56 protein-coding genes and 2 pseudogenes (2 of these 58 only partly in view) are annotated in these 57,671 nt (G+C 26.1%); 27 read left to right on the top strand and 31 right to left on the bottom strand.

Going from position 1 to position 57,671, the window contains the following annotated elements; genetic code table 4:
- The 5 genes from EXC44_RS02390 to EXC44_RS02370 all read right to left on the bottom strand — a co-directional run.
- Positions 1-1,608: the beginning of an ABC transporter permease gene (locus EXC44_RS02390; protein WP_129621645.1), read on the bottom strand. Its footprint begins 6,357 nt before the window's first position; 1,608 of the gene's 7,965 nt are visible here — the first part of the coding sequence; it begins with the start codon at positions 1,606-1,608; its stop codon lies beyond the left edge, outside the window.
- A gap of 93 nt (positions 1,609-1,701) precedes the next feature.
- The gene (gene ftsH / locus EXC44_RS02385) at positions 1,702-3,804 is read right to left on the bottom strand and encodes an ATP-dependent zinc metalloprotease FtsH (protein ID WP_129621643.1); all 2,103 of its coding nucleotides are present in this window, start codon (positions 3,802-3,804) and stop codon (positions 1,702-1,704) included.
- A gap of 62 nt (positions 3,805-3,866) precedes the next feature.
- Entirely contained in the window at positions 3,867-4,757 is an 891-nt protein-coding gene (gene tilS, locus EXC44_RS02380; RefSeq protein ID WP_129621641.1) for a tRNA lysidine(34) synthetase TilS, read from the bottom strand.
- Positions 4,732-5,304 carry an aminoacyl-tRNA hydrolase gene (pth, locus tag EXC44_RS02375; protein WP_129621639.1) on the bottom strand — a complete coding sequence of 191 codons (573 nt, stop codon included), beginning with the start codon at positions 5,302-5,304 and terminating at the stop codon, positions 4,732-4,734. Before pth ends, tilS begins: the two co-directional genes overlap by 26 nt.
- A 1-nt stretch (position 5,305) precedes the next feature.
- The gene (locus EXC44_RS02370) at positions 5,306-7,627 is read right to left on the bottom strand and encodes an ATP-dependent DNA helicase (RefSeq protein WP_129621637.1); all 2,322 of its coding nucleotides are present in this window, start codon (positions 7,625-7,627) and stop codon (positions 5,306-5,308) included.
- Positions 7,628-7,810: 183 nt separating this feature from the next.
- Between EXC44_RS02370 and EXC44_RS02365 the strand changes: the two genes are divergently transcribed.
- The 7 genes from EXC44_RS02365 to rplS all read left to right on the top strand — a co-directional run bounded on the left by EXC44_RS02365 (position 7,811) and on the right by rplS (position 12,885).
- Positions 7,811-9,199, top strand: coding sequence for a DnaA ATPase domain-containing protein (locus tag EXC44_RS02365; protein WP_129621635.1), 1,389 nt, complete (start codon positions 7,811-7,813; stop codon positions 9,197-9,199).
- 134 nt (positions 9,200-9,333) lie between these two features.
- Positions 9,334-10,458 carry a DNA polymerase III subunit beta gene (locus EXC44_RS02360; RefSeq protein WP_129621633.1) on the top strand — a complete coding sequence of 375 codons (1,125 nt, stop codon included), beginning with the start codon at positions 9,334-9,336 and terminating at the stop codon, positions 10,456-10,458.
- Complete coding sequence (locus tag EXC44_RS02355; protein WP_129621631.1) at positions 10,458-10,664, top strand: RNA-binding S4 domain-containing protein; 207 nt, start codon at positions 10,458-10,460, stop codon at positions 10,662-10,664. Before EXC44_RS02360 ends, EXC44_RS02355 begins: the two co-directional genes overlap by 1 nt.
- Positions 10,665-10,840: 176 nt before the next feature.
- Positions 10,841-11,020: a hypothetical protein gene (locus tag EXC44_RS02350; RefSeq protein ID WP_129621621.1), complete on the top strand. Its 180-nt coding sequence runs from the start codon at positions 10,841-10,843 to the stop codon at positions 11,018-11,020.
- A gap of 600 nt (positions 11,021-11,620) precedes the next feature.
- Positions 11,621-11,848 (top strand): 30S ribosomal protein S16, encoded by a 228-nt coding sequence (rpsP, locus tag EXC44_RS02345; protein WP_099309060.1) that lies wholly within the window; start codon positions 11,621-11,623, stop codon positions 11,846-11,848.
- A 13-nt stretch (positions 11,849-11,861) separates the two neighbouring features.
- Complete coding sequence (trmD, locus tag EXC44_RS02340) at positions 11,862-12,545, top strand: tRNA (guanosine(37)-N1)-methyltransferase TrmD (protein ID WP_099309061.1); 684 nt, start codon at positions 11,862-11,864, stop codon at positions 12,543-12,545.
- Positions 12,535-12,885, top strand: a complete 351-nt coding sequence (rplS, locus tag EXC44_RS02335) for a 50S ribosomal protein L19 (protein WP_120160696.1) — start codon at positions 12,535-12,537, stop codon at positions 12,883-12,885. Before trmD ends, rplS begins: the two co-directional genes overlap by 11 nt.
- Positions 12,886-12,940: 55 nt before the next feature.
- On the opposite strand, the gene ligA is transcribed toward rplS, so the two are convergent.
- Positions 12,941-14,920, bottom strand: coding sequence for an NAD-dependent DNA ligase LigA (gene ligA, locus EXC44_RS02330; protein ID WP_129621619.1), 1,980 nt, complete (start codon positions 14,918-14,920; stop codon positions 12,941-12,943).
- A 187-nt stretch (positions 14,921-15,107) separates the two neighbouring features.
- On the opposite strand from ligA, the gene EXC44_RS03915 reads away from it, so the two are divergent.
- The 3 genes and pseudogenes from EXC44_RS03915 to EXC44_RS02320 form a co-directional block, all read left to right on the top strand.
- Positions 15,108-15,263: a hypothetical protein gene (locus EXC44_RS03915; RefSeq protein ID WP_165001844.1), complete on the top strand. Its 156-nt coding sequence runs from the start codon at positions 15,108-15,110 to the stop codon at positions 15,261-15,263.
- A gap of 109 nt (positions 15,264-15,372) precedes the next feature.
- Complete coding sequence (locus EXC44_RS02325; protein WP_129621617.1) at positions 15,373-15,705, top strand: IS3 family transposase; 333 nt, start codon at positions 15,373-15,375, stop codon at positions 15,703-15,705.
- A 54-nt stretch (positions 15,706-15,759) separates the two neighbouring features.
- Positions 15,760-16,218 (top strand): annotated as a pseudogene (locus tag EXC44_RS02320) (transposase); the annotation flags it as partial.
- Positions 16,219-16,284: 66 nt separating this feature from the next.
- Here EXC44_RS02320 and EXC44_RS02315 read toward each other — a convergent pair.
- The 3 genes from EXC44_RS02315 to EXC44_RS02305 all read right to left on the bottom strand — a co-directional run bounded on the left by EXC44_RS02315 (position 16,285) and on the right by EXC44_RS02305 (position 19,071).
- On the bottom strand, positions 16,285-16,659 hold the full coding sequence (locus tag EXC44_RS02315; RefSeq protein WP_129621613.1) for a hypothetical protein: 375 nt from the start codon (positions 16,657-16,659) through the stop codon (positions 16,285-16,287).
- A gap of 410 nt (positions 16,660-17,069) precedes the next feature.
- Positions 17,070-18,401 (bottom strand): hypothetical protein, encoded by a 1,332-nt coding sequence (locus EXC44_RS02310; RefSeq protein ID WP_129621611.1) that lies wholly within the window; start codon positions 18,399-18,401, stop codon positions 17,070-17,072.
- Positions 18,391-19,071 (bottom strand): hypothetical protein, encoded by a 681-nt coding sequence (locus tag EXC44_RS02305; RefSeq protein ID WP_129621609.1) that lies wholly within the window; start codon positions 19,069-19,071, stop codon positions 18,391-18,393. Before EXC44_RS02305 ends, EXC44_RS02310 begins: the two co-directional genes overlap by 11 nt.
- A gap of 465 nt (positions 19,072-19,536) precedes the next feature.
- On the opposite strand from EXC44_RS02305, the gene EXC44_RS02300 reads away from it, so the two are divergent.
- The 3 genes and pseudogenes from EXC44_RS02300 to EXC44_RS04100 all read left to right on the top strand — a co-directional run bounded on the left by EXC44_RS02300 (position 19,537) and on the right by EXC44_RS04100 (position 20,352).
- Positions 19,537-19,869 carry an IS3 family transposase gene (locus tag EXC44_RS02300; protein WP_129621607.1) on the top strand — a complete coding sequence of 111 codons (333 nt, stop codon included), beginning with the start codon at positions 19,537-19,539 and terminating at the stop codon, positions 19,867-19,869.
- A gap of 54 nt (positions 19,870-19,923) precedes the next feature.
- Positions 19,924-20,127: pseudogene (locus EXC44_RS04090) on the top strand (DDE-type integrase/transposase/recombinase); the annotation flags it as partial.
- 66 nt (positions 20,128-20,193) lie between these two features.
- Positions 20,194-20,352: an IS3 family transposase gene (locus EXC44_RS04100; RefSeq protein WP_129621602.1), complete on the top strand. Its 159-nt coding sequence runs from the start codon at positions 20,194-20,196 to the stop codon at positions 20,350-20,352.
- A 43-nt stretch (positions 20,353-20,395) separates the two neighbouring features.
- On the opposite strand, the gene tsaD is transcribed toward EXC44_RS04100, so the two are convergent.
- Genes tsaD through EXC44_RS02270 form a run of 4 tightly spaced genes read right to left on the bottom strand, consistent with a single transcriptional unit; the run spans position 20,396 to position 23,139 of the window.
- Positions 20,396-21,331 carry a tRNA (adenosine(37)-N6)-threonylcarbamoyltransferase complex transferase subunit TsaD gene (gene tsaD / locus EXC44_RS02285; RefSeq protein WP_129621600.1) on the bottom strand — a complete coding sequence of 312 codons (936 nt, stop codon included), beginning with the start codon at positions 21,329-21,331 and terminating at the stop codon, positions 20,396-20,398.
- Complete coding sequence (locus EXC44_RS02280) at positions 21,331-21,894, bottom strand: hypothetical protein (RefSeq protein WP_120160670.1); 564 nt, start codon at positions 21,892-21,894, stop codon at positions 21,331-21,333. Before EXC44_RS02280 ends, tsaD begins: the two co-directional genes overlap by 1 nt.
- Positions 21,894-22,283 carry a tRNA (adenosine(37)-N6)-threonylcarbamoyltransferase complex ATPase subunit type 1 TsaE gene (gene tsaE / locus EXC44_RS02275; RefSeq protein WP_129621598.1) on the bottom strand — a complete coding sequence of 130 codons (390 nt, stop codon included), beginning with the start codon at positions 22,281-22,283 and terminating at the stop codon, positions 21,894-21,896. Before tsaE ends, EXC44_RS02280 begins: the two co-directional genes overlap by 1 nt.
- A complete protein-coding gene (locus EXC44_RS02270) occupies positions 22,270-23,139 on the bottom strand; it encodes a DegV family protein (RefSeq protein ID WP_129621596.1) in 870 nt (289 codons plus the stop codon). The genes tsaE and EXC44_RS02270 overlap by 14 nt, the downstream gene beginning before the upstream one ends.
- Positions 23,140-23,176: 37 nt before the next feature.
- Between EXC44_RS02270 and tapR the strand changes: the two genes are divergently transcribed.
- Together tapR and tyrS are read left to right on the top strand one after the other, a co-directional pair.
- Positions 23,177-23,749, top strand: coding sequence for a TyrS-associated PheT N-terminal domain-related protein TapR (gene tapR / locus EXC44_RS02265; RefSeq protein ID WP_129621594.1), 573 nt, complete (start codon positions 23,177-23,179; stop codon positions 23,747-23,749).
- A gap of 2 nt (positions 23,750-23,751) precedes the next feature.
- Positions 23,752-24,984 (top strand): tyrosine--tRNA ligase, encoded by a 1,233-nt coding sequence (tyrS, locus tag EXC44_RS02260; RefSeq protein ID WP_318025095.1) that lies wholly within the window; start codon positions 23,752-23,754, stop codon positions 24,982-24,984.
- Positions 24,985-25,005: 21 nt separating this feature from the next.
- Here tyrS and EXC44_RS02255 read toward each other — a convergent pair whose 3' ends face one another.
- The 4 genes from EXC44_RS02255 to def are packed head-to-tail and all read right to left on the bottom strand — an operon-like array spanning position 25,006 to position 28,196.
- Positions 25,006-25,578 carry a DJ-1/PfpI family protein gene (locus EXC44_RS02255; protein WP_129621590.1) on the bottom strand — a complete coding sequence of 191 codons (573 nt, stop codon included), beginning with the start codon at positions 25,576-25,578 and terminating at the stop codon, positions 25,006-25,008.
- Complete coding sequence (locus tag EXC44_RS02250; RefSeq protein ID WP_129621588.1) at positions 25,578-26,459, bottom strand: MSC_0882 family membrane protein; 882 nt, start codon at positions 26,457-26,459, stop codon at positions 25,578-25,580. The genes EXC44_RS02255 and EXC44_RS02250 overlap by 1 nt, the downstream gene beginning before the upstream one ends.
- Positions 26,459-27,613, bottom strand: a complete 1,155-nt coding sequence (locus tag EXC44_RS02245) for a hypothetical protein (protein ID WP_129621586.1) — start codon at positions 27,611-27,613, stop codon at positions 26,459-26,461. The genes EXC44_RS02250 and EXC44_RS02245 overlap by 1 nt, the downstream gene beginning before the upstream one ends.
- A gap of 16 nt (positions 27,614-27,629) precedes the next feature.
- A complete protein-coding gene (gene def / locus EXC44_RS02240; RefSeq protein WP_129621584.1) occupies positions 27,630-28,196 on the bottom strand; it encodes a peptide deformylase in 567 nt (188 codons plus the stop codon).
- A gap of 52 nt (positions 28,197-28,248) precedes the next feature.
- Between def and plsY the strand changes: the two genes are divergently transcribed.
- The 3 genes from plsY to frr all read left to right on the top strand — a co-directional run bounded on the left by plsY (position 28,249) and on the right by frr (position 30,311).
- Positions 28,249-28,971 carry a glycerol-3-phosphate 1-O-acyltransferase PlsY gene (gene plsY / locus EXC44_RS02235; RefSeq protein WP_120160652.1) on the top strand — a complete coding sequence of 241 codons (723 nt, stop codon included), beginning with the start codon at positions 28,249-28,251 and terminating at the stop codon, positions 28,969-28,971.
- A 69-nt stretch (positions 28,972-29,040) separates the two neighbouring features.
- The gene (pyrH, locus tag EXC44_RS02230) at positions 29,041-29,760 is read left to right on the top strand and encodes a UMP kinase (RefSeq protein WP_120160650.1); all 720 of its coding nucleotides are present in this window, start codon (positions 29,041-29,043) and stop codon (positions 29,758-29,760) included.
- Positions 29,760-30,311 carry a ribosome recycling factor gene (gene frr, locus EXC44_RS02225; protein WP_129621582.1) on the top strand — a complete coding sequence of 184 codons (552 nt, stop codon included), beginning with the start codon at positions 29,760-29,762 and terminating at the stop codon, positions 30,309-30,311. The genes pyrH and frr overlap by 1 nt, the downstream gene beginning before the upstream one ends.
- Positions 30,312-31,509: 1,198 nt before the next feature.
- Here frr and EXC44_RS02220 read toward each other — a convergent pair.
- From EXC44_RS02220 to EXC44_RS02205, 5 genes are all read right to left on the bottom strand, one after another.
- Complete coding sequence (locus EXC44_RS02220) at positions 31,510-32,082, bottom strand: hypothetical protein (protein WP_129621580.1); 573 nt, start codon at positions 32,080-32,082, stop codon at positions 31,510-31,512.
- Positions 32,083-32,257: 175 nt separating this feature from the next.
- Entirely contained in the window at positions 32,258-32,692 is a 435-nt protein-coding gene (locus EXC44_RS02215) for a hypothetical protein (RefSeq protein WP_129621578.1), read from the bottom strand.
- An 858-nt stretch (positions 32,693-33,550) separates the two neighbouring features.
- Entirely contained in the window at positions 33,551-33,961 is a 411-nt protein-coding gene (locus tag EXC44_RS02210; protein WP_165001843.1) for a hypothetical protein, read from the bottom strand.
- A gap of 209 nt (positions 33,962-34,170) precedes the next feature.
- Positions 34,171-34,317 (bottom strand): hypothetical protein, encoded by a 147-nt coding sequence (locus EXC44_RS03910; RefSeq protein WP_165001842.1) that lies wholly within the window; start codon positions 34,315-34,317, stop codon positions 34,171-34,173.
- 295 nt (positions 34,318-34,612) lie between these two features.
- On the bottom strand, positions 34,613-34,858 hold the full coding sequence (locus EXC44_RS02205; RefSeq protein WP_129621574.1) for a hypothetical protein: 246 nt from the start codon (positions 34,856-34,858) through the stop codon (positions 34,613-34,615).
- Between the two features lie 277 nt (positions 34,859-35,135).
- Between EXC44_RS02205 and EXC44_RS02200 the strand changes: the two genes are divergently transcribed.
- Entirely contained in the window at positions 35,136-35,330 is a 195-nt protein-coding gene (locus EXC44_RS02200; protein ID WP_129621572.1) for a hypothetical protein, read from the top strand.
- Positions 35,331-35,992: 662 nt separating this feature from the next.
- On the opposite strand, the gene EXC44_RS02195 is transcribed toward EXC44_RS02200, so the two are convergent.
- Together EXC44_RS02195 and EXC44_RS02190 are read right to left on the bottom strand one after the other, a co-directional pair.
- Positions 35,993-37,165 carry a hypothetical protein gene (locus EXC44_RS02195; RefSeq protein ID WP_129621570.1) on the bottom strand — a complete coding sequence of 391 codons (1,173 nt, stop codon included), beginning with the start codon at positions 37,163-37,165 and terminating at the stop codon, positions 35,993-35,995.
- 2 nt (positions 37,166-37,167) lie between these two features.
- The gene (locus EXC44_RS02190; RefSeq protein WP_129621568.1) at positions 37,168-37,458 is read right to left on the bottom strand and encodes a hypothetical protein; all 291 of its coding nucleotides are present in this window, start codon (positions 37,456-37,458) and stop codon (positions 37,168-37,170) included.
- 676 nt (positions 37,459-38,134) lie between these two features.
- On the opposite strand from EXC44_RS02190, the gene EXC44_RS02185 reads away from it, so the two are divergent.
- Positions 38,135-38,893 (top strand): hypothetical protein, encoded by a 759-nt coding sequence (locus EXC44_RS02185; RefSeq protein ID WP_129621566.1) that lies wholly within the window; start codon positions 38,135-38,137, stop codon positions 38,891-38,893.
- Positions 38,894-38,960: 67 nt separating this feature from the next.
- Here EXC44_RS02185 and msrA read toward each other — a convergent pair whose 3' ends face one another.
- Complete coding sequence (gene msrA, locus EXC44_RS02180; protein ID WP_129621564.1) at positions 38,961-39,476, bottom strand: peptide-methionine (S)-S-oxide reductase MsrA; 516 nt, start codon at positions 39,474-39,476, stop codon at positions 38,961-38,963.
- A 38-nt stretch (positions 39,477-39,514) separates the two neighbouring features.
- On the bottom strand, positions 39,515-40,201 hold the full coding sequence (locus EXC44_RS02175) for a PQ-loop domain-containing transporter (protein ID WP_129621562.1): 687 nt from the start codon (positions 40,199-40,201) through the stop codon (positions 39,515-39,517).
- A gap of 98 nt (positions 40,202-40,299) precedes the next feature.
- Here EXC44_RS02175 and mnmE point away from each other — a divergent pair, with 98 nt between their 5' ends.
- Genes mnmE through rsmA form a run of 3 tightly spaced genes read left to right on the top strand, consistent with a single transcriptional unit; the run spans position 40,300 to position 43,230 of the window.
- The gene (mnmE, locus tag EXC44_RS02170; protein ID WP_129621560.1) at positions 40,300-41,646 is read left to right on the top strand and encodes a tRNA uridine-5-carboxymethylaminomethyl(34) synthesis GTPase MnmE; all 1,347 of its coding nucleotides are present in this window, start codon (positions 40,300-40,302) and stop codon (positions 41,644-41,646) included.
- A 1-nt stretch (position 41,647) separates the two neighbouring features.
- Entirely contained in the window at positions 41,648-42,451 is an 804-nt protein-coding gene (locus EXC44_RS02165; RefSeq protein WP_129621558.1) for a TatD family hydrolase, read from the top strand.
- Positions 42,451-43,230 (top strand): 16S rRNA (adenine(1518)-N(6)/adenine(1519)-N(6))-dimethyltransferase RsmA, encoded by a 780-nt coding sequence (gene rsmA, locus EXC44_RS02160; RefSeq protein ID WP_129621556.1) that lies wholly within the window; start codon positions 42,451-42,453, stop codon positions 43,228-43,230. The genes EXC44_RS02165 and rsmA overlap by 1 nt, the downstream gene beginning before the upstream one ends.
- Positions 43,231-43,286: 56 nt before the next feature.
- On the opposite strand, the gene EXC44_RS02155 is transcribed toward rsmA, so the two are convergent.
- The 4 genes from EXC44_RS02155 to upp form a co-directional block, all read right to left on the bottom strand.
- The gene (locus EXC44_RS02155) at positions 43,287-44,879 is read right to left on the bottom strand and encodes a type I restriction-modification system subunit M (RefSeq protein ID WP_129621554.1); all 1,593 of its coding nucleotides are present in this window, start codon (positions 44,877-44,879) and stop codon (positions 43,287-43,289) included.
- Between the two features lie 154 nt (positions 44,880-45,033).
- A complete protein-coding gene (gene lysS, locus EXC44_RS02150; RefSeq protein WP_129621552.1) occupies positions 45,034-46,497 on the bottom strand; it encodes a lysine--tRNA ligase in 1,464 nt (487 codons plus the stop codon).
- 11 nt (positions 46,498-46,508) lie between these two features.
- Positions 46,509-49,010, bottom strand: a complete 2,502-nt coding sequence (locus EXC44_RS02145) for a DNA gyrase/topoisomerase IV subunit A (protein ID WP_129621550.1) — start codon at positions 49,008-49,010, stop codon at positions 46,509-46,511.
- A 99-nt stretch (positions 49,011-49,109) separates the two neighbouring features.
- Positions 49,110-49,730, bottom strand: a complete 621-nt coding sequence (gene upp, locus EXC44_RS02140) for a uracil phosphoribosyltransferase (RefSeq protein ID WP_120160619.1) — start codon at positions 49,728-49,730, stop codon at positions 49,110-49,112.
- Between the two features lie 82 nt (positions 49,731-49,812).
- Here upp and mip point away from each other — a divergent pair, with 82 nt between their 5' ends.
- Positions 49,813-52,308: an Ig-specific serine endopeptidase MIP gene (gene mip, locus EXC44_RS02135; RefSeq protein ID WP_129621548.1), complete on the top strand. Its 2,496-nt coding sequence runs from the start codon at positions 49,813-49,815 to the stop codon at positions 52,306-52,308.
- A gap of 50 nt (positions 52,309-52,358) precedes the next feature.
- Here mip and tuf read toward each other — a convergent pair whose 3' ends face one another.
- Positions 52,359-53,546 (bottom strand): elongation factor Tu, encoded by a 1,188-nt coding sequence (tuf, locus tag EXC44_RS02130; protein WP_099309096.1) that lies wholly within the window; start codon positions 53,544-53,546, stop codon positions 52,359-52,361.
- A 499-nt stretch (positions 53,547-54,045) separates the two neighbouring features.
- Here tuf and EXC44_RS02125 point away from each other — a divergent pair, with 499 nt between their 5' ends.
- The 3 genes from EXC44_RS02125 to EXC44_RS02115 form a co-directional block, all read left to right on the top strand.
- Positions 54,046-54,375, top strand: a complete 330-nt coding sequence (locus EXC44_RS02125; protein WP_129621546.1) for a hypothetical protein — start codon at positions 54,046-54,048, stop codon at positions 54,373-54,375.
- Between the two features lie 310 nt (positions 54,376-54,685).
- Entirely contained in the window at positions 54,686-57,070 is a 2,385-nt protein-coding gene (locus EXC44_RS02120; protein ID WP_129621544.1) for a phosphoketolase family protein, read from the top strand.
- Between the two features lie 75 nt (positions 57,071-57,145).
- Positions 57,146-57,671, top strand: the start of a protein-coding gene (locus EXC44_RS02115) for a trigger factor-related chaperone (protein WP_129621542.1). It continues 629 nt past the right edge of the window; the window shows 526 of its 1,155 coding nt (coding positions 1-526); its start codon is at positions 57,146-57,148; its stop codon lies off the right edge, out of view.

Genomic DNA, 57,671 nt, shown 5'->3' with positions numbered 1-57,671 from the left:
TTCACCATTATTAAATGAATCAATCGTAATTGTTTGACGAATTCCAATGTTATTTTTAGAAACTTTATTAGCAATATATTGGTAAATGTTTTGTTTAGTTATTTTTAGTGCTCCGGCTCTAATTTTAATTAAAGTATCATTTGCAATATTTTTATTTGTTAAATTTAGATAAATTTTACTATCTAAATTTTGATAACCTTCAATTTGAATTATTTTTTTATAACCATCATAGTAAAAATTGTTGTAATTAATACCTGAAGGCTGTAAAGTAGCTTCAGCTATTTTTAACTCGGTATTTTGAACTTCTTCAAAAGATAACAAATTCTTTTCTTCACTGCGTTCACTAACATTACCTAAAATAGAATTATTACCTTCTAAAACATATGGGCGGTATTCATTAATAATATTTTTTTCTCAAAATGAGAATTTAGCATATTCTTCTGGAATTTGTCCGTGAACATTGATAAGATTCTCCATGAAACTTTTGTATGTTCCACTTCATTTATTTTGGTTATCCCCAACATAAGTTGTTTCATATAACTTACGTTCAAAATATGTTGTTTTAGTTTTTAAATAAGCTCATTCTATAGGAATGGTATATGAAGCATTCGCTTGGAAAGTTATTTTTCCTGAGCTAGTTACTTCCTTATCTTCAGCACCAAATAAATCATTATATGTTAATGAATCATTAAGTTGCTTTACACTTAAACTACTAATATCTTCATTTTCATTATAATTAATTAATTTAGATGAAATATTTCTATTTACTTTGTAAACAAAGTTTTTATTTTCAATATTTGTTAAACCAAGGATTTTAGCAAGTTCTAATCCTGTGATTTTTAACACACCTTTATCATTTTCTCATTCTTTACCTTGCAATAAATCAAAAGTCATTAAATTATTGTATGGGTTGATAAATAAAGTACTTAGTTGTGATATATATACTTCGTTTGATTCTGTATTAGTAATATATCCTATATCTTTTAAAGTGTATTTTTTATCAAATCAAAAAATTTTATTTTTATCAATTAAGGTTTTAGTTTTTTCTTTAGTAAAAATATTTGCATCTTTAATATACGTTGGTAACGATATATTTCTTTTTAATTTAAAATATTTTTGATTTTTAGAAAAATCTAATGTTAATAATTCTCCTTGTCCAGCATCATTATAAGAAGTATTATATAAATCTAAAAAATCAGAACGAGATATATATCTATTTTTATATTCTTCTTTATCAATAAAATAATTTAATGGTAAGTAATTTTCAGTTATTTTATTGAAATTTAAAATATTACTTGATTCTAAATAATTTTGAGTTAAATATCTAAGTGGTTGGTTATATCCTTCATGTCCATCATCATTACTCAAACCATTTATAAAATATCCATTATTATAAGTATTACCATTAATTGGTAAATTTAAATCTACAGTTAAATCATGTCCTTTAGATTGTTGTTGATATCTAAAAAATTGGTTTTGCATTGTTTTTGAAGTACCGTGCAAAAATGTAAAGATTCCTGAAGTAAGAAAAATTAAAAGTGTTAAGCCACCTACTGTTACTTTATTTTTAAATAATGACCTTCATACTTCTTTGAATAAGTTTCACATAAAAACCTCCTTATAAATTAGATATATAAATTAAGTTATATTATATAATAAATTTTATTTTTAAAAAATACTCCAAATTAGGAGTATTTTTTGTTATTCTTCAGTTATTTTTGTTTGGGCTTCGTCATCTTTAATTTCATCTTGAGGTTCTGTGTTTTTTGAAGTTTCTTGGGTTTTTTCCATTTCTTTAGGTTCTTCTTTTTCTTCTTTAAAACCTTCGATAGCTTTATCAACTTTTTTGTCTTCAGTAATTGAAATTAGTGAATCTAAATCAATTGGTTTTATTTTTTCTTTAACTTCTTCAGTTTTAGGGGGAAGTTTTAAATTTGTAGCAATATAATCAATTTCTTCAGAAATAATTGTTTCTTTTTCAAGCAATAAAGTCTTAATTAACTCTAATAAGTGTTTGTTTTCGTTAATTACTTTAAGAGCTATTTCCTTTGCTTCTAAAATAATTTTTCTTACTTCTAATTCGATTTCATGACTAATTTGATTAGAAATCGAAGAACTTGTAGCTAAGGTTTTGCCTAAAAACGGTGATCCAGATTCTTCTTGGTATTTAATTGGACCTAAATCACTCATACCAAATTCTGTAACCATTCTACGAGCTATATTAGTCGCTTTGTTAATATCATCTGAAGCACCAGTAGAAATATTATCTTTTCCATAAATAATTTCTTCTGCAGCCCGGCCACCCATAAAGCTTGCAATTGTAGCTAATAATTCTTTCTTAGAGTAGTTATATTTTTCTTCTTCTGGCATCATTAAATTATATCCGCCAGCTTGGCCACGAGGAATAATAGTAATTTTTTGAACTTTATTTCCACCTGGAACTTTAATTCCAACTACCGCATGACCTGCTTCATGGTATGCAACCATGGTCAACTCTTTTCTAGTAATTGTTCTTGATTTTTTTGCAGGACCAGACATTACACGGTCAATTGCTTCATCTATGATTTCTAATGTAATTACTTGTGAACGTTCACGTACACCAAGCAATACTGATTCATTAATTACATTTTCTAATTGAGCACCAGAGAATCCTGGGGTCCTTTTAGCAACATTTTCAAACTTAACATCATCGGCGAACCTTTTACCTTTCGCATGTAATTTTAAGATTTCTTCTCTTTCTTTTACATCAGGTAATCCAACTGTAATCACACGGTCAAAACGACCAGGTCTAGTAAGAGCTGGGTCTAAAACATCAGTTCTGTTGGTTGCGGCAACAAATAGTAATCCAGAGTTTTCTTTAATACCATCCATTTCAACAAGAAGTTGGTTTAAAGTTTGTTCTCTTTCATCATGTCCTCCACCAATACCACTACCTCTAGTTCTACCAATTGCATCTAATTCATCAATAAAGACAATTGCAGGGGCATTTTTTCTTGCTTCAGAAATAACACTACGAACCCTACGAGCACCCATACCAACAAATAATTCGACAAAATTTGAGGCAGAAACAAAGTAAAATGGTACATTAGCTTCTCCAGCTGTTGCTTTAGCTAATAAAGTTTTACCAGTTCCAGGAGGACCGCCAAGCAAGATACCTCTTGGCATTCTTGCTCCAGCTTCCTCATATCTTTTTGGGTTTTTAAGGTAGTCAACTATTTCTTTAATTTCTTCAATAGATTCTTTATTTCCGGCAACATCAGCAAATTTCTTATCAGATTTAATGATTTGTGCAGGACTTTTATCTCCAAACATTCCCCCTTGTCCATTCATCATCTTACTTTGTCCTCTGTAAATAAAGTAAATCATTGTAATTAAAATAAATGTTGGAATAAGCGAAATAAAGATAGTTAACCAAATACTTTGTTGTGGTGTTTTAACTGACCACAATTGTCCAACTCCAACTGTACCATTATTATCAACAAAGGTAAAGGCATCTTTAAATACTTTTGGATAATTCTCAATTAAAGAGTAAACTTCGCCAATTTTTCCATATGCTACAGTTGAAATATTTCTACCTTCAGTTGATCAAACTGTATTAATTGCATTATTATATGGATTATATACTATTGAAACAAAGAAATTTTTATCGGTTGTTGATTTAGCAGCATCTTCTATTCTTGTAACTAATTGGCTTAAACTTATTTCGGGAACAGTAGTTCTTCTTGTAAGAACAAAATATAAAACTATTCCCAAAATAATTAAAGCAAATAAAACTATTAATAGTATAGATTTTTTGTTTTTCATAACCTTCCTTTCATTTGGTGTTATTTATATTAATATATTATAAAGATAAAGTTAAAAAAGCATTATTTTATTTTTATTAAATTACCCTTTTCTTTTTTAAGGAAAAATTCATTATTTAACTTGTATGAATTAGTTCTTTTTTGTGCCATTATAAAGTTAATAATACTATCTATTTTATTATTAGATATTTTAATTTTGTCATAATTACTATTTACAAACTTATAAACTAAAGATTTTTTATTTTTTAACTTTATGAAGATATCTTGAGAAAAGTCATGTTTTTCTCAAATTTTATACTCTTTATTAATCTTATAGTTTTTAAATTTTAGTTTTTGATTTTGAAAAATAAAATAACTTAAAATAAAAATTTTTTTGCTTTTTCATTTAACATTATTTTCAAGTCTAATTTTATTTCTAGTATACTTAGGTATTTCGTTTGTATAATCAATGTTAAAAGGTATTCTTTGTTTAATAACTTTTTTTAAAATAGTATTTTTAAAATATTTAAAGAGTAAAGGTCTTTTAATAACCATATTTTTATAGTTAGATATTTTTTTAATACCGTAATACTCAACTTTTCGCTTAGTATTTTTCTGAAAAATAGCAGTTTCCAAAAAATCATCAAGATTATGGCCAGTTAGCAAAACATTGCAATTATTTTCTTTATAGATTTTTTTTAAAAATGTGTATCTTTGCTCTCTTGCTCAATTTTGAAAATTACCTTTTAAATAATCGCTTTTTTTTAATTCTAAGCAAAAAAAGGGAATATTGTATTTTTGGCAAAATACTTTAACAATCTTAAAATCAAGTTCGCTATCTTCTCTCTGGTTGTAATTGACAGTTGCAACAAGTATATTTTTTTTATTTTTATATTTATTCAATAAAAACATACTGTCTGGTCCCCCACTAACAGCTATTAAAGTTTTTTTACTCTTTTTTCTTTCTTTTTCCATTTTTAGCATTAAATTTATTCATTACTGTATAAATATCATTAAAACCAAATAATATAGCTGCCTCAGCACTTTTTTCTAAAACAATATTCAATTCTTTGATTTCTGGTTCGCTAAACCTTCCTAAAACAAAATCTCTTAATTCACCTTCAAATGGATATTTAATCCCGATTTTAAGCCGTTTAAATTCTTCTTTTCCAAGGTGTTGAATAATATTTTTAACACCATTATGGCTACCACCACTACCACCTATTTTAATAGTGGCTTTCCCATTTTCAATATCTTTTTCGTCGTGAATAACCATAATATCATCAACATTAATTTTATAAAAAGTTGCTAGTTGCTGAACAAATTCGCCAGACAAATTCATATAAGTTAATGGTTTAGCTAAGATTAAATCATCTACTTTAGTGTATTCACCTTTAAATCTTTGTCTATCTAGTGTCACACCAAGCTTTTCACAAATTCTATCAATTGCTAAAAAGCCAACATTATGTCTTGTATATTTATATTCTATCCCTGGATTACCTAATCCTACAATTAATTTCATTTTACTCCTTTAACATTCAATTTAAATTTGTGATAATATTTCTTGGTTTTAAAAACTCTTTTAAGAAAATTGTTGAATATATTTTGTTAGTATTACTAAAAATTACTAATTCTTTTATAGCACGTGATGTTGCTGTATAAACAAGTTTTTTATACAGCATTTTTGCATGATTTGGATTAACAACAAAAATACAACAATTTATTTCACTTCCTTGAAATTTATGGACAGTTACCGCATAAGCTAATTTAATTTCTGTTTTAAATTCATCTTTAGTATAAATAATTGTTTTGTCATCAAATTGTACGTGAATTTTTTCTTTGTTATCAAAAGAACTTTTTTCAAATTTAGTAATATAACCCATATCTCCATTTGAAACACCATCATCATACCTATTAACAAGTTGAATTACTTTGTCATTCAATTTAAATTTATATTCATATTCATTTATTTTGTATTTATAAATAACATCTGAATCTTTGTTGTAGTTTTTTTGGATTTCTTCATTAATTTTATCAATACCATAAGGTCCTTTATACATCGGGCATATAATAATAGTATTATGAATTCCAAAATTCTCTACTTTAGTTAAAAATAAATCACTCAAATCACTTAAATAATTATTGTAAATATTTAATTCAATATTTTGTTTTTTAAGTTTATTACCATATCAATCACAAAAGTTAGAATAAATCCTTTCTTCTATATTAGCCTCTAAATTATTAATTTTTAGTTTTTCAATATTTGATAAATAATCTTGAAAGTCTTGGTTATAATTTAAATTTTTGAAATCACCAATTGAATTTATAAAGTTTATATAATCAATAATTTCTTGACTTTCTGAACGAAAATTTTCTTCTAAATAAATTGTGGTTATCTTTTGTGAATCAATTAAATCAAAAAGAATATTACCAGGGCCAATAGCAGGTAATTGATTAACATCTCCTAAAATTATTAATTTTTGTAAATTTTGACAAACCGATAAAAGCAAGTAAAAAATATTTAAATTAACCATACTAAATTCATCAATAATTAAGCATTTAATTTTGCTAAAATCTTCAATGCTTTTTGTTACTCTTTCATCATCAGTCGGTACACTTAAAAAACTATGTATTGTTTTTGAAGCAAATCCATACTTTTTCGATAAATTAGAGCACACCCTGCCAGTTGGCCCAAGAATCATAAAATCAGTTCCTAATTTTAATTTAGATTTTTTTAAGGTATCATGAAGATGTTTAATAATATTACTTTTACCAGTTCCAGGAGCTCCAGTTATAATACAAATATTATTATTAATTGATTCATAATATGCTTCTTTTTGTTTATCTGATAAATAGGCTAAATCTTTCTTTGTTAAGTGGTTTAATTTTAGTGGATTTGCTTCTTTAATTTTGTTTAATCAAAATGTTACCATTTTTTCTTTATCAAAAATTAATTTCCTACATAAAAGTCCGTTAACATTTAGTAACTTATTTTTATTAATCATATCTTTTAAGAATTCTTCAATAATTACTAAATCAAAAACATTAGAAGTTTTTTGCAACATTTCAACAACTAAGTTAGTTGGTCAAAATGTTGAATTACCTTCTTCTAAATTCACCATAGAATAGTTCAAATATGCTCCTAATCTTTCAAATGAATTAGTTTGATATCCTAAAGCTAATGCAAAAATATCAATATCTGCTAAATTTAGTCTATGTTCTAAGTATAGTTTGTAAGGATTATTTAATTTGTAGTAACTTAATAGATCATTTTCGCCATGATTTATATTTTTGAGTTTCTCGTATAAACTTTGAATTTTATTTAATTCAAAGAAAAATAAATCTTCATTAATTTCTTCTCGTTCATCGATTAAACTATCAATTTTTACTTTGTTTTCTAGATATGTATTTTGAATATTATCCTTTTGAATTTTTGATAAGAAGGTTGCAAAACCTTCTTTGAATAAATTATTATTTTTTACTTCTGAATAAAAATTAATAAAAGAGAATTTCGATTTAATTTTATCAACTGCAACAAAACCAACTTTTGGGGTTTGTTTTAAATAAAGATAAAGTTCTAGTTCGCGATCTAAAGTTTTTTGCTTAGTATAAAAATTAACTAATACATAATTATTAGTCCTTTGGGGTTTTGTTGACTTAGTAACAATTAAGTCATAAAATTTGTAAAGTTTAGGAATATTTTTAGTTGCATAAACAACAATTCGTTCTTTTTTGTCTGTTTCGCACATTAGCAAGCACCAATTTAAATCATAACCGCCTTTTAACAATTTAATTGGCTTTGCACTGATTAATTCTTCACCTGTGTTTAACTGATATTTTTCCATTATATTTATTAATTATAAATTAATTTTTAATAAATTAAAAATAAACAATTTATCCAGATTTTACTCACATATTTTTGCACAGATTATAATGTTGTGGATAAATATCGGTGTAAAGTGTGGAAAATTATAAGAATTTTTAAATATTTTATTTATAAATAAAAAAATATTATAAAATAATTGAATATGATAGATATCAGTGAAACAGAAACAAACAAAATTGTTGATAAATCGATTAAAAGCAACGAATTAAAAGAATATTTGTCAAACGAAATTGCAGATAATATGATTTATAAAACTTTTTTTAATAGTTTAGAAGTTTTAGATATTAATGATAAAGATATCACTTTAACTTTCAAAGAATATTCTGATAATACAAAAGATATTTATGTTGTAGCTTATAAAAAAGTTATTGATAAAGCAATTGCTGAAATTTTTGGTAAAGATATAAAATATAAAATAATTTCAGAACTGGAGATAAAACAACCTGAAATTATTACAGAAAAAGAAATAACTAAACAAGTTAAAACGTTTTTTCAAAACGATTATGCTGAAAAATCGACTTTTAAAAATTATTTAAAAAGTGAATTTAACAAAGAAGCTGTTGATGTTTGTAAAACAGTTGCAGAATTTAAATCTGATTTTGCTATTTTATTTATGTCTGGCCCTTCAGGCATTGGCAAAACGCATTTATTGCAGGCGGTTGGGAAAGCAGCAGAAGAAGTTGGTAAAAAGTCAATTTATATAACTCCTTTGGTTTTTAACAAAAAAATATTAGGGGCAATTCAAGAAAATAATACAACTTACATTTCAAAGTTATTAAACCATATAACTTCGGCTGATATTGTCTTATTTGACGATTTTCACATATTTGCAGAAGGTCAAAAAAAACAAACCAAAAATTTTATTTACCAAATTATTGAAGGTAGAATGCAGAAAGATAGACCAACAATAATATCAGCAGAAAAAGACTTAAAAGAATTAAAAGGGGTGTTTGAAGATAGGTTGTATACAAGATTAGAGTCAGGTTTTATTACTAAAATAAAAAAACCTGATGAAGAAGAATTTAATTTAATTTTAGAGTTTTTATTAATGCAAAATAGTATTGATTTAAATATTATTGATAAAGAATCAAAAGTGTTTTTTGTTAAAGAATTTTCTAATTCAATTAGATCTTTACTTGGGGCAATTACTAAAATTAAATATTACAAAGATGAACTGCTTAAAGCCAATTATGTATTTAGTGTAATCAAAAATATATTTAGAGACCATTTTAACCACAATAGTGAATTAACTCCAGAAGTAATAGTTAAAAAAGTTTCTATCTATTATAAAATTAGCACTAAGGAAATAATGGGAAAAACAAGGAAAAAAGAAATAGTTATTGCAAGACATATTGCAATTATATTAATGGATAATTTACTCAATATGTCTTCGACAGAAATAGGTAAATTTTTAAATAAAGACCATACAACTATATTAAACGCTCTTAAAAAGACAAAAAATAAAGAGTTTTTTTCTTCAATTAAACTGGTTCTGAATCAAATAAAAAACGAGATATACACAAGAAAATAGCGAGTTATTAACAAATAAAAGTTTAAAAAAATACAATAAATTCTTATATTTCGGTTATAAATAAACTTTTTACTTAAAAAAAAGAAAAATTACAATTATTCACAACTTATAATAATAATATATTAGGAGATTTTATGAAATTTACAATTTCAAAAAAAATAATAGAAGATACAATTGATTTTCTTGCAATATACGTAGATAATTTAGACTCTTTTATACCTTTTAGAGGAGTTTTGATAGAATTAAATTACGATAAACTTATTTTTACAGCCGGTAATACAAACATAGCAGCACAAAAAATTTTATTAGTTGATGAAAAAAATATTAAAATAGAAAAAACCGGTAAGTTGCTTGTTAATATTTTAATACTTAAAAATTTAATCAAGAAATTTGAAAAAAATATAACTTTTATAAAAACTAATAATAATTTGGAAGTTTTTGAAAATAAAACTTTTTACACTTTAGCTATTTTAGAGGATGGAAGATATTCTGATTTTGATTTTTCTTTAACAGAAAATAAATATCAAATTGAATCTAGAGTATTATCAACAGCAATTAATAATGTTTATATTTCTTCTAACATAAATCAAGAAAGAGTAAGTACCATTACTTCTAATCCAATAACAAAAGTTATCAATATTCAATCAGAAAATAAAAACTTAAGATTAACGGCTTCAGATAGTTTTAGGTTATCAACCCACCTTTTAAAATTAGGTAAAACAACTAGTTTCAATTTAAATGTCGATTCTAAGAATTTTAAAAAGCTATACCATAAAGAAATGCCTACCAATATTACCTTATTTATAAGTGATAAAAAAATTGGAATAAATTATAATAACACAACAATTTTTACTCATTTAGTTAATTTAAAATACCACAACATTCAAAACTTAATTTCTTTCTCAAATACTAAAAACATTAAAATTAAAAAAGAAGAAATTTTAAAACTAATTAACAAAACAGTTTTTTACAATGTAGAAAAAATTAAAAGATTAGAATTTTCAATTTCGCAAGAAGAAATTAAAGCAAGTTTTGAAGTTCCTGAAGTTGGTATTTCACAATATATAACAACTAACTTTGAATATAAGGGAAAGCCCTTCGATATTGATATAGATTGACATTACATTAAAGATGCTTTAAATGCATTTGATGATGAATTTATAAATTTATGTATAACAAATGATGAAAAAAGAGTTTATATATTTGGTGGAAACACAACAGATAATATTCAGTTAATAACCCCTATTAGAAGGTATTAATGAAATTACAAATAGATAAAGAATTTATAAAAATTGGTCAATTACTAAAATATGCTAAATTAATTGAAACCGGGGGACAAGCAAGATTTTATATTAACGAAAATGATGTTTTGCTAAATGGAGAAAAAGTTGTTACAAAAAACACTAAAGCAAGAACTGGCGACATAATTTGAATAAATAATGAAATTGTTATAGAAATAGATTAAATTAAAAATGACATTATTTTAAAACTGGACAAAAAAATAACATGAAAATGTTATTTTTTGTTACCATTTATTGCTACCAAGAAAAAACGAAAAGAAAAATGTGTCAAGGTACTTAAAGAAAAAAGAATTTGTAAAAATATATGAAGAATATCAAAAATCAGGTTTCCAAGTGCTTTTTGGATTATTTACTAAGTACATCAGAAACAAAAAATCATTTAGATAATTTGTTAGAAATAACCAAAATATATCATGAAATTAAGAACAAATTACCTAAAAGTAGTAAAGTAATTGAATCTAAAAACTTTAGTATGAGTTATCTGAAACTTTCAGAAGTTTTTGGCCTTCTAGGTAAATAATTTCTAAAATTCATAAAAAACTCCATAAGCATAGTGATGTAATTTAAAAATTATTTTCATAAACAAAATCAAGATAGCAAGAATAAAACTAAGTGTTTATATATCTCAAAATATAAAATAGATATAAATAAACCTATTTTAGGGAGAAATATAAATCTTTTAGAGCTAAAATCTAAGCTTATATAAAAATCAAAAGGCAAAGATTAAAAATATATCTGCAGAAATTTATAACTTCGGAAATCGTGATTATAATGATGAAAACAATCGAAATATTTATGCAACTGATGTTTCATATAAAAGCCCAATAAACGTGTAAGAATCACGTGTTTATTTTTCTGTAATTTTAACCCACAAAGAAAATTATTGGCTTTCAATATACACACCAGTCAAATATTAACGAAATTCTAAATCTAGCCGGGATTGTTTCGCTATTAAGAGCCGGCAACTTACTTGATAATTGATTAAAATGTTAAATTTTTTGCCCATGTTTATTTTAGTTCTTTATTTTTAACAAAAAATATTTTTAGTTTTAAATTTATATATTATAATTTGATTAATAAACTGTCAAGCAAAATTACTTGACAATGGAGGAAATTATTTATGGTAAAAATAAGACTTAAAAGAATGGGGAGCAAATTCAGACCTGTTTATAAAATTGTAGCAGCTGATGCTAGAGCTCCTCGTGATGGTAAAATTATCGAAGCGCTTGGTCATTACAATCCAAAAACTAAAGAACTTGTTTTAAACAAAGAATTGGTTTCTAAATGACTTTCTTTAGGTGCTAAACCAACTGATACTGTAACTAGTTTATTAAAAAAACAAAAATAATAAATATTTGGTTATGAAAATTAATTTCTTAACAATATTTCCAAATTATATTAAACCACTTTATGAAGAAAGTGTTATTAATAAAGCTATTAAAAATAATTTAATTGAAATTAATACTATAGATTTCAGGAATTTTTCTAGAAATAAACACAGAAAAGTTGATGATGAAATTTATGGTGGTGGACATGGTTTATTATTGCAAATTGAACCAATTGACCTCGCTTTAGCCAGTCTTAAAAATCGTGGTGGTTATAAAGTTTTAGTAACACCCCAAGGCAAAGTTTTTAGCCAAAGAATTGCTAATAAATTATCTTTAAAAGACGAAATAACATTTATTTGTGGAAGATATGAAGGTTTTGATGAAAGAATCACAGATTTAGTTGATATTGAACTATCAATTGGTGATTATGTTCTAACTGGTGGTGAGTTACCAGCTATGGTAATGGCTGATAGTATTATCAGGCTAGTTCCTGGAGTTATTAAAGAAGAATCTCACATCTATGACTCATTTCAAAATAATGGATTACTAGATTATCCTCAATATACAAGACCAAGGGAATACAAAGGAATGAAGGTTCCTGAAGTATTATTTAATGGAAATCATAAAGAAATTGAGGCTTGGAAAAAGCAAGCTCAAATATTAAAAACAGTAAAAAATAGACCAGATATTATAGAAAGGATTAATAATGAGAAATAACTTATTAGAATTAGTTGAAAAATCACAATTGCGTACTGATTTGCCTGAATTTAGAACTGGTGACAACGTTAAAGTTCACGTTCGTATTCGTGAAGGAGAAAAAGAACGTATTCAGATTTTCGAAGGTTTAGTAATTTCTAAAAAAGAATCAGGAACAAGAGAAAGCTTTACAGTTAGAAAGATTTCATATGGAATTGGTGTTGAAAGAACATTCCCTGTTAATTCACCATTAATTGCTCATATTGAAGTTGTTCGTTCAAACAAAGTTCGTAGACAAAGATTATTTTACATGAGAGACCGTAAAGGTAAGAGCGCACGTTTAAAAGAAATCAAAAGATAATTTTCCAGGGCTTTTAATAAGATAAAAAGTATTTGTAATTTAGCTGCAAATACTTTTATTTTAATAATTTTAAAAATTCTAGTTCAGTTATTATCTTGACGCCTAATTCAGTTGCTTTTATATATTTAGAACTGCTACTTGATTCATTTGTAATAAGATATGATAAATTTTTATTAATGGATGCTGAGAATTGTCCTCCATTATCTAAAATTAATTTTTGATAATAAGACCTAGGATTAGCTAGTTTACCAGTGATAGCGAAAGTTAAACCTAAAAGTTTTTGTGTGTCTTTTTCCATCTTATTTAGATAGATAAAAACATTATCTAATTGAATTAATAATTGTTTATTTTCTTTGCGATATATATCTAATTCTTTGATTATTGCAGGCCCAATAGTATTGATTGATTCTAATTCACTCAAATCAATGCTTAAAAACTCTTTAAAGTTATTTAATTTGCCTGAAAGTAGCTGTGCTACCTTTAAACCAACATGTTTGATTCCAAGCCCATAAAACACCTTATAAAAAGGTGTCTTTATTCTACTCTCTTGAATAGCATTTATAATTTTATCAACTTTTGTTTCTTTAAATCCTTCATAACTCAAGATTAAACTTCTGTAGTTATGCAAGTTAAATAAACTTAAAAAATCACTTAATAAACCTTTATCGAATAAAAATTCAATATTCTTCTCAGCTAAAGTTTCAATATCTAAAGCATTTTTTGAAACAAAGTGCATTAATTGTTTTTTTAGTTTTTCTTTGCAAGTTTTGTTAATACAAAATTGGTCAACTAAGTTATTTAAATGAATTAGTTTATAGCCACAAGATGGACAATTTAAATTTTTTTGATAATAACCTTTGGTATTTTTATTTTTAATTCCAGTTATTTTCGGAATTATTTCTCCAGATTTAATTATTGAAACTTCATCACCAATATTTATATTCATATTTTTAATAAAATCAGCATTATGTAAAGTTGCTCTTTGTACAGTTGTCTGTAATAAGTTAATTGGATTTATTTCAGCTATATAACTTATTTTTCCGCTTCTACCAACTGTTGGAATAATATTTTTAATAATTGAGTTTTTTTCCTCTGTTTCGAATTTAAATGCTATAGCATGCTTAGGAAATTTTGCTGTTTGCCCATATAAATCTCATAAATCTAGTTGATTAACCTTTAAAACAAAACCATCAGATTCATAATCAAAAGAATCTTTATTTTTTTTAAATTCTAAAATTGAGCTTCAAATATCTTCAAAATTCTTTCCTTCTTTAACATATGGATTAACAGCGAAACTTAATTCTTTAAGTTTTGCTATTACATCTGTTTGTAATTTAAGATTTAATTTATTTGGATCAACAATATCATAAATAATCGATAAAAGATTTCTATTTTTTAAATTAGCACTATCTAATTGCTGAATAGAACCTGAAGCTGCATTTCTAGGATTAGCAAATAATTTTTCATTATTTGCTAATCTTTCTTGATTTAACTTATTAAATTCACTTTTAGGAAAATATATTTCACCTCGCACTTCTAAATCTTGCTTATAATTTAAAAATTTTGGGATGTTCTGAATTTCTTTGATATTATGTGTTACATCACTACCAACTAATCCTGTACCTCTTGTTACTGCACGAACTAAAATTCCGTCATTATAATGCAATGAAATTGAAACACCATCAATCTTAGGTTCCAAACTATAGGTAACTGTCTTATTAATATTATTTTGAGTATTTTGAATAAATTTCAAAATATCATTTTCTGAATGAGCTTTAGCAAGTGAAAGCATAGGTTTATTATGTGAAAATTCTTTTAGTGAGGGCACAACTTTTCCGCCAACTTTTTTAGTTGGTGAATCTTTTTGAATAAATTGAGGGTATTCTTGCTCTAAAATCTCTAATTTACGTATTTCTAAGTCATATTTTGCATCAGAAACACTTGGACTAGATAAATCATAATATTCTTTATTTCATTTATTAATATTTTTAGTTAATTCCTTTATTTTTTGTTCAATATTATTATTTGAATTCATAAACTTATTTTACCATAAGTTACGGTTGTAAAATTAATATATAAAAAACATATTTACAGAAAGAAATAAACCAGGATACTTCAGTCCTAATTTTAAATTAGAAATTGTCAAACAAATATTAAATTGGAAATCAATCCGATCTTTGGAAACAGAACTAACAATTAATTGTGGAATAATTAATTCATGAGTGAAAAAATTTAAATTATTTGGGTATAATGGTCTTATAAATAAAAAGAAAGGTAAAATACCAATGACCATGACAAAGAATAATAAACCAAAACAAGATAAAACATTATCTCGAATTAAAGAACTCGAAGAAAGAAATGCCCAGCTTGAAATGTAGGTAGACCTCTTAAAAAATTGAGAGCCTTGGTTCAACAAAGGACAGAGCAAGCAAACAAGAAAAAGCAAAAGTAATATTTGAATCAAGGCATAAATATAAATTAAGATTAATGTTAGAATTTTTCCAATTAGCAAAGTCGACATACTTTTATATTGTTCAAAGTTTTTCAAAAAATGATAAAGATTTTGATTTAAAACAATTAATAACAAATATTTTTAATGTGAATAAATCACGTTATGGATATCGAAGAATTTGTTTAAAACTAAGAAATAGAGGTTATATTATTAACCATAAAAGTGTTAAAAGATTAATTAAATTACTTAATTTATTTGGTTTACAGCCAAAAGCAAAGTACAAATCATATAAAGGTGAAACTGGGAAAGTTTGTAATAACTTACTCCTTACAAAGATTGTAGAGAAAAATAATCATAACACTTATTAAGAGAGAAACTTCAAAACTACAAAATTGAATCAAACTTAAAGCACTGATGTTTCTAAATTCAAAATAACAAGTGAAAAACTATATTTATCACCAATTATAGATGTTCATAACCGTGAAATAATTTCATACACAATTTCGAAAAGTCCTAATTTTGAACAAGTGGCAGAAATGCTAAATAAAATCTTTAAAAAGTATAAAAATCTTAATGAATTAATTTTACATTCGCACCAAGCATGACAATTTCAAATAAAACAATATTGTGATAAATTAAGTAAAAGAGGTATTAAACAAAGTATATCGCGAAAGTGCAATTGCTATGATAATTGTGTTATTGAAATATTTTTTGGAACCATGAAAAACGAAATGTTTTACGGTCATGAAAAAGAATTCAAAAATCTTGAAGACTTAGAAAAAGCAATGCGCAACTACATAAATTATTACAACGAAAAACGTATTATTACAAAATTAAAAGGACAGACACCTTTAGGATATAGGCATCAATCCTTAAATTAATTTTAGTCCAATTTTATGGGTTCACTATAATGTTCTGTACAGCTTTATTAATAATCGTTATCAAGTTTAAAATCAACTTGTAAAAGAACCTTTAATTCTTTTGTAATTTATTTTAATATCATTATATGGTAAGACAGAAAGAAAATAAAGATATTTTTCAGGTGTTTCAAAATATTTTTTTGCGTTTTGGCCATATTCTATCTTATAGTAAAAAGACCACCCAATCCCTTTGCCAGTATTTATCAATATTTTTTTTGGTTTTTGCATTTGTTGGTAAATATTTGAAAATTCTGCTAATGTTAAAAAACTTTTAGTATTAATTAAACTTTGGTTTTTTTCTCTTCAAGTTTTTATATTTTCCAATGTTATTTTACCAACTTGTACCAAACCATAAGAAAGGTATGACAGATAACCGTTACCTATTACAAAGACTAAGATCAAAACTGTTATTAGAAAACAAGAAGATCAAATAAAAGTGTTTATTCATTCCCCATCTCTGTCGAATTTAAACTCGATATATGATAAGGGGATTAAGAAGGCAAAAAACCAAACTAATAAACCTATTATGAAATTTCAGATATAAGAATGATTGCTTGCAATTTGGAGTTTTTTGTATTTAAATTGTAGTTCTTTAATTATTTTTATTAAGTTTTCAAAATAAAAGTCCTCTAATTTTATTGAATTGTTGAGAAAATATTCTTGTGTTTGTTTTTTACCTAAAAAAAATAAATTAGGAAAGAATAAAAGTTCTTTTTTTCTTTTTTTAATATAAATAATATTATATGTTGTTAATACACTTCATATTAAAAAAATAATTGATCATGTAATTGTAATAGCTTCAAAAATCAATTTTAACCTAAATTATCTTCTAATAAGTTATTGCTATTTTTTCTTCGAATATATTCATATGAATATTTTTGATTATTTTTAGAAACTGCTCTTTTAACTTTTATTAAATTATAACTTTCTAGTTCATGCTTACTCATAGCAAGCATTTCTTTCCTACTAAAGATTTTCCCATCAATTAATCTTTTAAAGAACATATTAGTTCCACCAGTGCCACGGCTTTTATAAGCAAAATTTTGCGGTGTTTCAGAAATGACTACAATTTTATTAAGTTTTTTAAAATTATCTCATTGTTTGCCATATTGCGCTCTCATATCCTTGATCTCAATAATTTGCTCATTATATTTATTTAAAACATTCATTTCTTCGTCTAATTCCTCTTTCGATTTTATCAGACTGTAAAAATCATATCCTACACTTAAAATTCCTCAGCCTTTTGAAATATATTTACTCGCTTTAGAAAGTGGACCATTAACTTTTAACCTTTTTATTAAGGCATTAGCTGTTAAAGAGAGAATATCTACTGATAATTTTGAACCATCTACAATTATATTGGTAAAATCCATTTCTTTAATTTGATCAAGTAATTCTAATTGCTTTTTTAATACATTTATTTTACTCTTGCGGAGTTCTTTGAATGCACTTAAAACCAATGCTATTATTCCTGCTCCGACAGCAACTACAGCAAACGGAGCAATAAACAATCCAAAAAATCCAGAAACAGCAGAAATAGCAGTAAATATTACTATAAGTCTTTGTAATTCAACATATGTTTTTTGTTCATCAGCTAATTTATCATATAACTCAGCTTTAATTTTAAAAGTTTGTTGATACTTTTCAAGTAAAAGGCTTAAAACCTTCGATGTTCCAGGATCGTTATTTATATATGTTTTATATGGAGTTAAAATACGATCTGGAGCTTTTTCCATTAGTTTAGGATATTTGTTAATATTAAGTTCATTTTTTATTTTTATTAATTCATTATTGTATTCTGTTACCAAATCATAGTCTCTTAAACGATTCTTAATTTCAAGTTCTTTCCCTGGGTTGCTAATAATACTAAAATCTAAATTTTTAGTAATTTTATTTAGGAAATCTTGTTTTACCTTTTGATTATCTTTAGTATTTCGAGTTTGTGTTAGTTTAGTGATATTTTTAGTGTTATCAACTGTTTGAGAAATAACTGAAATTATATTATTAGTTAGTCTAACTTCTTCTTGCTGTGATAGATTGGATTCTTTGGGAACTTGTGGTGCATTTGTAACGCTCGATACAGTAGCAAAATTAGATACTTGGATTATGTCAATATTTGAAATGAATGCTTTTTTAAGTTTCATGTTTAATTGCCTCTTTTTTAGTACTGATAAGGTCTCAAGGCAGTACTTTATTAAAATATTCCCATTGAGTTTGGTCTTTAAATATATTATTATTATAATTTTTATTTTGTAAACTTAATCTAATTTTAATAATTCTGTTACCTGAATCTTTAAAATAGATTTTTTGATTATTATAGGTTTTTGACAACTTTTCATTATAAATATTTATAAAATTGGAATTATCACTTAATTGGTAATTAAATTTTTCTCATTCGTCTATTGCTTCTTTATAATGAATGTTTTCAATGTGGTATTTATTAACATTTATTTTAATATTTAATAGAGAAGCTATTGCTAGCAATAAGACAAGATAAACTGTGACAATTAGGTGAGTTATGTAATAATCTGAGTTTATTTGTAATATTCCAAAAACTAGAATTAGTGGATTTAAAAATAAAGCAATAATAATAACTAGAGAATTATCAAACTTTGAATAATGTGTTATTTTTTTACTGTACCTTTGAAATTTAAATTCATCATAAGTTTTCAGAACTAGTTTTAAATTATCAAAATATTGTTGTTTTAATTTTATTTTATTTTCTATAAAATAATTTATAGTATTACTATTTAAGATATTATAAATATGAAAAAAGGGGAGTTTATATTTCTTCACTTCTAAGTATTTTTTCATAAATAATATAAAAATAAGCAAAGTGATAAGGGCTGCTAAAGATATTAGAAATATGTTTGAATAATCATATTTTAATAAAAAAAAGAATAAATAACTATCTGAAATATTTTTTCATTGGCTTTTTGGTAAGAAACTAATAATACCCAGACCACGCACTAAACCTGTATGCAAATTAACTCCTTTGTAATTTTTTTAATTATAACAAATTATATAAAAATATTGATGATCAACGAAAAAAACTATGTCTTTAAAATATATAACGATAATATAAATATAAAGAAGAATTTCTGATGACATTCTGCTTTATACTGAAAAGTTATTTTAACCACTTATATTCCAGTTGAGAATTAAAGAACTTAAAGAAAGAAATGCCGGCTTGAAATGGAGGTAGATGTATTAAAAAAATTGAGAGCCTTGGTTCAACAAAGGACAGAGCAAGCAAACATGAAAAAGCAAAAGTAATATTTGAATCAAGGCATAAATATAAAAAAAACAACATACTTTTATATTTTGCGAAGTTTTTCAAAAGATGATAAAGATTTTGATTTAAAACAAGTAACAACAAATATTTTCATGGAAAATAAGTTACGTTATGGATATTGAAGAATTTATTTAGAACTACGAATTAGAGGTTATATTGTTAACTATAAAAAAGTTAAAAGATTAATTAAATTACTTAATTTATTTGGTTTACAGCCAAAAGCAAAGTACAAATCATATAAAGGTGAAACTGGGAAAGTTTGTAATAACTTACTCCTTACAAAGATTGTAGAGAAAAATAATCATAACACTTATTAAGAGAGAAACTTCAAAACTACAAAATTGAATCAAACTTAAAGCACTGATGTTTCTAAATTCAAAATAGCAAGTGAAAAACTATATTTATCACCAATTATAGATGTTCATAACCGTGAAATAATTTCATACACAATTTCGAAAAGTCCTAATTTTGAACAAGTGGCAGAAATGCTAAATAAAATCTTTAAAAAGTATAAAAATCTTAATGAATTAATTTTACATTCGCGCCAAGGATGACAATACCAAATGAAACAATAATCATGATAAATTAATTAAAAGTGCTGTTAAGCAAAGCATGTCACGGAAAGGAAATTACTATGATAATTGTGTTATAGAAATATTTTTTGTTACCATGAAAAATGAAATGTTTTATGTTTATGAAAAAGCAATGACAAGTATATAAATTATTACAACAAAAAACGTATTATTATAAAATTAAAAGGACTGACACCTTTAGAATATAGGCATCAATCCTTAAATTAATTTTAGCTCAATTTTATGGGTTCACTATAATTTGTAAGTGTGTTTAACTATTTTTCTTTAAAAATTGCAAATAAGCAGCCTGTGCAATCATTGCTCCATTATCTGTTGAATATTTTAGATCTGGAATTATGCTGTTAGAATGTAATTTCACAAACTGAGATCTTAAATATTTATTAGAACTTACTCCACCCCCAAGCATTAATGTTTTAACATTGTATTTTTCCAATGCTTTTTGTGTTTTTTGAATCAAATAATCGATAGCTGTTTTTTGAAAACTGGCTGCAATTTGTTCTTTATTTAGTTTTTGATTTTTTATTTTAGACTGGTTAATTAAATTTAAGACTTGAGTTTTTAAACCACTGAACGAAAAATCAAATTCGGCTTGAGTTTTTGGTTTTGATAAAGTTATATACTCATCTTTATATTGTTCAAATATTTTATCAATAATTGGTCCACCAGGAAAGCCTAACTCTAATTTATTAGCTACTTTATCAAAAACTTCTCCAACTGCATCATCTAGAGTTTCTCCTATTATTTGAATATCATTTATATCATTAGAAAATAATAATTGTGTATGACCACCAGATACTAATAAACAAAGAGCCGGAAAAATAACTTTATTATTAATAGTAGATGATAAAAAATGACCATCTAAATGGTTAATTGGGATAAGAGGTTTTTGCAAGGTAATTGATAAAGCACTTGCAAATAAATAACCTACTTGTAAAGAACCAATTAAACCAGGTTCTTTAGTATAAGCTATATAATCAATTGTGTTTAAATCATACTTATCCTGAATTAAAGTTTGAATAATTGAAATATTTTTAATATGTTCTCTTGAAGCAAGTTCTGGTATTGTCCCTCCAAATTCTTTAAATATATCAATTTGAGAAATTGTTCACATATCTAATATCTTGCCATCTTCTAAGATTGCAAGAGAGGTATCATCATGTGAAGTTTCTATACCTAATATTTTCATTATTTTTTACTTCCTATTTGAGGTTTTTTAATGTAATATGGATTTATATTTAATATATTTGTTTCCTCTGTAAAAATATCTTTTGAATTAACAAAATTATCTACAAATAAATAATAGTTAATTTTGTTAACTTGATTATTTTCACTATCGATAATTTTTATGTTATTAAGATAATTTGTTTTATTAAATTGATCTTTATTTAAATAAAATAATTTTCCGCCTTGAGCATCTAAATACATCTCATTAAGTTTAGGATTTACAAAATTTAATATTTTAAAACTAGAAGTTGTATATATCTCTTGGTTTTGTAATAACGAAATAGTTCTTAAAAAAATTAATGAGATTCTTATTCCTGTAAAAAAACCAGGGCCAAGATTTAAATAAAAACTTTTAATTTTAGAAGTATTTAAATTATTTCTTTGGAGTAGTAAGTTAAAATTTTCAATTAATAAATCAACTTTCTTAGCAATATTTTCAATTAAAATGTGGTCTATAATTTTTCAACTATTATCAAATAAAATAATTAAAAAATCTGATGTAGCTGTATCTAAATAAAGATTCATTAAAATTCCTTTATTTCAAAAGTATGACTTTCATCATTATTTAATGATGCATTTACTTCAACGTAATTTTTATAATCTAAATTAAATAGATTTGCTCATTCAATTGCTACAACATTATCTTCAAAATAATCTTCAAATTCATTTATATCACCCTTATAGTTATATAAATCAATATGAATTAAACCATTATATACTTTCATATAATTAAAAGAAGGAGAGGTTATTTTTTCTTTAATTCCAAGTTGTTTTGCCAATTCTTTAATAAAAGTTGTTTTACCTGACCCTAAATCACCGTTTAAAAGGACTATTTTTTTCTTTTTGATTATTGGTAATCAAAAAGAAACAACTTCTGCAAGTTGTGACTCATTGTTTAAGTTATATATTTTCATTGGTAAAATATTTTTCTAAAGTAGTTTTTAATTTTGTTCCCTTTAAAATAACAATTGCTTCTGGACCAGTATGAATTGAAATTACGTTAGGAATTGGAAAAATTCTTGTTTTAACTTGATATTTTTGTTCTAAATAAGTTAATAATTCTTTAGCTTCCGAAGTTTTTTGTCCAAGTAAAATTATTTCATCATCACTGCTAAATTTTTGCATTTTTTCATCTAAAGCATTTTGCAATGATTTTAAAAATAATCTTCCTTTACCTTGTTTTTCTAAAGTACCATTTTGAAAACGAATTAATGGTACGATTTTAAGTAATTTTGCTAAAGTTGCAACTGGTTTAGATAATCTTCCGCCCTTGACTAAATAATCATTGTATTTTGGTACTAAAGTAATATCTAATTCAGAATCATTCCAAATACTCGCTAATTTAATTGAATTATCTAAACCAAGTTTTTCTAAATTAGTTATAAATTTATTAACTCTAAACAAAATTGTTTGAGCTACGTCAACTGATTCAACAACATGTACATTTTGATATTTATCTGAAATTATTTTTAAAAAAGAATATTGACTTGAGAGATGTTGTGAAATTGGAAAAATCACAACCTGTTTGTATTTATTTGATAATTCTTCAATTAAATTTTCAGAGTAACCAATTGGTGTTGCAGAAGTTTTAACACCTTTAGTATTTAAATTAAATTTATCAAAGAATGTTGAAGAATTAATATCAATTCCATCATTGTAATTTAAACCATCCATTTGTATTTGTAATGGTAAAAAATAAAAACCAAGTTTTTCTGCTTGAATTTTATCTAAACCACAAGCAGAATCAACAACTATTGCGATATCTTTCATAATATTATATTATATAAAATTTGTTATAATCTTAAACATGATTATTATTAATAATATTAACAAACATTTTGCTGGTAATTCACTTATTTCAGTAGATACTACTTTAATTGTTTCAAAAATAATAGAAATTGAAGATTTAGTATTTTTTGTAGATAGAAATAACTATGTTAAAAGTATTAATGTGCTAAGTAACTTAAAATATGGAATCAAAGAAAAGAAATTTTATACAGCTAATTTAGACGAATTAGATTTAATTAAAAGAGCAGCTTTAGATAATAATTTAATTATTAAAGATAAACCTAAATTTATTTACGTTGAAATTCTAAAAAGAGAAATTCACCCAAAATCAAATAAATTATTTGTTTTAACTGTTAGTGATTTGCAAAGAGAATTTCAAATTGTAACTAATACTTTAGATTCTTTAGAAGGAAGAGTATTAGTGTGTGCTCTTCCTGGATCGCTAACTTCATCAGGATTGGAGATTTTGCCAGGTAAGGTTATGGATATTGAAAGTAACGGAATGGTAGTTGGGTATAAAACATTATCATTTGATAAAGAAGGTTTAATTTTTGGTACTAAAGAAAATATTGGAAAGGAATTTATTATTTAATCATGATTATTAATGAATTAAAATCAAGAGGTATTTTAAAAGATATAACTAACTTAGATAAATTTATAAATATGGATAAAGATGCGGCAATTTATGCTGGATTTGATCCGACAGCACAAAGCTTACATTTAGGAAATTATATCCAAATTATTACAATGCTTCGCTTAAAACAATTTGGATATAAACCACTAGCAGTTGTTGGTGGTGCAACTGGAATGATTGGAGACCCAACCTTTCGCTCAAGTGAAAGAGTTCTTTTAGACCAAGAAAATATTTTAAAAAATAAATTGGAAATTTCCAAACAATTAGAAAAATTTGGCTTAGAAGTTTTTGACAATTTAAATTTTTATAAAAATATGAATGTTTTTGATTTTCTACGTAATGTAGGTTCATCAATCAATATTACATATATGCTAGCTAAAGATTCAATTGCTACTAGATTAGAAAATGGGCTTAGCTTTACTGAATTTAGTTATACCTTAATTCAAGGATGAGATTTTTACAAACTATATACTGACAAAAAAGTATATGGTCAATTTGGAGGATCTGATCAATGAGGCAACATTACAACAGGTCTAGAAATAATTTCGCGTAAAGTAGGAAATGATCATAAAGCCTTTGCATTTACTTGCAATTTATTAACAGATGCTAATGGTAATAAGTTTGGTAAATCAACAGGCGGAGGAAGTTTATGACTTAATCCTGAAATGACTAAACCATACGATATGTACCAATTTTTATTAAACCAACCTGATTCAGAAATCGAAAAACTTTTAAAATGACTAACATTTTTAACATTAGATAAAATTGATGAAATAATGACAAAACATAATGAGAAACCAAATTTAAGGTTAGCTCAAAAAACTTTAGCATTTGAAATTATTAAAGATGTGCACAACCTTGAAGAAGCAAATAAAAGTAAAACATTATCAGAAATTTTATTTAGTAAGGATTTAGATCTAAATCAAATTACGATTGAGCAAATTAAAACTTTAAAATCAGACTTAAAACTTTTAAACATCAACGAAAAGAGCAATTTAATTGAGGAATTAATTAAATTAAATGTTATTAAATCAAAACGAGAGGCAAGAGAATTTATAGCCGCAAACTCACTCAAGTTTAATTTAAAATTGATTTCTGAAGATTTTCAAACTTTTAGTAATTTATGAGATAATCAATATGCCTTATTAAACGTAGGTAAAAAGAAAATATATTTATTAGAAATTACAAAATAAAACCTCGTTATAAACGAGGTTTTATAATACAATTTCAGTGGCATCTGGCTTACCAGCATATGATTTATATGTATCTAATGCAACTTTATATCCAAATAGTTTTATTAAAGTAATAAAAGCTAATTTAGCTGAAGCGTATGGAGAATTACCAGTAATTAATTTATCTTCTTTATAAGAGACTAAATTACTAATTCAATTATCTTTTCTTAAATCATTACTTCACAATGACGGATATGAAGCAAATTCTTGATTTTTAATAACTTTAGCTTCAGTTAAAACATTTGGAGCATCACAAATAGCAACAATTGGTTTACCAGCATCATAGTGTTTTCTTACAAGATTTAATGAAACAATATTTTTTCTTAAATCTTGAGCACCTGGGCCACCAGGTATAAAAATTAGATCATATTGATCAATATCAACATTATTTAAAATGTTGTTAATATGAGCTAGATTATCTTTTCCAGTAGCACTTGATAATCTAGGATTGTAAAAATCAATTTGATTAAATTGATTTGAAGTTTTAAAGATAGTTAAAGGTGTCACCAATTCAACATCTTTAAATTTATCTTCAATAATTACTAATAATTTCATTATTTCTTTCTCCTTATAATTCCTCTATAAATTAAATAAATAAATAAAACAAACGGAAATAAAATGGTTAAAGCAAAGATAATAAAATAAGTTTTAATTCAAGTTTTATTTTCTTGTACCCTTCTTTCTTCAACTACATTTTGTAACTGTACAGCTGTTTGGTTTGAACCAAAATTATCAATAATATCATTTGCTCGCTTTTTATCAAAAAACAATGTAAAAAGGTAAAAAGCTAAGGTTGAACACATAATTGACAAATTAATGATTAATAATAAATTTGTATTTTTAAATCATTTATTAAAGATTTTTGAGAAATCAATAATAAAATGAATGTTAAAACCTAAACGATCTTGAGAAGAAGAAATTACATTTCCTACTTCGATAACTTGGTCTTTTAAGAACAAAACTAATAAATTAAATAAACCAAAGTAAGTAAAGAAGAAGATTATAAATCAAGTAAATCTTAACCTTTTTAAAACAAGATAACGGTATAGTTCAGCAAAAATAGGGCTTGAAGAAACATCTTCTTGAGTAAAGTTATTTTGGTATTTTTGTTTAACTTTTTTCCATTGCAAAACTTTAACAATGTTTTTTACTAAATAAAACAAGGAAATAAAAGTAGGGACTGCAAAGAGAAAATAAAGTCCAACACCAATAGAATCTGTATTTAAATGAATTAAAGCATTATATGCAATTCCTACTAATGACATTATGAAGATAATAATTCAAAATCCAATTGAAACATACTTCATTCTTGTTTCATTTTTAATAATGTTGAAAGTTGCAGGATTAAAATCTTTTTTGTTTTCTAAACGATGATTTTGGTCATTAGTTAATTCAGTTTTTAAAGTTTGATTAACTTGTTTTGGTTTAAAAATCATTAATCATCATTATCATCATCGTTATCTGATTGCTTGCTTGCACTACCATCTTTTTTTAAGAAATCAAAAAAGATATTTAATGATTTAGCAACATCTGCTTTTTTACGTAAGTTATCATTTTCTACTACTTCATTAAGTTTTTCAATAAGTGCTTTTTGAGTTTTATTTTCAATACCCGAAGAAAGTTTTTTAACGATGTAGATTTGGTCATCTAAATTTGGATCTAAGGTTTTAGCTTCTTTGTAAAGTTTTCCAATATTTTTAGATAAATAATCATTTAAAATATTACGCTTAGCTTCGTCATTATTTGCAGCTAAATAATCAGGTCTTTCTGAAGACATTCTTGTAATAGCTTTATCAATGATAGTTTCTAAATGTTTATCTAATTCAAGTTTTTTAGATTGTTCTTGTATAGCTGGAACAACAAGTTTAAAGACTCTATCATCATTTAGTGTTTTTCCAAGTTGTGACAAGGTTTTATCAAGTTTCTCTTTTTCTTCTTTGCTTAATTCTGAATAACTTTTATTTCAAATATTAGAATCAAGGAATCCGTCAACGACGTTTCTAAAATCATCAACTTTAGAAAACATTGAAGCTAAGGATTCTCCTTTTCCACCAGTCATAAGTGTAACTCCAAGAGCAGAAACTTTGTTAAAGTTACTATCTTCTGATTTATAAGATACAAGCATAATATTTGACATTAAAAAACCAGCTGGAACGGTAGCTATTGCATTAGTAAATCCAAAAACAAAACGTTTAAGTCATTTTCTTTTAGCGTTTTTTCTTTTAAGCCTAAATTTCGGAATTCAGTGGAAGATGTTATTGACTATAAATAATATACTTCTAGTAACAACATATACAATCACCGCAAGCAGTGAAATAATTAATGGCACAGCCCCTTTTATCGAGCGAACGTTGCTATCATCTGAATTATTAACATAATTATAAATAGCACCATATGATAAAATTGATACAATGATTGTAATAGCTATGGCAACAGTTTTAAAAATAGTTCATTTAAAACCATATAAAAAACCAAAACCAAAACTTATTAAAATCATGATTAATAAAATTAGTCCAACATAAATTGAAGCATGACTAGTTTTAAATGCTTCACTTATTTGGATTAAAAAGTTTTTAATTGTTTCTGACATTTTGTCCTTTCTTTAATTATAAATATTTAACCTTAGGCAGTTGTTTCCATGGGGTTTTTTGATTAATGCGATCAATAAATAATTTACCATTTAAATGATCTAATTCGTGTTGAAAAACAATTGCCAAATAATCAGTTACTTCATAACGCATAAATTTATTTTCCATGTAACTAAATGCATCGACAATAATTCTTTTACTACGATGAACATATCCTTCTTGTTTTGGGTGTTCTTCAGGAACACTTAAACATCCTTCGCCTTCACGAAGTGCCACAAGTGATTTACTTGAGCTTACTATTGAAGGATTAAAGAGTACATCTTTAAAAATAATATTACCTGCCGCATCAGTTAAATAAACATAAAAAACATTTTTTAAAATACCGTACTGGACAGCAGCAACGCCAACACCTGGGCGAAATTCTGTATTTTCTTGACTTTGTGAAGTATCTATATGGTAAATCATTCGTTTAGCTAAGTCAATATCTTCCCCGGATAAAGGAAGTTTTACATGTTTAGATTTATTTCGTAAAACAGTATCTGGTAACTCAACGATTTTTATATTATATTTTTCTTTTTTCGTCATATAATATAAATTATATAATATTTTTAGCTGAAATTTTATAAGGAGACTAAAAATGCAAATATTTCTTACTTTAACATTAAACTTAACTTATTTCTTATTTGGTTATTTAATGGGTTCACTAAATACTTCAATCTTATTTGGTAAGTTAACTAAAAAACCTGATTTAAGATTATATCATTCTAAAAATGCTGGTGCAACTAACTCTTTAAGAGTTTATGGAACTAAGTCAGCTGTTATTATCTTATTAATCGATATTTTAAAAACATTCATCGTTGTTTTGATTTGTAAATTAATTAGTAAAGTTATTAATGATTATATAACAGATGAGTTTCTTTATCGCACAAATAATGTTAGTTTATTAACTCAAAAACTTTATTTAATTCCTTTATTAGGAGGGATTGGTGTTTTACTTGGTAATATTTTTCCTGTTTTTTATAAGTTTAAAGGAGGAAAAGGTGTTGCTGGATCAGTTGGTTTATTAATTTCAATTAATATTACATTATTACCAATAGCAGCAATTTTCTTCTTTGGTCTAATGTTCTGAAAAAGATATGTATCCTTAGCAAGTGTTATAACTTCAATTGCAATGATTGGATTTATTTCGATTCCTTGAATAAATTCTGGATTTTTATCTTGAGTTTCAGGTGTTGAATATAACAGTTATACTATAACTATTTGCTTATATATTTTTAATGCATCTATGATAAATTTCGCCCATAGAGAAAATATTAAAAGATTATTAAAACACCAAGAAAGAAAGTTTGGGCAAAAATAATTTAATTTTTTAATTTTTCTATAAAATATTATAGATTAAATATAAAATTTAATCCTATTAGGGAACATTATGAGAAAATACAAAAGAATTTTAATCAAACTTTCTGGTGAAGGCTTTGCTAATAAAGAAAAACATTTAGCAATTGATAACGAATTAGTAACAAAAATAGCACTGCAATTAAAAGAAATAGTAAGCCGTGGAGTTCAAGTTTCGATTGTAATTGGTGGCGGAAACTTTTGAAGAGGAGCATCCGCTGAAAAAAATGGTATTCCAAGAAATCGTGCTGATTATATTGGGATGCTTGCAACCATTATGAATGGTTTAGCTTTAAGAAGTGGTTTTGAACTTGTAGGACTTAAATCAAGGGTTCAAAGTTCATTAACCTTAGATCCTAAGATTGCAGAAAACTACGTTAATGAAAAAACCATTAAATATTTACAAGACGGTGAAGTTGTTATTTTTGTCGGGGGTACAGGACGTCCTTTTTTTACAACTGATACAGCTTCAACCCTTTACGCAGCTGAAATAGGAGCAGAAGTAATTTTAATGGGTAAAAATGGCACAGATGGAGTTTATGACTCAGACCCAAAAACTAATACAAATGCTAAAAGATTTGACAAAATTACATATGATCAAATTTTAGAAAATAAACTACAAGTGATGGATTTAACTGCAACAAGTATGGCAAGAGACAATAACATAGATTTAATTATTTTCAATTTATTAGAAGAAAATTCAATTTTAAGAGTCTTAGACTCTTCAATTAAACATACAGAGGTAACGAAGTAATGGAATTAGATTTATATACTTTAGATTTTGAAGAAAATGCTGAAAAACCAATTAATCATTTTAAATTCGAAATGTCAAAAATTTCAACAGGAAGAGCTAATCCACAGATTATTAAAGGAATTAAAATTAATTATTATGAATCTTTAACTGCTTTAGAAGAATTATCACATATTAGTATTCCTGAGCCACAACAGTTATTAATTAAACCTTATGATCAAACATCTACAAAAGATATTTATAAAGCTTTAGAAAAAGCTAATTTAGGGGTTATGCCTATTGACGAAGGTAACCAAGTCAGATTAACTTTTCCAACTTTAACAACAGAACGTAGAAAAGAACTAATTAAGAATTTAGGTAAAATATCTGAAGCAGCAAAAGTAGGTGTTCGAAATGCAAGGCAAAACGTTAATAAAAACATTAAAGCTGATGAAGAACTTTCTGAAGATGAACAAAAATTATATTTAGATAAAATTCAAAAACTAGTTGATGAATATATTGAAAAAATTACTTTATTGACAAAAGAAAAAGAATCTGAATTAATGAATAAATAAAAAACTGATTTTTAGATTATAAAACAACATTCGCAAATTAGTGAATGTTATTTTAACTAGTTTATTCTTTTATTCCCTAAATTTTTTGTTTTTACGGTAGTTTAAAATATTATAAATTGAAATAATTGGGATACTTAAATCAAGATAAATAATTTTTATTTTAATTTCTTTGAGATTTAATAAAGCAAAAGTTGATAGATATTTTAGTATAAAAACATAAAAATAAATTACAAAAAAATCTGTAAAGAGAATAAAAATTAAGATATTTAAATGAATATATTCTGTTATAAAATAAACCAAAAGCAAAAATGAGTGATAAAATTCCAAATATATGCAAATTACTTTATAAATTGTTTCTATGTAAATACTTTTTTAGTATTATTAATATCTTTAATTTCTGGTTTTTGATCTTTTAATTCTTTAGCTAACTTATTAAAATTTTTCAATCCACAAGATATGAAATAGTTTAAAAAAAAGACCAGGTTTTTTTCCAATTTGTATTTTCTTTAACCATTATTTCATTATATAACTCTAACGAATGAGAAGCAAGACAAACAAAAAGATATAATATTAATATCAGGATAGTTCGACCAATTCTAAAAATGGGAATTATCGTTGATAAAAATACATTATAAATTACATTAATCGTGTTAGTTTCTATTGGTACATATTGGTAAGAAACACCTATTACTATCAAAGTTGCAACGTTACTAAAGCTAACAAAAATGCTAGTTATATCTTTAAATCCATTAACTATTTTTCACTTTTTAATTAATTTTTTGGGTAGTGAAAGTCCGGTTAATTATAATAAGAATTTATACTTAGTTTAACAGTAGCATAAATATGGTTAAAATATAAAGAAATGCGACATAGCTTCAAACTAAGATTTGAAGCAATAAAATAAGGATCTTTATTCAAGTTTTTGGCTAATGTGTTTCGAGTTGTAAGTGATTGCATCATAGATAACAATAATATTGACTATAAACTATGGTTTTGATATTTATATCATTCTTGGTATTTGCTATTTTTGGATTTGTAAAAGTTAAATATCCTTCAGGATTATTTCAAACTAATCTTTCAGCACCTGAAGAGCTATAAAATTAGTATAAATTAATGTTTATTAATTTATTTTTAAATATAATAAATCTAAATTAAACCCTTCTAAAGTTACAAACCTTAGAAGGGTTTAATTATTCAATTAACCAAGAAAAAAATGATTATTTTTTTTATATTTTATAATATTAATTATTGAAATAAAAGGAATAAATAGATCTATGATATAAAGAATTATTACTAACCTATTTTTAATTTCTAATAACATTAAGTTTGAAATATAACGAGGAGCAAAATAAGTTATATAAATTAAAGTAATGAATAGTAATGATATAGTAATGGTAAAAGGCCCGACAAAACTAGAATCTTTATTACTTAATTTTATAATCAATATAGAAATAAGCATAAATATTGATATTATATGTCAAACAAATTTTATTATTGTTTCTTTATTAAATAACTCATACAATTCGTCATTGTCATCTTTTTCTTTTTCTTTTTCTTTTAATTCCTTTTCTAAAGCTAAAATATTTGTCCAACCCTTAATGTAAATAAAAATAGTAAAAAACACAAAACTAGCATTTCTTCATTGCTTTAATTCTTTAATTCTTATTTCATTATAAATTTCTTCAGAATATAATGAAATAAATGAAGTTGGATATGCAATTAATGTGAAACCTAATCAAGGCGCAAAAATAAATCCAATTATTATAAACATTCCATAAGAACAAAAGTCATTAAAAGCTTTAGAAACTTCTTCAGATATATCTTTATATAAGAAATAAAGAGTGGTAGCTATACCAATTAAAACTAAACTCGCTAAAACATCGCGAGCGGTATTTACAATCTTTCATTTTTTGATTAACTCTTTAGTGGTTAAACAAATTTTTCTTTTAATAGATTTTGAAATAATTTTGAAAACAAAAGTTGTTGGTCAAAAAAAATAATAAAATTCTGTAGGTTCTTAGGTTTAAATTGGAGGTTGCAAATAATTCATCTTTTTTTAATAATCTTATTAAATGCATGCGTATTATAAAACCTGTAAATAAAGATAAAACAAAAATTAGTCCAAGTCAATTGAAATTACTTAAAGGATTACCCTGGACTTCTTGTCCATCACTACCATTAAACGAAATATAACCTTCTGGGTTATCAATAACACTTTGCCTTATATTTGCTGTTTTTTCAACTGCGTTAAAATTACCACTTAGCATCACAAGAAAGGCAAATGAAATAACTTTAATAATTATAAGAAATAAAATTATTCAAACATGGATGTAATTTTGTTTACTTAAAATAAAACTTTTAAATGACATTTTTTTAAACATTTAACTACCATCCTTATTAATTGCATTTTTAATGTATTCAATATCTTTATTGCTAAAAACAAAGAAATTTACCGCATTTTTGTCTATCTTAGTTGTATCGTTGTTTTTGTAGTAATTTAAAATATTAATTATTTTACTATTATAAAACAAATGACTAACTAAAAATTAGTTGTTTAGAAAACCGTAATTTTCATATCAAATATTACTATCTGTTTTAGATTTTTCTTGACATAGTGCATTTAAAATTATTAAAATAAATTTTGTTTAAGCAGTATTGAATTATTTTGTAATGTGTGTATGAAGGAAGGTCATTTTTTTAATAGTTGTAGCAATTGAGTTATTTAAATAACTCAGACCAGTTTTTAAACTTCCCAGTTTTTCGTAGTGGAGTTAACCTCCAATGGCATCAACTTTAATTAGTCTATTTTTAAAATTTGAAGAAAGTTTTGTTTTATCTTGAGGAAGAAATTATGTAATTATTAGTTTGTAAGGTTATTTCAAATTTTAAATTGTTATTTTAAAAATAAAACGGCCTGTTTTGAGTTAAGTTTGTGCTTGTTAAACTTATATTAATATTTTTTGAGATAAAGAACTTAAATCCTTGTGGCCATTGATGAAATAAAATTTATTATTATTCACTACTAAATAAAGTGAAGTAAAATTTTTATACACTTCCTCATTTTTACTAATTTCTGGAATTCTTACAATTGTCTCGAGTATGATATCTTATTTTTCTTTATTGTTATTATATGATTCTTGATTCTTCTTAAAATCTTGAACACTTATACCAGCACGGCATGCAACTGTTATAAAAATAGCTGATATCAATAATGGACAAAAAATATTTTTTAAATCTCATTACTTTCCTTCATATAAGCATTTGTAATATAAGTAGTTTGCTCAAGCTTTTGCTTTAGCAAAATTCAAATGCCCACTTATTGAATTTATCAAAGGTTGAATTTTTTCGTGTAAATATTCAAAAAAACCATTTATGGCTATAGAACTATAGAAAGCCTTTAATAAACGTGATGTATTTGAGGTATCTGCTAATTTTCCAACAACATCTAACATAGCTCCTGATGTCAATTCAACTACAACACTTTCGTCACTTGTAGATATGGCAGCAATTACTTTTGCAAGTAATAAAATTGATTTGGCTTCAACTGCTAATACATTGCCAGTTTTAAAATTTAAAATAATATCTACTAAATCTAAAGTGAGTGGCAAGTTTTTAAAAACTTCACCAAGTGTTTTTACTGCAAGATCCACTCCTGATATTGCGTAATAAGCACTTCATCAAAACGCCATTGGGAATCAATGATATCAAGCCTCTTCTAAAACATCTTTATTTTTAAAAGTTTTTTAGTTTTTTCAATTAGGTTTATTGCGGTAGATCTTGTTTCTTTTTTTGATATTTCACTACGTGTTTTTTCTTCAATTATTCTTTTTAATATATCTTCAATTATATTAACTGCTTTTTAATTATCTATATTATCTTCAAAAACTAAATTTACTAAATAATCTTTTAGTTTTTGAGTATCATTTAAAGACGAAGAAGGTAACTTAACTTCATTTTGAAATTGGGTTTGTTGTACCGGGCTTGCTGCTACAAAAATAAGCGGCATAGATATTCCTAATCCGAACAACAAACTTAAATATTTGGTTTTCTCTTTAAAAATTTCATAAATATAATTATTCTTTCTTATTTTATATATTTTAATTATACTAAAACACCGGAAGTTTCTTTAACTTTTTTAATTAAAATAAGATTGAATTATAAGGTATTGCTAATTTTATATGTTATTATATTTTAATTTATCAAATAATACTTCTTTGCATCTAAAAAAAGTTAAATTACTGCTTTAATAACAGAGAAGAAGTATTCAGTCATTTTATCATCCAATAAATTTTACATGACATTTAATGTAGTCTTAGAAGTAGTTTTTTAGATAATAAGAGTATTTCATAATTTATGTCTTCTTTTATAACATTTTTTTCTTTTGTTTTTGAAACTTCGGAACATTTAGTTTTGTCACTAAGAAAATAAATAGGCTTATAGTCTTTTGAAACTAAAGTTGCAAGACTTATATTTATTCCTTGATCAGAATTAGAAGTTAAATCACTTCTACTTGTTAAAAAATAGTAATCATTACTATTAACAGTCAAAAACAAAGAGGTAAAGGTTTTGTATGAATTAATATCTTTTTTTTGCTTCCAGGCATTTGTAAAATTGGTTCAAAAATAAAATGAAATTTTTATTTATTTTTCATTATAAACTCTAATGTTAGAATTACTTCCTACAATATTTAATTTTGAGCACGATGCACTAAATCATAATACACAAACACCTGTAGTTAATATTTGTATTTTTTTAATAAATTTATTTCATTTCATTTTATCAACCATTATAAATGCCCAGTAATATACGTAATTTGTTCAAGTTTTGAATGTTATAGATTCAAGTATTGGTCTAAATCTTTCTGTAACAAGTTTTATAAAATTATTTACATTTTCTTCTAAATCTAATGAATCAAAAAATAAATCAATAGCTATTGATTTTATAAGTGATTTAAAAAGAGTTAATAAACTAGATTTGTTAGATATATTTTCAACGATACCAAAAACAAACTATATTTAATATTTTTAGCTAATGTAGCATCACTCTTGCTAATAGATAAAATTAGTTTAACTATCACTATTGAAGACTTAATAGTTACATTTCTAGCGCACTCACTCAGCTTACAACTAACAAAAATTCCTGATAAGTCAAATGTTAGTGGTGCAAAGTGTTTAAATATTTCTCCACCTACATAAAAAGATAAATTTATTAAAGAAAGCAATGGAATAGCCAAATAAATACCTTTTTAAAAGATCATTTGAAATCAATGGTATCAAGATTCTTCTAAAACATTTTTATCTTTAAATGTTTCTTTTATTTCTTTAATAAGATTAAGGGCAATAAATCTTACGTTTTCTTCTGAAATTTTGCTATCAACTTTATCTTAACTAATGATTTTACAAGTTTTAAAATTTCATTATTTATGGTTGGGTCATCTTTCTAATTTTCAAAAACTAAATTTACTAAATAATCTTTTAGTTTTTAGTACGGACTTAAAGTTTTTTTAGGTAATTTAACTTTCTTTTGTGTTGTTGGGTTAACAGCAATAAAAAAGAAAGGTATGGAAATAGTGACACCCTGCAGAAAACTTAAAAAATTTAGTTTATTTCTCATAAAATTAAATAATCAGAATTTATATTTAAGAAAAAACCTTCCTAGTTTTGTAGAAGGTCAATGATTGATTAAACTAAAAATTCTTTTGTTTTTCTATATTGAAGAACGTTATAAATAGATATCACTGGCACAAATATATCAAGAATATAAAGTGCTTTTATTTTAACTTTATTGCTTTTTTTGATTAAAACAAAATTAGATACATAACGTGGCACAAAATAAACTAAGTAAGTGGCTATAGCTGTTAGGGTTCAGCCAAACAATGATATACTTAAGTTTAATACTGATTTTGTAGAAATAGATACAGAAATTAATACGATACTTATAAATATTAATAAGAGTATAAAAATATGTCAAACACTTTTTATAATCGATTCTACATAAAAAGTTCTTTTATTAAGGTCTATATTAGCATGTTCTGGGTCTTTTGTTTTAAGTTCTTTTGATAATTTACTAACATTAAATCAAGCTTTCACGAAAATAATTGGAAAAAGGAAAATAAAACCAGCTTGTCACCAATTAATTTGCTCTTTTACTCTTATTTCATTATATAATTCAGCTGAATGAGAAGCAATATAAATCATTGGGAAAAACAACAAAGCCCATAAAAATGAAAAGATATAACTTAATGATAGAATTGATAAACTATATTGGCTTAATTCTCTATTTTTAATAATTTCAATAGGTAATTTAACAAGACCTGTAAGAAATAAAGTAATTGATATTATTCAAAACAATTGTAATGATTCAGAGACACCGTTCGATATTCTTCATTTTCTAATAAGTTGTGTAGTTGTAAATGTTCTATTAATAAAATATGATTTAATGAAGATTTTTGGTATGGCTGTGTGAGGCAAAAGGAAAAGTAAAGTTCGATATAATTTCCGACTTAAATTTAAAAACATAAAGTTTTGATCAGTTTTAATTGTAAAGAATAATCGAATTCTGAAACAAAAAGCAATAAATGTTAGGATAAAGAAAATAATTATGTAAAAGCCTGTATAACTAAAGGAAACTACAATTTCTAAATTGTTTGAGTCATTGAATGCATAATAACCTTCAGGATGATCTAAAATAGACTCATAACTATCATGGTGAATAACATTAAATAAAAATCCACTTGCAAACACTGCTAAAAGAAGAAAAAAGTCTTTTACGATAGTTAAAAAGGTTATTATAAATAATAAACGATAATTTTTTCTATTTAAAATATTGTTTCTAAATTGAAGCTTCTTAAACATAATTACTCCTTATTTTTTACAACCTCTCTAATTTTATCTATATCTTCTTGTGTGAAGATATAGAATTTTGTTCTATTTGAGGCCGATTTATTTATTTCTTGGTTTTTATACTCCCTTAAAATTCCGACAATTTTTTGTTGACAAAATAATGGAGATCCTAAAAATTGATTATTTATATATCCATGATTATCATAAGTTATAGAAGATGTAGTTTTTTCTTTTTCAGTTGAAAGAGTATTTACAATCGACTTTATAATTTTAAAGATTTTAAATATATCCTGTGAATAAAGCATTGATTTTTCTTGTATTGGTGTATATGAAATAACTAATGATTTATCTATTTTTGTTCCGTTTTCTGGAACAATAAAGTCTAAACCTTTATTTGATGTTTTGAATTCGCTTGAAAGAGACTCAAGACCATGGTTTCGAACTTTTATTAATCTTTCTGAGAAATTTGGTGATAATTTAGTTTTGTCTAATGCATAAATTAAATAATTATCTGTATTTAATACTGTCTCAAAGTTTACCTTTCCACTAAAAAAGTATTCACTGTAAATATAATTTAAATTTGTTGGGTAAGACTAATGTCTAATTCTTTGCTATTTAATGAGTTTAAATCTGTTCTACTTGTTAAAAAGAAATATCTATCTTTATTTGTAGTTAAGTATGTAGATGTAAAAGTTTTGTGTTCCGTAGAATTGTTTTGTCTGCTCGCTATTACAATAGTTTCTAAAATAAAACTTTGTTTTCGTCATGTAATTTTAAATTAGTTTGAAAGTTTTGAACAGCTGAAGCTACCAAATTGCACGAGAAAAGGAAAAAACAAAGAGGAAAAGGTAATTAACTTTTTAAATATTGATTTATTAAAAAACATATAATACCCCATTGAACTAGCATATTTGTTTTAAAAAAATAGTTTTTAATTAATTTATTAAATATATAATTTAATTATACTATAATACAAAAGCAATGTTCAAGATAATTATCAGAGATATTCGTATGTTTTCTGTAGCAACTATTATACCTTTAACTACAGTAGTTTCATGTTCTTCAAACATAATTAGCGCAAGAGAAATTAATGATGTTAAAAAGAATGTTTTTAATATTGGAATTTATAATAATGATCAAATATTAACTACTTTTACAAGTGTATTAATTAAAGAAGAATTAAATAAACTTATTTTTTTGACTACATCTCACTCATTTAAATCATTCAAACTAAATGAAGCAACAACAGATGAATTAACACTAAAAATAACACAATTTTACAACTTAAAACAAAGTTTAAAAATTAATTCTAAAATAAGAATAATCTACGATAATAATGACGAAGATATTGCAATATTTTATTTAGACAAAACAAGTGAATTTAATGATATAAAAATAACAAATAAATTAGAATTAAATTCATTTGATACCAAATTACCACAAGCAAACTTTTTATATACCCTTGGTTTTACAACGTTGTTAGATGAAGATTTTAAAACAAATACATATGATTTATTTTTCTACTTAAAAGATAAAGACATTTCCTTTGAAGAACCAAACATATTATTTATTAATAATATTCAATATAGTAGTGGGGCTTCAGGTTCCCCTTTACTTTATAAAGATAAAATAATTGGGTTATACTTAGGTAAAAAACTTAATAATGGGAAATTAACCCCATTCTTTAAGTTATTTAATGACAAAATAGTTATAGAACTAAATAATTTTTTAATTAAATAGAAAACAACAAAGATTAATTTTCTTTGTTGTTTAATTTAAAATGAAATTTATTAACTATATAGTTTGGTTATTTATTTTTGAATTCATCTTTTAAATATTTATCTGGTACAGCATTTAAATTAATATGGCAATAACCAGTAGGATTTTTAATTAAATAATTTTGGTGGTACTCTTCGGCTAATGTTTGATCGCTGACTGGCAAAAACTCTATATAATTTTTTTTACCTTCTTTTAATATAAACTCATTATTTAATGATTTAAATTTATTTAATAATTTTGAATCATTAGAATAAATACCAACACGATATTGGGTTCCTTCATCACCGCCTTGTTTATTTAAAGAATATGGATTAATAATCTTTAAATAAAGTTCTCAAATTAATTCTTCATTAATAATTTGAGGATCATAAGTAATTTTAACTGCTTCAACATGTTTTGAAGTAGTGCATACTTCTTTGTATGACACCCCTTCAAAACCACCATTAATGTAATAAGCGTGTGCACTTAAAATACCTTTAATTCTTGAAAAGAATGCTTCAACACCTCAGAAGCATCCGCCTGCTACAAATAATTCTTTTTTCATAATTTTATTATATTAAAAAAATAGTTATCTAAAAATAACTATTTTTGGTGAATTATTGTAAAGGCAAATTGTGTACTAAATAATGATATTGAAATTACTTGTCAAATTAAACCACCTACAAATGAACCAACTGGTGCATTTAAGCTAGAGGCAGCAACAATTTGTAAGATTCATCAAATAATTCAAACAAAGTTGTTTGTTATATAAATAACAAACATTCCATAGGATAAACCTCCTCAATTATGTGTTCTTAAGGATTGTATGAATTGTGGTAAAAATGCTAAGGTAGTAAAAGCTGGGAATACAAATCCCATAATAGCTTCTAAAGAAGCTGGGATAATAAGTTGTTTCCATATTCCACCTGCATAAATTCCAATATGTAAAGCGATAAAAATAATACCTATGATTAGGTATATTCCTAGAGCAATTCATGCCTTGAGTTTTGTTTTTTGATTAAATTCTGATTTATATAAATACATTAATCCTAAAGTTATTGTTTGAATAACCATAGTGATTGTATTTGGTATTATAATATTATGTAATTTATTAGGGCTTAGGGCTGATCATACAATTCATAAAAGAATCCCTGTGTGAAAAATTCAAAATGAATAGAAATTAACATCTCCAGTTTTTCTATCCTTAATTATTTTGAATAGTTGGGGTATGCTAAGTGAAGCTACTAAAACTGCACCAATATACCCCAAAATAGAAATAGCTAATTGCATATTTAAATTATACCATATTTATTTAATAGCTATACATGAGGTCAACAAACCAAATTTAAATTATATATAATTTTCAATAACAATATATAATTTATTTTATGAATGATACTATAGCAGCAATTAGCTCAGGTTCAAGAATTAACCAACCTATTTCAATTATTAGATTATCAGGTCCAGATACTTTAAAAATTATTAAAAAAATTTTTAAAGGAAAAATTGGAACAGATCACGATATTACTTACGGTAATATATATGATGGTGAAACTTTAATTGATGAAGTTTTAGTAATGTGGTTTTTAGGAAAAGAAAAAAATGGAGAATTAATATTTAATAATTATGTTGGAGAACCAATTGTTGAAATTAATTGCCATGGGGGAATAGTAGTAACTAATAAGGTATTAGAACTACTATTATCTAACGGAGCAAGAATGGCAGAGCCTGGAGAATTCACTAGAAGAGCTTTTTTAAATGGTAAATTAGACTTAATTAAAGCTGAAGCTATTCATGACTTAATTATGGCCAAAACTTTAACACAAGCAAAAGCAAGTGTCTACCGTTTTACCGGTAAAACTTCCAGTTTAATTGATGAACTTTCAAAAGATATTGCTCTTTTAATAGGGATGTCTGAAGTTAACATTGATTATCCAGAATATGATGATATTGAGCAACTTGACAACCAAATAATGCTAGATAAACTTAAAATTTTAAAAACAAGGTTTGAAGAAATTATTAAAGTTTCAAATAATAGTAGATATATTTTTGAAGGTGTAAAAGTTTCAATCTTAGGGAAGCCTAATGTAGGAAAAAGCAGTATTTTGAATGCTTTGTTGTCAGAAGAAAAAGCTATTGTTACTGATATTGCAGGTACAACTAGAGATTTAGTTGAAGCTTCTTATCAAATTAACGGAATATTATTTAATTTAGTTGATACAGCAGGCTTAAGAAAAACAGATAATAAAATTGAACAAATAGGGATTGAAAAATCTTTAAAGCAAATTCAAATTTCAGATCTAATTATCCATGTTATTGATCCAACACAATCTGAAAATGACTTTGATTTATTAGTAGAGCAAGAAGCAAAAAAACAACACAAATTATATTTAAAAGTACAAAACAAATCAGATTTAGTGAAAAATAATAATTTAATTTCAATTAGTGCTTTAAATAATGATATCAAAGAACTTGAAGATGCACTTGTCAAGGAATTTGAAAATTTAGACGTTATGGATAAGCGTATTTTATCTAATACTAGGCAACTATCATTAATTCAAAATGCTTATAATTCCTTATTAGAAGCAGAAAAATCAATTTTGAACTACGCTACTTTTGATGTAATTATTGTTGATTTATATGATGCGTGAGATGCATTGCAAAATATTAAAGGACAAGTAAATCGAGAAGATTTACTTGATGTTATGTTTAAAAACTTTTGTTTAGGGAAATAAAATGGGTAAGAAAAAAAACAAATTTATTGATGCACATTGTCACGTATCAACTAGAGCATATGAAGAATTTCACATTCAAGAAATAGTTGCAGCAGCTCATTATAACAATATTGAGTTTTTTATTAATAATGGCGGTCACCCTCAAGAAAATCTTGAAGTTATCGAGCTGGCTAAAAAATATTCAGTTTTCAAAGCTTGTATTGGGATTCATCCTGAAGCTGGAGTTGATGGAAATGATTATCTTCTAGTTAAAGACTTGCTAGATGATAACAAAGAAAATATTATTGGTATTGGAGAAATTGGTCTAGATTATTATTATGAAGAAGCACCAACAAGGGAAAACCAAATAGCAAGTTTTGAAAATCAAGTTAAATTAGCATATGATAATAATTTACCATGTGTAATCCACATTAGAGATAAAGATAATCATGATTTAGCTTACCAAGATGTTTATAATGTTTTATTAAAGTATCCTAAACTAAAATGTATGCTTCATACATTTACTGGTAAATTAGAATGAGCTAAAAAGTTTTTGGATTTTCCTAATTTATATTTTTCTTTTAGCGGAGTAGTTACTTTTGGATCTTCAACTACCACAAGAGAAGTTATTGAATTTTTACCATTAGATAGAATTTTAAATGAAACTGATGCGCCATTTTTAAGGGTACATCCATATACTGGGCAAAAAAATGAGCCTAATACTGTTTTATATGTTTATTACTATATCTCTGGGTTAAAACAAGTTGGGTTAGATAAATATGTGGATAGAATTAACAAAAATGTTAGAAAGTTATTTAATTTATAATGAAAAAGAAAAATCATGTTTTTGCTAAAAAGAAGTTTGGACAAAACTTTTTACATGATAAAAATATTATTGAAAAAATAGTAACTTTGTTTGACATTAAACAACAAAATATTGTTGAAATTGGTCCTGGGAGAGGTGCATTAACTTCTGAATTAGTTAAAAAGGCAAAACAAGTAATTGCCTTTGAAATTGATAAAGATATGGTAGATGTCTTAAATCAAAATATTAATTCGAATAACTTAGATTTAAGACACCAAGACTTTTTGAAATCGGATTTATCAAATTTACCTACTTCAATAGTTATTGCTAACATTCCATACTATATTACAACAGATATTTTATTTAAAATTTTTGAACACAGGGATAAATTCTCTAAAACTATTTTAATGGTTCAAAAAGAAGTGGCTCAAAGGTTAATAGCTAAATATAAAACTTATGATTATTCCAAATTAACAGTTAGCGCACAATATTTAGCTAAAGTTAATTTAGAATTTGTTGTTCCTGCTAGTTGTTTTATACCTGCACCTAAAGTTGATTCAGCTATTGTTTCCTTTGAATTTTATCCTAATATTTCAAATCAATATTGGCTAAGACTTAAAGAGTTTTTTAAAGTATGTTTTGCTAATAGAAGAAAAAAACTAATTTTTAGTTTGAAATTAAAATATTCACTAGAAAAAATTAATGCTGCATACCAAAAATTACATTTAAATGAAAATACTAGAATTCAAGAATTACAGATTTCAGAAATAATAAACTTATATCAAGAATTAGAGAAATAAAAACGTTTATACCTATAACAAAGGCATAAACGTTTTTAATATCATTATTTAATTTATTAAATAATTCCTTCAAGATCCTTAACTATTTCATCAATTGATTCTCTTAGATAGTGCACTTTTTTAACTGTGTCAGCAATTTTTTGGTTTAATTGTTTAATATCAATTACTTCTTTATTATCAGGCTTTTGGACATAACTAGAAACTGACAAATTGTAGCTATTATCTCTAATTTGTTGATTTGGAACAACTTTAGCAAAGTTTTCAATATCTTTACGCTCACTATAGGTTCTAACAATATTTTCAATATGTTCTGGCAATAATTTATTACCATTATTTACCTTAATAAATTGATTAGAAGCATTAATAAAGACAACATCATTAGGATCTTTATTTTTCTTAAGAATCATAATAGTAGTTGCAATTGTAGTTCCGTAGAATAAAGAATCAGGTAATTGAATAATTGCATCAACGAAGTTATAATCAATTAAATACTTACGGATTTTTTGTTCTGCTCCACCACGGTACATAATACCAGGGAAGCAGACAATGGCTGCTGAGCCTGTACTTGATAAATAATGTACAGTATGCATAATGAAAGCAAAGTCTGCTTTTGATTTAGGAGCTAAAATACCTGCTGGAGCAAAACGTTCATCATTAATTAAAAGTTGATTATCACTTCCTTCTCACTTTATAGAATATGGGGGATTAGATACAATTACATCAAAACCTTTATCTGGACCTGTTTTTTCCATAAAACCTGGTTGAAGTAAGGTGTCGTCGCGGTAGATATGGAATTTTTCAAAGCCAACATCATGTAAGAACATATTAATACGACATAAGTTGTATGTTGTAATGTTTATTTCTTGGCCATAAAATCCACCACGAATTTTATTTTTTGGAAATATCTTTTTAGCTTGTAACAAGAGAGATCCAGAACCACAGGCAGGGTCATAAATATCATTTATTTCATCTTTACCAACAATTGCTAGTTTAGTTAAAAGTTCTGAGACTTCTTGTGGGGTAAAAAATTCACCACCTGATTTACCAGCATTAGATGCATACATACTCATCAAGTATTCATAAGCATCACCAAATGCATCTATTGAATTACCTTGTAGACTACCTAATTTCATATTAGCTATTTTTGTTATGATATCAGCTAACTTTTTATTACGATTTCTAACAGTTGTACCCAAAGATTCTGAATTAACATTAATATCACTAAACAAACCTTGGAAGTTATCTTCAGAAGACCTGTTAGAGGTAGAATCCTGAATGTTTTTAAAAGCATTGCTTAATTTAATGTTTAAATTTTCTTCATCCATATAGGCGTTTTTAGCAACATTAATAAATAATTCTGAAGGTTTGATGAAAAAACCCTTAGTACGTGCCACTTCTTCGATTATTTCTTGTGTAATTTGTGAATCTTCAATTTTTGTATAATCAAAATCATTAGAAGATCCTTGTTCATGCTCTCTATCATTAATATATTTAGTAATATATTCTGAAATATAACGGTAAAATAAAAATCCAAGTACATAGTTTTTAAATTCTCATCCATCAACATGTCCTCTAAGATCATTTGCTATATCTCAGATAGTTTTGTGCAATTCGTTTCGTTCTTGTACATTTTTAGTTTCATTATTCATTATTAAGTTTCCTTTCATAATATGGTTAATTAAAGCATATTTAACAATATACTTTATATATGATAGCAATTTTAAGAATTTATTAATTAAAAGAAATAAATTATTTAACTAAGTAAAAGCAGAACAAATACAAGTTATTAAACTTGGACTATATTTATTTCTTATGTTTTAAAGTTGGGAATAAAAGAACATCACGAATTGATTCTTTTTCGGTTAAAAGCATAGTTAAACGATCAATTCCAATTCCGCATCCACCAGCTGGCGGCATAGCATAATTTAATGAATCAATAAAATCTCAGTCAATATTACTAGCTTCATCATTTCCATTATTTTTTTCTTCTAGTTGTGCTTTAAAACGTTCTAATTGATCAATTGGATCTGAAAGTTCTGTGTACATATTCGCATATTCTTTGGTATTTATAAATAATTCAGCGCGTTCGGTAAAGCGAGGATCATTAGCTTTTGCTGTTAATGGAGAGATTTCAATAGGGTGTCCAAAAACAAAGGTTGGTTGAATTAATGTTTTTTCAATTAAAAGTTCAAAAAGTTCGTTAATAATATGACCTAATTGAAAGTATTTTTGTATTTTAACACCGTAGTTTTTGGCTACTTCAAAAGCTTTTTCTAAAGAAATATTTTTAAAATCAGTGTTTGTTGCTTTAGAAACAGCCTCCACCATGTCTATTCTTGCAAATGTAGATTCTAAATCAATTTCAATACCTTTATTTAAAATCTTTGTTTTACCTAATTTTTTGGCAATTTGTTTAATTAAGGTTTCAGTACGATTCATCATACCTTCTAAATTAGAATAAGCTTCATAAAATTCAATTGAGGTAAATTCTGGGTTATGAGTTGTATCAATTCCTTCGTTACGGAAAATGCGACCTATTTCATAAACTCTATCAATTCCACCCACAAGAAGTTTTTTAAGTGGAATTTCAGTGGCAATTCTTAAAACAAAATCTTGGTTTAAGGCATTGTGATGAGTTGTAAAAGGCTTAGCAGAAGCTCCAGAAAGGTAGTTGTGTAAAAATGGAGTTTCAACTTCCATGTATTCTAAATCATCAAAATATCTTCTAATTTCTGAAATAATTTTTGTTCTAGTTCAAAATACTTGTTTTGATTCTTCATTCATAATTAAATCTACATATCTATGTCTATAGATTTCTTCAACATCTACTAAACCGTGGAATTTATCTGGAAGAGGTTTAAGAGCTTTAGTTAATAATTTTATATTTTTGGTTTTGACACATACAGCTCCGGTATTTGTTTTCATAACACTACCTTCAACATAAATGATATCCCCGATATCAAAAGTATTAACTAAAGTAGCTAAAGACTCATGTTCTTTTTTGTTAAAATATATTTGGATTTTAGAATGGTAGTCTTGGATTAAGATAAAAGGACCACGCATGGTCATAATTCTTCCGGCTACTGCTACTTCATTATTTGAATCATGCAATTGTTCTTTGGTGTATGATTCATAATTTTTAATAATATAATCAGAATATTGAACTTCTTTAAGACCATTTGCTTTGGCAAATGGTTCAACATTCATTTCTTTATATGCTTGCAATTTATTACGTCTGACTAATTCTTGTTCTGTGTATTTTTGCATTGTTACCTACTTTATTTGTTTAATTTCTTTAAAAGTTCTTCTAGCTTTAAAGAACTTTCTTTGATTTTTTGTTCTGTTTTTTGTAAATCTAATTCATCATTTAGTTTTAGAAATGATACTTCTAATAATGATGGAATATTGAAGTCTGTTATAGAAGCATGTTTTGTTGGAGATGAAAGATTTATTTCTTCAAGAAAACTTTGCATATTACCATTTACTCCTATTACTTTAAGATTATATCCTGGGCATAGATCAATAATTTTGGATTCTAAAACTTCAATAATTTTTTTACCTTTAATAGATTTTGGAACATATGTTAGTTTTGAAACTAACATATGTTTAATTTGTCCTTTAGCAGTTAAAATACTAACTATATCATTATTTTGAACCATTGCAAAGTTTTCTACTTTATCACTTAAAGATAAATAAACTCCTTTATTGCCTTTTGCCTTTGGTGAATATATAGCAATATCAGTTTCCGGATATAATGAGCATAAACCATTTTTAGTTAAGATTAAAATATGATATAAACCATTACTTAATGCTACATTTATGACTTTATCATCATTGGTAAGATTAATGGCGTTATAAACTTTATTCAATCTTTGCACCTTAAATTCAGTTAATTTAACTTTTTTAAATAAACCATTTTTAGTACCGATAACTATAAAAGTATTAGAATTTCAGTTATCTACTTTTATAACTGAAACTACTTCTTCACTTACTTTTAAGTGAACTAAATCACTTAGTTTTTGACCAGTTTCTCGCCACTTACATTCGTTTATTTTGTAAACTGGAACTTGAATATAGTTACCGAAGTTTGTAAAAATAAGTAATGTATTCATAGAATTTAATTTATTAAAATATTTTAAAACATCATTATCTTTTAAAGGATACGTTGATAATGAATTGGAAACAACGGTTTTATCACTAAATTTTTTAATAAAGCCTTGTTTTGTAATTCCAACATAATTAACTTCTTCTTTAATTAAATCAGTTTCATGGTATGTAAAATTAAAATCTTCTTGAATAATTTGAGTTTTGCGCTCTTTGCCAAAAAGTTTTTTAATGCTTTTAAGTTCATTAATAACATATTCATTAAATTTAACTTCATCATTTAATAATAATTCATAATGCTCAATATTTTTAATTAACTGAGCTTTTTCATCTAATAAAGCCTCTTTATCAGTTTTGCTAAGTTTATATAATCTTAATTCAGCAATTGCAGTTGCTTGGTTTTCAGTAAAGTTAAAAGACAGCATTAAAGCATTAATAACTCCTGATTTTGAACCTTCACAATTGCGGATTAGAGCAATAACTTCATCAGTTATTTCAGTAACTTTTAAAAGTCCTAAAATAATTTCAAGTCTTAACTTGCTTTTTTCTAAATCAAACTTAATGACTTTACTTTTAACATCTTTAACATGTAAAATATAGTTATCTAATAAATCAAGGAGGGAAGCTAGTTTTGGTCGCCCATTAATTATAACTACTTGGTTATAATTATAGGTATTTTGTAACTTAGTTTTTTCAAATAGGTAGCTAATGATACTTTTATCATTAGCATCTTTTTCTAAAACTAATAAGATGTTAATGCCACTCCGGTCAGATTGATCTTTTATTTCTAATAACCCTGCTATAGCTTTATTTTGAATTATTTCATCAATTGAATAGACTAAGGATGATTTAATTACTCCATAAGGTATTTCAGTTATTTCAATATATTTATACTGACCTTTGGTATATACATTATATTTACTAAATAACTTAATTTTATTTTTAGTAGAATTATTACCAGTTTCAAATCCTTCGATAATTCCATTAGTTCCATGAATAATTCCGCCAGTTGGGAAATCTGGCCCTTGGATATATTTCATAAGTGATTTTAATGATGTTTGGGGATTTTTAATTTTATAAATAGAAGCATCAATAATTTCATTTAAGTTATGAGGTAACATATTTGTTGCCATTCCAACAGCTATTCCCATAGCACCATTAACTAGTAAATTAGGAAACAAAGAAGGAAGTACTAAGGGTTCTTGTTCAGAATCATCAAAATTAGGGACAAATAAAGTTGTTTTTTTCTTTATATCACCAATCATGTATTGAGCTACTTTTGAAAGCCTTACTTCAGTATATCTCATTTGAGCTGCTGGATCATTATCAATTGAACCGATATTACCATGCATATCTAAGATTGGGAGATTCATTTTTCACCACTGTGAGAGATTAACCATAGCTTCATAAACAGACGAATCACCATGCGGGTGATATTTACCAATTACATCGCCAACTACACGTGCTGATTTTTTATATGGTTTGTCAGGATCTAAACCTAAAGTAAACATTGAATATAAAATTCTCCGCTGCACAGGTTTCAAACCATCTCTGACATCTGGCAATGCTCTTTGCTGAATAACATACTTAGCATATCTTTCAAAACGTTCTGAAAGAGTCTTTTCTAATGTTTCTTCAACTACATTTTCGATTGTTTGGTTAATTTTATTTTTCATCTTGTCCCCTGATTTTTAAAATACATTATTTTAATTATAACATTAAATAATGTTATTATTATTTATGATTTAAAAATCTATTCAAAATATGAATAGATTTTATTTTGTACCAAATAATCGATCTCCTGCATCACCCAGTCCTGGGATAATATAACCTTTTTCATTGAGAATTGGATCCAGAGCAGTGCTAAAAATTTTTACAGTTGGATAAATATTTTCAATATACTTTATTCCTGGCTCTGAAGCAATTAAGGTAACTACTGAAATATCGTTAAAACCTTCTTGATTTAATTTTTTGATTGCTATTGCTAATGATGCACCAGTAGCTAGCATCGGATCAAGCAAGATAACTTTTGCATTTTTAGATATTTCAGGTAGTTTGTATAAATATTCTTTAATTTGGTTATTTTCATCACGATATAACCCAATATGACCAATTTTAGCTTCTGGCAGAATTTCACTAAAGCCATTTAAAAGACCTAACCCTGCTCTTAAAATTGGAATTAGTAAAATTGGTTGATCGTAAATATTTGATTGGTACTGCTTCTTTGTTCCACTAATTTCTGGTGTTTTTTTAGTTTCATAATTTTTTAAAACTGGATAAATAAGTAATTTAGCTAAATCATTCATAATTGAACGAAATTGTGAATGATTAGTTTTAATATTGCGTAATTGATCAAGTTTGATATTGATAATTGGATGTTTAATAATTGTTGCCATTTTATAATTATACTCTATATATATTGTAAATAATATATAATATTTTTATTAAAGATAATTTTATATTTTACAAGGAGTTTATATGAAGAAATTTAATAAAAAAATACTGTTACTTAATGGTTCAATTTTAAGCTTAGTTGGTTTTTTTGCTTTGACTAGTTGCCAAAGTAATGAAAAAAAGCCAAATGATCCTACAAATCCTGGAGATGTAACAACCCCAGGTAATGGCAGTGGAACTACTACACCAGTAGATCCAAATATATTTAAAAAGCAGCTCCCATCTTTACAATCTGTGAAAGAGTATGTATCTGGTAAAAGTTTTGACGAATTATTTTCTGTTCAAGGTTCATTTATTAATTCCACAAATTTTAAAGAACAATTAACTAGTAAACAGTTCGTCGATCAAGTTGCTTCAAATGAATTAACTTTAACTTTAAAAGAAGCTCATTCAGAAGATCTATATTTTGTTAATGTAGTTAATTTAGAACAAGATAAGGTTAGAGTTATTTTTGGTTATAAAAATACAGAAGAATTTCTTAATTTTGAAGTAGATGGCTTTAAACAAGAGAGTAATTTTATTATTAATCAAAGTCCTGCTCCATCACAATCTCAATGGGGTCAATATGTTAACTTTACTCAAAAAGAGAGATACAACAAGGATATGGAGCAATATGATCAGGGTTTAGAAAGAAATACTACTTTAAGAGAAACGAATATTCAAACTTCTCAAAAACAAAAGTTTGATCAAAAAGCTAATGAAGTAGGAGTCCCTACATATGATCGTTCCAACCGTTTAGGAATGACAATTCCTGAATATGATACAAAGGGTAATTTTATTGGACTTAACATGCAAAAAAAAGAAGCACCAAAAATTTATTCATGAGTTGATGGGTATAACAAAGAAACCTTTAAAAATGTCGGGCTAGCAAGAACCATTACTAATGAACAATATAAAACTATGGCGCTTCAAACTTATCAATTGAAACTAACCAACTGGTCAGTTTCAATTGATGAAAAGGAACGTGAGTTAGCTAAAGAAATTATGAAGAATGATGATAACTTAGTTAATAATTTATTTGATAAGATTAAAGATTTAAATAAAAGGCAAGAACTTAAAGATAAGCTGCAAAGAAACATTACTGTTGCAGGTGTAGTTGATGAATTAATTTCACAAGCTTGAAAACAAATACAAAGTGAAAATTCTGCCTCAGATGCTTCAAAATTATATGATGAATATATTTACTATAGACAAGACTTAATTTTAGAGAAAATGAAAAATGCTTCAGGATTAAGTGAAAAAACTAAAGATAATATAACTAAAAGAGTTAGAGAAACTACTAATTTTAGACATTTAGAACCGTGGTATAGAAGCACCACACCTCATGCTGGAACAGCATGAATTATTGATCATGAAATAACTAGTGATGGATCATATCCTAAGAAATTTTATTTTGCTACTAATTTACACGTAATTGATACAATTGACAAAGAGAATTTTCAAAACTTTCAGTTAACTGTGTTAAGTGAAAGAACCCCTTCGCTATATCAAAAATTGCAAACCATACCAATGGATGATAGATATACCTCACTTAATTTTAATGATAGTAATAAATTGGCATTAACTCGTATTTTTGATGGTAGAGATTATTTAACTAAAGATCCAGTTGATTACTTAGCAGACAAAACTTTTAACAAAAAAGAATTCATTGATTTTGCTGTTTTTGAAGTTGATTTTAGTAAAACTAATTTTACTGAAGAACAAGTCAGGGATATAACTAATAACTATGCAGATAAAAATGATCAGAAAATATCTTTTGTTAATTATGATTATTTAAATAATTATGAAAAAATAGATATTCCTTTAGCTTTGAACAAAAACGAACTAGAAAAATTAAAAGAATATGATAGTTTATACATTTTAGGTTATCCCAAAACTCAATCAAACGGTTTTTTTGACTTCTTTTTAGATAGATATGAGGATGAAGTATTAATAGCAAATGCAAAAAATACTTATAGTTTATGAACTAATGCCTCATATGAGCTATACAAAAAACCAGGACCTACAGATGATGAAGTTACCAAATTAAATTATGAAGTAGGGTACGGATTATCTTATGCTCTAGGATACCGTACTTTCACGGAGAAACCAGGTATTGTTGACCAATTTCTAAGTGCTCCACTATCAGGAGCAGGCGCATATGTATCATCTGATGATGGTAAAGAATATGTTTCAATGAACTTAGGTTATATGCCTCGTAGATTTGCTCCTGGTGGTGGGGCTAGTGGTTCATCAGTTCGTAATCAAGAGAATAAATTAGTAGGTATTTTCCACAGTGTTAACTCTTCTTCTTTAACAGGTATAGCTGCAGCTTTTAGATCTAACGGTTATGATTATAAAGAATTATATGGAACTTATAATCTACCACAATATGACGTTATTTATGGTGGAGGAAAAGATCAAAATGTTGGCAAGTCATACCGTGAAGCTATGCTTGCTAAAAATCCAAATTTAAAAACACATTTATTTCCTAATGGATTAAGTGTTGTCCCTGAGGAATTTAAATTTAAGAATAATTAAATAAAAAAACTACAAACTTAAGCTTGTAGTTTTTGTTTATTATTAAAAAATTATTTAAGAATTTTTGTTACTGAACCAGCACCAACTGTACGTCCACCTTCACGAATTGAGAACTTAGTTCCTTCTTCAACTGCGATAGGAGCGATTAATTTAACTTTTAAGTTAACATTTTCACCTGGAATAACCATTTCACGTCCAGCTTCGAATTCAACTCCACCAGTAACGTCTGTTGTACGGAAGTAGAATTGTGGTTTATAGTTTTTGAAGAATGGTGTGTGACGTCCACCTTCTTCTTTTTTAAGTACATAAATAGCTGCTTCAAATTCTGTGTGAGGGATAATTGACCCAGGCTTTGCTAAAACTTGACCACGCTCAATTTCATCACGGTTTACACCACGAAGTAATAATCCTGCATTATCACCAGCCAAAGCTTCTTTAAGGTTTTTACGGAACATTTCAATTCCAGTAACAACTGTTTTCTTAGTAGCTTTAAGTCCAACGATTTCAACTTCATCGTTTAATTTTAAAGTTCCACGTTCTACACGTCCTGTTGCAACAGTTCCACGTCCTGTAATTGTGAAAACGTCTTCAACAGCCATTAAGAATGGTTTTTCAAATTCTTTAACTGGAGTTTCAATGTATGTATCTACAGCATCCATTAATTCCATAATTTTTTCTTCATATTTTGGATTTCCTGCTAAAGCCTCTGAAGCTGATCCACGGATAATTGGAGCATTATCTCCATCAAATCCATATTCTGAAAGAAGACCACGAATTTCTAATTCAACTAATTCGATCATTTCGTCTTCACCTTCTAACATATCAACTTTATTTAAGAAAACAACGATACGAGGAACACCAACTTGTTTAGATAAAAGAATGTGTTCACGAGTTTGAGGCATAGGACCATCTGTTGCTGCAACAACTAAGATAGCCCCATCCATTTGAGCAGCACCGGTAATCATGTTTTTAACGTAGTCAGCGTGACCTGGACAGTCTACGTGAGCATAGTGACGTTTTTCTGTTTGATACTCGATATGTGAGGTGTTAATTGTAATTCCACGTGCTCTTTCTTCTGGTGCATTATCAATAGAAGCATAATCACGAGCTTCTGATAATCCTTTTTTAGCTAAAACTGTAGCAATAGCTGCGGTTAATGTTGTTTTACCGTGGTCAACGTGTCCAATGGTTCCAACATTTACGTGTTCTTTACTACGGTCAAAATCTAATTTTGCCATGTTTTTCCTTTCTGAAATATTTATTTATTGTTTATTATAATTTTGTATTTATTGTATGTTTTAGCGCTAAAACCAACCTTAGTCTAGACTTTCAGCTAGATCCTGTCCATTTATATTTGTATTTAGCTTTAATATTTTACCAAATAATTAAAAATTAACTAACGCTAAAAGTTGTTAAGTTATTTATTATTATAACATAAAAATTTAATATACCAAATATTAGAATAATTTGGTTTTTAGGTTATTAAAATTACAATTTATTTATTATATATATAATAATAAAATTATGAAGCATAATTTTATTGTAGAAATGTTATTAGAATTGTAACAAATTATTAATCTAAGTAATAAGCGAACAATATTAAAATTTTGTTAAGAGGAATGCAAGATTAAAATAAATCCAAAACCATACTTTTTTTCAATATCCATAATATAACGCTTTGCTTTAATATATTTTTAACAAAAGAAAATATAGTAAAAGAACCTAAAGTTAGTGTTGATGAAAAAAAGAGTGATAAAAAATACAATACCACGGTTTTATAGTAATAAAGAAAATTCTGATATTATTAAAATATCTTTAAAAGATGATTCTAACAGTTTAATTATTAAACTGTTTAAAGAACTTTATAAATATACTGATGTAATAACAAGTTATAAAGAACAAATCAAAGAATTTCAAATGAAACTTTTAGACAACAATGATATTTATATCATTAATAATTGCATAGGATATGAGTTTAACTCTTATTCCACCCTTAAATTTATTGATGATGATTCTGCTTTATTAACATTCTCTTTGCACCTATTTTTGCCAGAAATAATGATTTAAGATTATAAGGACATTAAGCTGTTTTTGAAACTTTAAAAAACAGTAAAGTTAAAGTTATAAACCTCGTTTGATCTTCTAAGTCACTGTGCGGATATTTTTTAAAATTAAAAGGTTGAAATTTATTAGATTTCAAAAATATTACTACTTATAAAAATTATAACTAGTTTTATTATATTTAGAGACTAATTTATTTACCTTCTTTCTATTTTTATGTTTCCATTATTTCAAAAATTATGTAAAATATTTACACATATAGCTTGCTTTTGACATCTATATGTTATTTTATATCACAAAATTTCAAGGAGAAAATATGAATCATTCAAACTTTGACGACAAAAAATATTTAGATAAACTACATGCTTGATGAAGAGCAGCTAATTATTTATCTGTTGGTCAAATGTACCTAAGAAAAAATCCATTACTTTTAGAAGAATTAAAACCTGAAGATATTAAAATGTACCCTATTGGACATTGAGGAACAATTCCGGGGCAAAACTTAATTTATGCTCACTTAAACCGTGTTATTAATAAATATGACTTAGAAATGTTTTATATAGAAGGTCCAGGTCACGGTGGGCAAGTTATGATTTCTAACTCATATTTAGATGGAAGTTATACCGAACTATTCCCAGAAATTACTAAAGACTTGGATGGTCTTACAAAAATGTTCAAAAGATTTTCGTTCCCTGGAGGAACAGCATCACATGCTGCACCTGAAACTCCTGGTTCAATCCACGAAGGTGGAGAATTAGGATATGCACTTTCACATGCTACTGGTGCTATCTTAGATAACCCTAATATTATTGCAGCAACAGTTATTGGAGATGGAGAAGCTGAAACTGGTCCTTTGGCTGCTGGTTGATTCGCTACTTCGTTTATTAACCCAGTAAATGATGGTGCTGTATTACCAATTTTACACATTAATGGTGGTAAAATCTCAAACCCAACAATTTTTGCTAGAAAATCAAATAGAGAGATTGCGAGCATGCTCGCGGGATATGGTTGAGAAGCTATTTTCGTTGAAGCTAACGTAAATGATCAAGTAGGAATCCATGTTCAAATGGCTAAACAATTTGATTTAGCAATTGAAAAAATTAAAAGAATTCAAAAAGAAGCAAGGTTAAGACCTGCCGAAGAAGCTAAAAAACCAATTTGGCCAGTTCTTATTGTTAGAACACCTAAGGGTTGAACACAACCTAACAAAATTAATGGTTTAACTTATGAAGGAAGTTTTAGAGCTCATCAAGTGCCATTACCTGTTACATCAGAAAATCCAAAAATGATGGATGAATTAAAAACATGATTAATGTCATACCGCCCTCATGAATTATTTAATAAAGATGGTTCATTTAAAGCAGAATTTGCTGAAATTGCACCTAAAGGATTTAAGAGAATGGGAATGCACCCAGTTGCTAATGGTGGAGTAGATGCTAAACCTCTTAACTTTGGAAACTGAGAAGATTTTGCTCTTAAATTTGAAAAACCAGGAGAAATCAAAGGGCAAGACATGGTTACAGCTGGAACATGATTTGCTGACATGATTAAACGTAATCCAACAAACTTCCGTGCTTTTGGACCAGATGAAACTAAATCAAATAGATTATTTGATATTTTTAAAGTTACAAACAGACAATGAATGGAAAAAATCGACCCTGAATTAGACGAATTTTTAAGTCCAGCTGGTAGATTAATTGATTCTCAACTATCTGAACACCAAGCTGAAGGATTCTTAGAAGGTTATGTACTAACTGGCCGTCATGGATTCTTTGCATCATATGAATCATTTTTAAGAGTAGTTGACTCAATGCTTACACAACACATGAAATGAGTTGTTAAAGCTCGTAAAATTAACTGAAGAAAAGATTATCCTTCATTAAATATTATTGCTACTTCAACAGCTTTCCAACAAGATCATAACGGTTATACACATCAAGATCCAGGGATCTTAGGACACTTAGCTGATAAACGTCCAGAATTAATCCGTGAATATTTACCGGCAGACTCAAATACTTTATTAGCTGTTTTAGATAAAGCGTTTAGAGAAAGAGATGTTATTAACTTAATTGTTGCTTCAAAACAACCAAGAGAACAATTCTACTCTGTTTCAGAAGCTAAAGAATTAGTTGAAAAAGGATATAAAATTATTGACTGAGCTTCAACGACTAAACCTGGCGAAGAACCTGACCTAGTAGTAGTTGCTTCAGGAACAGAACCAAACTTAGAGGCTTTAGCTACAGTTTCAATTTTAAATAAACATTTCCCAAATCTAAAAATCAGATTTGTTAATGTTGTTGATTTATTAAGATTAAGACACCAAAGCATTGATCCTCGTGGTTTATCAGATGCTGAATTTAACAGTGTATTTACAACTAATAGACCAATTATTTTTGCATTCCATGGATTTGAAGGATTAATTAGAGATATCTTCTTCTCACGTCAAAACCATAACTTATTTATTCATGGTTACAGAGAACATGGTGATATTACCACTTCATTTGACATTCGTTTAATGTCAGAAATGGACAGATTCCACATCTCACAAACAGCTGCTAGGGCCGTATATGGGGAAAAAGCAAATGACTTTGTTGCTTTAATGGATCAAAAAATTGCTTACCACAATAAATACATTAAAGAAGTTGGAATTGATATTGATGAAGTAAGATACTGAAAATGAGAAGGTGTTACTAGAAAGTAAATATCTAAAAACTATCTGCTTCTAGATAGTTTTTTCTAAATTATTTTATATAATATATATAGATTTAGGAGAAAAATGAAATTTACAATTAAAAATATTAAAGTTGAAGGAAACGAATGAATCAAGATTCAAAATGAATCATTAAAATTTCTAGAAAGCCAGAAGCAAAAAGTTAACCAACAAGCAATTTTAGATTTTGCTTCTAATGGTTATGTACAAGTTAGTGTTAATAATGAATTCCATGCTCTATCGCAAAAAATTAACGACTTTGAGTTTTATTTCCGACCAATAGTTTTAAATAAAACTATTGATATTACTAAATTAAGTTTTGATTTAAAATCATATTACTTAGATAAAGAAGATGTAAAAGATTTCAAATCTGATGCTTATAAATTGCTTCCTTTTAATTTAAGACCTAATTACCAATTAGAAATTGCTGATTTTATTGAAAAATATGTTTCTAATTTTAAATTTAAAAGAGCAAAAAATAATGGCGAAGTAATTGAACATTTGGAGCTCGCATTATTAGAAATTAAAGATTTAAAAAACGAGACTCAGCCTCAAAAATTAGAATTAGTAGCTTCAAAAGAAGTTCCACAAG

The organism is Mycoplasmopsis bovirhinis, assembly GCF_900660515.1.
In the GTDB taxonomy this organism is placed as follows: Bacteria; Bacillota_I; Bacilli_A; order Mycoplasmatales; family Metamycoplasmataceae; genus Mycoplasmopsis; species Mycoplasmopsis bovirhinis.
The sequence above is the reverse complement of the archived record's forward strand: the minus strand, read 5'-3'. Positions and strand labels throughout refer to the sequence as shown.